This window comes from Xanthomonas sp. LMG 12462, assembly GCF_009192885.1.
In the GTDB taxonomy this organism is placed as follows: Bacteria; Pseudomonadota; Gammaproteobacteria; order Xanthomonadales; family Xanthomonadaceae; genus Xanthomonas_A; species Xanthomonas_A sontii.
In genome coordinates this window covers 1-56,162 of record NZ_NMPP01000044.1, presented here as the reverse complement: position 1 = coordinate 56,162, position 56,162 = coordinate 1, and the positions used below count along the sequence as shown (strand labels likewise).

Genomic DNA, 56,162 nt, shown 5'->3' with positions numbered 1-56,162 from the left:
TGCTGCGGCCGCGGCGGCTGAACACGTCCTGCAGGAAACGCTCGACCCCGGCGTTGTCGAACAGGCCGCTGGGCACCAGTCCGCCGAAGCGGGTGATCAGGTCCGACCAGCGGGTCTTGCGCGGTTCGGTGAGCAGGTCGTGCCACCAGCCGTAGGCCAGCCCCGGCAGGGTCGCGGCACGGCGCAGATACTCGTAGACGTTGGGCCGCAGGAAGTCTTCCGGGCGGAACCGCGCATCGTCGCTGTTGCCGGTGACGAAGATCCGGCAGATCTCGGCGCTGCTGATGCGGTTGGCCAGCCCGGCGGTCAGGAATGCACCGGAGCTGACGCCCACGTAGCAATCCAGGCGGGTCAGGTCCAGTCCGTCCAGCGCCTCGTCCAGGGCACGCAGCGCACCGAGGCCGTACATGCCACCGATCGGCCCGCCGCCGGCGATGGCCAGGCCGATGCGGCCGTTGGAATGGGGACGGGGCGAGGCGCTGTGGAGGGAAAGCATGCGCGGTCCGCAGGAGGCAGTGGCGCGAGTGTAGCCGAGCGCCGTGACGCTTGCGGTCGTGCCGGGCTGCGACCATCATCGGCGCCCATGGCGCGCAGCACTCCCGTCCTGGAACGACTCGGCCGCCGCCTGGCGTGGCACCAGGCGCTGCACGACCCCGTGCGCGAACCGCGCAATGCGCTGCGCTGGCTGCAGGAACTGCGGCGCTGGCAATCGGAGCGGCTGGAGCACAGCTTCGAGCATTTCCTGGAGGATCCGCAGCGGCGTCCGGCGGCGATGTTCTTCCTCACCGACGTCTATGGCGATCGCGACTTCAGCCGTCGCGACGCCGACATCGTCAAGGTGTTGCCGATGATGCAGCGGCTGATGCCGGCGTCGCTGCTGGACACGGTCGCCGACGGCATCGAGCTGGGTGCGCTGACCCACGCCCTGGACCTGCGCATGGCCGAGGCGCTGCAGGCCCTGGCGCCGCGGCGCAAGCGTCTGGACGCGGCGCTGTATGCCGAGGCCTATCGGCAGACCGGCTTGCCGCGGCTGCGCCAACGCCAGATCGACCTGATCGCCCGCGTCGGTCTGGGCCTGGCCAAGGCGGTGCATACGCCGGGCGTGCGCATGCTGCTGCGCTTCGCCCGCGGCCCGGCCAAGGCGGCGGGGCTGTCGGAACTGCAGGGATTCCTGGAGCGGGGTTTCGACGCGTTCTCCACACTGGGCGACGCCGAGGGGTTCATCGGCGATATCGAGACCACCGAGCGCGCCGTGTCGCGGCGGTTGTTTGCGGGCGATCCGGATCCGTTTGCGTTGGAGTGAGTCAGCGGTCGGACCCTCACCCCAACCCCTCTCCCGTCGGGAGAGGGGCTTTAGCTGCTCCCTTCTCCCGCCGGGACCATGGCCCCCTTTTGCGGGGGAAGGCGCCCCGCAGGGGCGGATGAGGGTACGAGCGAAGCCTCGTGCAGCTGATTGCGTCAGCGCTTGGTGCCGCACCCTCACCCCAACCCCTCTCCCGAGGGGAGAGGGGCTTTGGCTTCTCCCTTCTCCCCTCGGGAGAAGGTGCCCCGCAGGGGCGGATGAGGGTACGGGCGAAGCCTCGTGCAACTGATTGCGTCAGCGCTTGGTACCGCACCCTCACCCCAACCCCTCTCCCGAGGGGAGAGGGGCTCGATGCACTGATCAGCCCAGCTTTTCCGCCAGCACCCGCCGAATCTCGCTTTCCACCGTGCCCTTCATCGCCGACAGCAGGAAGCCCAGTTCGGCAGTCACGTGCACCTGCTTGGGCAGCAGCTCGATGCGTCCGTCCACGCCCGAGCGCGAGAACAGCAGGGAATCGCCATCCCAGTGCGATTCCAGGTCGAAGCGCTCGGACAGTTTCTTGGCGGCGGTTTCGATGGCCTTGCGGGCCTGTGCGGGGGTCTTGTCGTGGTCGTGGCGGATGTCGATGCTGGACATGCTGGCTCCTGTGCGGGCGGGTGCCCGCGTGAACGATCAGGCATTGTGCGTATGCGCGGTGCATTGTCCAGCGCGCGCGCTTCTGCACTCGCAGGCAACCTGCTAGGCTGCCCGCCGTGCACGATCTGCAAGTCCATTTCAGCAACCGCCAACATCCCGACCGGCCCCTGCGCGCGGGCGTGCATCGCATCGTGCGGCTGGCCTCCGGCCAGGTCAGCGTGGTCGACGACACCCAGGGCGCATTGCTGCTGGCGCAGTTCTGCCTGGACCGGCGCGGTCTGTGGCTGCAGGTCGCCAACGGCAGCCGCGGCATTCACGTCAACGGCCGCCCGGTGCGGCGCATGGCGCTGCTGCGCGCCGGCGACGCGGTCTACGCCGACGGCGTCGAAATGGTGGTGCAGGGCAAGTGCGAGCCGCTGCAGCGCCTGCCTGAGGTCAGCGAGGCCGAGTACGACGATCCGCGCCTGGTGCTGCGCGGCGTCGGCGGTCCGCACCATGGCCGCAGTTTCACCGTGGACCGGGTGCGCAGCATCGGCCGCCTGCGCGAGTGCGACATCCGCATCGACGATCCGGCCTGCGCCGAGCAGCACGCGCGCCTGGAACGGCATGGCGAGCGGGTGCTGCTGCGCGGCTTCGGCGAGGCGCAGACCCAGGTCAATGGCGTCGCCGTGCGCAGCTGCTGGCTGCAGCCCGGCGACCAAGTGGTATTCGATGCCCAGCACCGCTTCGTGCTGGAAGTCCCGCAGGTCGTCGGTGCCGAGCCGTTGCGCGACGACCCGGCACTGGCCGCGCTGGCGCTGACCCCGGCGGTGGCGCCGCACCCTGCCACCGCGCGGCGCTGGCCGTGGCTGTTGCTCAGCGCCTTGTTGCTGGCCGCCGCGCTCAGCGGCCTGCTGTGGTTCGGCGCGCGCTGAGCGCCCGCCAGCCGCGCCAGCCCAGCAGCACCGCCAGGATCGCCGCGTACAGCAGCGGTTCGCGGATGTCCGACTTCACCAGCCACCAGAAGTGCAGCACGGCGAGCACGCCGATCGCATAGATCGCCTTGTGCAGCTTGCCCCAGTTGCGCTTGAGCCGGCGCATCCAGCCCTGGGTGGAGGTGATCGCCAGCGGCACCAGCAGCAGCCACGCCATGAAGCCGACGGTGATGTACGGGCGTTTGACGATCTCCTCGAAGATCTGCGTCCAGTAGCCGCGCAGGTCCAACCCCAGATAGGCCGCCAGATGCACGGTCGCGTAGAAGAACGCGTACAGCCCGAGCATGCGCCGGAAACGCAGCAGCACCGATTGCCCGGTCAGTTGCCGCAGCGGGGTGATGGCCAGGGTCAACAGCAGCAGCCGCAGCGCCCACAACCCGGTGCGGTGCTCGACCTCGGCCACCGGATCGGCACCGAGCGCATCGCTGCCGGTCTGCCACACCTGCCAGAACTGCCAGCCCAGGTACGCCATCGGCGCCAGCGCCAGCGCGTGCACCACCGCCTTGGCGGCGATCAACGAAGCGGAGGTCTTAGCCATGCGCCGTCATCGCGCCGTGTTGGCACAGGCGCCACGCGGCACGCCGACTGCGATTCCAGCCGTCGCGCGAGGCAACCACCAGGCGCCGCGCTTTTCCCATTCCCGATTCCCAGTTCCCCATTCCCAGCCTCTCCTCAATACCATTTCTTCAGATCCATCCCCGCATACAGCGACGCCACCTGATCGGCATAGCCGTTGAACGGGCGGGTGGGGATGCGCTCGGCGAACAGCTTGCTGGCCTTGCCGGCGATGCGGCGCTCGGTCTTCTGGCTCCAGCGCGGATGGTCCACCGCCGGATTGACGTTGGAGAAGAACCCGTACTCGGAGGGTTGCAGCTCGTGCCAAGCGGTTTCCGGCATGCGCTCGACGAAGCGGATCTCGACGATCGACTTGATGCTCTTGAAGCCGTACTTCCACGGCACCACCAGCCGCAGCGGCGCGCCGTTCTGCTGCGGCAGCGGCTTGCCGTACAGGCCGGTGGCGAGCAGGGTCAGCGGGTGCACGGCCTCGTCGATGCGCAGGCCTTCCTTGTACGGCCAGTCGATCGAGCTGTAGCGGATGCCGGGCATCTGCTTGGGATCGGCCAGGGTGGTGAAGGCGACATACTTGGCCTTGGAGGTCGGCGCGAAGCGCTTGAGCACGTCGCCCAGCGGCACGCCCAGCCACGGGATCACCATCGACCAGCCTTCCACGCAGCGCAGGCGGTAGATGCGCTCCTCGGGCGTATGGCCCTTGAGCAGGTCGTCCAGGGACAGCGTGCCGGGCTTCTCGCATTCGCCGGAGACCTTCACCGACCACGGCGAGGTGCGCAGGGTCTTGGCCGCCTTCGACGGATCGGTCTTGTCGGTGCCGAATTCGTAGAAGTTGTTGTAGCTGGTCACGTCCTCGTAGCGGGTCAGCTCCTCGTTGGTGCGGAACCCGCTGCGCGCCTGCTCCGGCGTCACCACGGTCTTGGGCGGGGCCGGCGGCTCGGCGTCGGCGCAGCCGACCAGGCCGGCCACCGGGGTCAGCGCCAGGGCCTGCAGCAGGCGCCGCCGGTCGCGGTAGACCGCCTCGTCGGTGATCTCGCGGCTGGGAACGGTGAGGGCATCGCGCAACGACATGGCGGACTCCTGGAGCGAAGGGGGCGAGCAGTGGCGGGGACTTCACCACAGACTACGCATGCGCAGGGCGAATGGATGCAAATGCAACCTAAATTGCCCGGGCCGCAAGCTGTTGCGCTGCGGCATACTAGGGGTTCTGTCCGATAGGTGCCCCATGACGCGCGCGTTCAATTTCAGTGCCGGCCCCGCTGCCTTGCCGGAATCGGTCCTGCGCCAGGCGCAGGCGGAGATGTTGGAGTGGAATGGCGTGGGCGCCTCGATCGTGGAGCTGAGCCACCGCGGCGCCGAGTTCATGGAGGTGGCGGCACAGGCCGACGCCGACCTGCGCCGGCTGATCGGCATTCCCGACGACTATGCCGTGCTGTTCCTGGCCGGTGGCGCCACCACCCAGCAGGCGCTGCTGGCGCTGAACTTCGCCGCGCCCGGGCAGACCGTGGACTACGTGGTGACCGGGCACTGGGGCAAGACCGCGATCAAGCAGGTCGGGCCGTACGTCGACGTGCACGTGGCCGCCAGCAGCGAGGCCGACGGCTTCCGCGACATCCCGCCGCGCGCGGCCTGGCAGTTGCGCGAGGATGCCGCCTACGTGCACATCACCGCCAACGAGACCATCCACGGCGTGGAGTTCCGCGACACGCCCGACGTTGGCGACGTGCCGCTGTTCGCCGACTTCAGCTCCAGCATCGCCTCCGAGCCGATCGACGTCTCCAGGTACGCGCTGATCTACGCCGGCGCGCAGAAGAACCTCGGCCCGGTCGGCGTCACGGTGGTGATCATCCGCCGCGACCTGCTCGAACGCGCCGGCCAGCCGCGCGCGGACATCTTCGATTACCGCTCGCATGTGGCGCGCGACTCCATGCTCAACACCCCGCCGACCTGGAACTGGTATCTGGCCGGGCTGGTGTTCAAGTGGATGCTGGCCGAGGGCGGCGTGGAGGCGTTCGCCGCGCGCAACCAGGCCAAGTCGGCGCTGGTGTACGCGGCGATCGACGCCTCCGGTGGCTTCTATCGCAACGAGGTCGCGGCGGCAGTGCGCTCGCGGATGAACATCCCGTTCTTCCTGCCGGACGAGACTCTCACCACGCGCTTCGTCGCCGAATCCAAGGCGGCCGGCCTGCTGGCGCTGAAGGGCCACAAGGCGGTCGGCGGCATCCGCGCGTCGCTGTACAACGCCATGCCCCTGGCTGGCGCGCAGGCGCTGGTCGCGTTCATGCACGACTTCCAGCAGCGCCACGGCTGAGTCGCCGATTTTTGTAGGAGCGGCTTCAGCCGCGACCGGATCGCTTCGGCGATCCGGACCACCGAGGAACCCCCGATCCATGGCCGCAAAGCCGAAGAAATCTCCCGCCGCCGACGCCAAGCCGGCCAAGTCCGCGAAACCCGCCGCCACGCCGGCCCTGGCCGACGTGCGCGCCAAGATCGATGAGATCGACCGCACCATCCAGGCGCTGATCGCCGAGCGCGCGCAGTTCGCGCACCAGGTCGGCAAGGCCAAGGGCAAGCTTGCCGCGGCGGTGGACTACTACCGGCCCGAGCGCGAGGCGCAGGTGCTGCGCATGGTGGTGGACCGCAACCAGGGCCCGCTCAGCGACGAAGTGCTGGTGCACGTGTTCCGCGAGATCATGTCCGCGTGCCTGGCGCAGCAGGAGCCGCTGAAGATCGGCTACCTGGGGCCGGAGGGCACCTTCAGCCAGCAGGCGGTGCTCAAGCACTTCGGCCGCTCGGCGGTGGGCCTGCCGATGGCCACCATCGAGGAAGTGTTCCAGGAAGTGGAAAGCGGCAACGCCGACTTCGGCGTGGTGCCGGTGGAGAACTCGGGGCAGGGCACGATCCAGGTCACCCTGGACATGTTCCTGACCTCCAACCTGAAGATCTGCGGCGAGACCGAGCTGCGCGTGCACCAGTTCCTGCTCTCGCGCAGCGGGCGGCTGGACGCGATCGAGCGGATCTACGCGCATCCGCAGTCGTTCGCGCAGACCGCCGGCTGGTTGCGCGCGAACCTGCCCAAGGTGGAGAAGATTCCGGTCTCCAGCAACGCCGAGGGCGCGCGCCGGGCGCGCAATGCCGACGATGCGGCGGCGATCGGCGGGGAGAGCGCGGCGCATGTGTATGCGCTGAAGAAGGTGATCATGAAGTCGATCGAGGACGACGCGGACAACACGACGCGCTTCCTGGTGATCGGGCGGCAGATCTTCCCGCCGTCGGGGCACGATCGTACGTCGGTGCTGGTGTTCATCCACGACAAGCCGGGTGCGTTGTTCGATGTGCTCAGTCCGTTCGCGCGGCATGGGATCAGCATGAATCGGATCGAGTCGCGGCCGTCGCATCAGGCGAAGTGGGAGTACGGGTTCTTCATCGATCTGGCGGGGCATGTGGAGGATGAGGCGATGAAGTTGGCGTTGGCGGAGTTGAAGGCGCATTCGGCGCAGATCAAGGTGTTGGGGTCGTATCCGGTGGCGGTGCCTTGATTTGGTTCCGCGGTTGCTTCGTCTCTAACCGCTGCAGGGCGCTTTGGTCACTAGGAGATGTGCACCTGTAGGAGCGGCTTCAGCCGCGACGGGGCATTCCCTGGAATGTGAAACCGCTTCTTCAGCAGCAACAGCTTTAACGGCAACAGCTTTCGCGCTGACGCGCGAGTCACTTTTCTTTGCTTGTGCAAAGAAAAGTAACCAAAAGAAACACACCCCCGGGCGGGCTGCCCCGCGCTGCGCGCGGGGTCCTCGGACACGACGGGAATTTTCGGAAGGCACATCCATGTGCCTGCCGAAAACGACGCGCATCCTGCGCGCCGCCCCTCACGGGGTTTTACCCGCCGTGTCCGCCAGCCCTCACGGGGGATTGAGAGCAACAGCGAAAGCAAGAACAACGGCAACAGCAGGAACAACAGCAACAGCAGGAACAACAGCAACGGCACCGGCAACGGCGGTGGCTGACTTGGTGTAGGCGTCGTGGCAGCAGCGCAAGCGCGCTGTAGCGGCGCCGATGTCGCCGGGTGGTGGTGGATCTTCGGGTGGTTGGACTTTCAGGAACGATGATGAGCAACGAGCAAGGCTGGATCGCAACGCGCGGCACTGCGCTGCAGGGCACGCTGACGGTGCCGGGGGACAAGTCGGTGTCGCACCGGGCGGTGATGTTCGCGGCGTTGGCCGATGGCACGTCGCGGATCGAGGGGTTTCTCGAGGGCGAGGACACGCGTTCGACGGCGGCGATCTTCGCGCGGCTCGGGGTACGGATCGAGACGCCGTCGCCGTCGCAGCGTGTCGTGCATGGCGTGGGCGTGGATGGGCTGCAGGCGCCGCAGGGCGAGCTGGATTGCGGGAACGCCGGCACCGGCATGCGTCTGCTCGCCGGGCTGCTCGCGGCGCAGCCGTTCGACAGCGTGCTGGTCGGCGATGCGTCGCTGTCCAAGCGGCCGATGCGCCGGGTCACCGAGCCGCTGGCGCTGATGGGCGCACGCATCGACACCGAGGCCAATGGCGTGCCGCCGCTGCGCATCCATGGCGGCCAGCCGCTGCGCGGCATCGACTTCGTCTCGCCGGTGGCCAGCGCCCAGGTCAAGTCGGCGGTGCTGCTGGCCGGTCTGTATGCCGACGGTGTCACCACGGTGCAGGAGCCGCATCCCACCCGCGACTACACCGAGCGCATGCTGTCCGCGTTCGGCGTGGACATCGAGTTCTCGCCGGGCCAGGCGCGGCTGCGCGGCGGCCAGCGTCTGCGCGCCACCGATATCGCGGTGCCGGCGGACTTCTCCTCGGCGGCGTTCTTCATCGTCGCCGCCAGCATCATTCCCGGCTCGGACATCACCCTGAAGGCGGTCGGGCTCAATCCGCGCCGAACGGGTCTGCTGGCCGCGCTGCGCTTGATGGGTGCGGACATCGTCGAGCACAACCACAGCGAGCACGGCGGCGAGCCGGTCGCCGACCTGCGGGTGCGCTACGCGGCGCTGCGCGGCGCGACGATTCCCGAGAGCGTAGTGCCGGACATGATCGACGAGTTCCCGGCGCTGTTCGTGGCCGCCGCCGCCGCCGACGGGCAGACCGTGGTCAGCGGCGCGGCGGAGCTGCGGGTCAAGGAATCGGACCGCCTGGCGGCGATGGCCACCGGGCTGCGCAGCCTGGGCATCGTCGTCGATGAGACCCCGGACGGCGCCACCATCCACGGCGGCACGCTGGGCGCTGGGACCATCGAGAGCCACGGCGACCATCGCATCGCCATGGCCTTCGCTATCGCCGGGCAGCTGGCGCAAGGCGAGGTGCGGATCCAGGATGTGGCGAACGTGGCGACGTCGTTCCCGGGTTTCGACACGCTGGCGCGCGGCGCCGGCTTCGCGTTGCGCACCGCCTGATCGCCTGCGCAGCACCGGCCGCGTGCAAGCGCGGCCGGGGGAAGAGGCAAGTCGGGTTGTCGAAACGTCAGTGCGTCGGCTGCGGACGCGGCGGATCGTTGGCGGGTGTCGACGGTGTCGACTGGGTAGCTCGGTAGCCGCTGCCGTCGTCGTCGCGGTCCACGGCCAGCCACCAGCCGGCCACCGCCAGAGCCAGTGCAATCACGATCATCCAGGCCCACGGCGACCCGCGATCGGCCCGCGCATGCGCTTCCCCGCGCGCAGACGACGGGCGGGCGGGGCGCTTCCACGCGTCCAGCGGCTGTGTCGACTTGTACGGGGTGGGCATGGCGGCAACTCCGGTGCCGTGGGACGGGTCCAGTGTCACCCAGGACCCGCCTCAGGGGTGTCACCCCCATGTGAACGCCGCCCGCGCGTCCGGGCGGCGGTTCAGTTACGGCCCCGGCTTGAAGTCGAACGGAATCTCGATGCTGGCCGGCACTGCACGGCCGTTCTGCTGCGCCGGGCGGAACTTCCAGCGGCGCACGGTTTCCATCGCCGCGCGGTCCAGATCGCGCGAGCCGCTGCGCCGAAGCAGGGCCACGCCGGCGGGCGCACCGCTGGCATCGACCTCGACCCGCACCACCACCGTGCCGGCATCGCCACGGCGCAGCGCCGCCGGGGGATAGCGCGGCGGCGGGGTCTGCCCTTCCAGCGGCACCGGGCGGTTGCCCGGTGCCAGCGCGGTGGCCGTGTTGCCGGCGGCATCGGTGCCGGCGGCCGGCGCCGGCGCTTCCGTGGTCGGCGGCGGCGCCGGTGCGGTTTCCACCAGCTTCGGCGCGTCGCCGGCGGGGACCGGCTTGGCCTGCGGCATGCTGCTGGCGGCGCTGCCGGCGGGCAGCGGCTCGGGCAGCGGCTTCACCTGTTCGGTGTCCTGCTGCACCTGCTGCGCCGGCTGCGGCTTGTAGAAATCGTTGTCCTTGCGTCCGACCAGCCACACCACCAGGAACAGCAACAGGCCGGCGGCGAAGGCGATGCCGACGATCGCGAGCAGGCGCCGCGGCAGATGCAGCACGATGCCGGACTTGGAGGACGAGGGCGACGTGGACATGGGACTCACCGTAGGGAACCGTTCGATTCTGGCATAGCCGCAGTGAATCGCGCGCCGCGGCGGACGCGAGTCGGCAAAACCGCGACGGACAGGCGATAATCCCGGGTTCGTTCCCCTGGCACCCCGCGCCCATGCTCGATCCCGCTCTGCTTCGCCAACAGCCCGCCGACCTCGCCGAGCGCCTGCGCACCAGTCGCGGCTACGCGCTGGACGTGGCCGCCCTGGAGGCCCTGGAGGCCGACCGCAAGCGCATCCAGGTGCGGACCCAGGAACTGCAGAGCCTGCGCAACAGCCGGTCCAGGGCGATCGGCCAGGCCAAGGCCAAGGGCGAGGACGCGAGCGCGCTGATGGCCGAAGTGGCCGGCTTCGGCGACGAACTGAAGGCCTCCGAGCAGCGCCTGGACGAGATCCGCGCGCAGCTGGAGACGCTGGCGCTGGAGATTCCCAACCTGCCGCAGGCCGATGTGCCCGCCGGCAAGGACGAGGCCGACAACGTCGAGCTGCAGCGCTGGGGCAGCCCGCGCAGCTTCGATTTCGAGGTCAAGGACCACGTCGAACTCGGCGCGCGCCACGGCTGGCTGGACGGCGAGGCGGCGGCCAAGCTGTCGGGCGCGCGCTTCACCGTGCTGCGCGGGCCGATCGCGCGCCTGCACCGCGCCCTGGCGCAGTTCATGCTGGACCTGCACACCGGCCCGCACGCCTACCAGGAAACCAACGTGCCGGTGATCGTCAACGCCGACAGCCTGTACGGCACCGGCCAGTTGCCGAAGTTCGAGGAAGACATGTTCGCCACCGCGCTGGGCGAACAGAAGCGCTACCTGATCTCCACCTCGGAAATCTCGCTGACCAACCTGGTGCGCGACGAGATCGTCGAGGCCGAGCGCCTGCCGCTGCGCATGACCGCGCACTCGCTGTGCTTCCGTTCCGAGGCCGGCAGCGGCGGCCGCGACACCCGCGGCATGATCCGCCAGCACCAGTTCGAGAAAGTGGAACTGGTCAGCGTGTGCCGCCCGGAAGACAGCGCCGCCGAACACGAGCGCATGACCCGTTGCGCCGAAGTGGTGCTGGAGACGCTGGGCCTGCCGTACCGCAAGATGCTGCTGTGCACCGGCGACATGGGCTTCTCCGCCAGCAAGACCTACGACCTGGAAGTCTGGTTGCCGTCGCAGCAGACCTATCGCGAGATCTCCTCCTGCTCCAACTGCGGCGATTTCCAGGCGCGGCGCATGCAGGCGCGCTGGCGCAACCCGGCCACCGGCAAGCCCGAGCTGCTGCACACGCTCAATGGCTCCGGCACCGCGGTCGGCCGCGCCATGATCGCGGTGATGGAGAACTACCAGAACGCCGACGGCTCGATCACCGTGCCCGACGCGCTGCGCCCGTACATGGGCGGGGCCGAGCGGATCGGCTGATTGCTCGGGCCCGGGGCGTCGGCCCCGGGCGTGCCTCGCGTCGCCGTTGCTGCTGCGCCGCCCTCCTGTCCGTCCCTGCGCTCAGGCAACGTGTCCTGATACGGGCAGTGCACCGCCTTGCGCCACGAGTGGGTCTTCGATCCGGACGGGGCAGGGCGCTCGCATCCAATGCCTGCTGCAGCACGCGCCGCAGCGGCGTTCCGCGTGCGCCGAACTCCCGTCCCGTCACTGCGCGCTAGCCCGGCCGGGGTTACCCTGCGACCGCCTCCATCCGTGCCTGAGCCACCGCGCGAGCGCGACCGGCGTCCCCTGCAGCGCAAATCGTTGTAGGAGTAGAATGAACCGGATCCGATTGTCCCCATCGTTCTAAATATCGAAAGAACATGCACGACCTCAACGATCTGTACTACTTCGCCATGGTGGTCGACCACGGCGGGTTCGCCGCCGCCGAGCGCGCCCTGGGCATCCCCAAGTCGCGCCTGAGCCGCCGCATCAGCCAGCTGGAGAGCGACCTGGGCGTGCGCCTGCTGCAGCGCTCCACGCGCCGTTTCGCCGTCACCGACCTGGGCATGAGCGTGCACCGCCACGCCCAGACCATGCTGGCCGAGGCGCAGGCCGCGCGCGAAGTGGTCGACCGGCTCAGCGCCGAACCGCGCGGGCTGGTGCGGGTCAGCGTGCCGGTGTCGCTGGCGCAGATGCAGCTGCCCAAGCTGCTGCCGATGTTCCTGGACCAGTACCCCAAGGTGCGGCTGCAACTGAACATCAGCAACCGCCGCGTCGACATCATCAACGAAGGCTACGATGTCGCCCTGCGTGTGCGTTCGCGCCTGGACGACGACGGCAGCCTGGTGATGCGCAGCTTCGGCCAGGTGCAGGAACTGCTGGTCGCCAGCCCCAAGTACCTGGACCGCGCCGGCCGTCCCAAGGACCCCGAGGAACTGACCTCGCACGTCACCCTCAGCATCAGCGAGGACGAGGCCCGGCAGCGCTGGGAACTGCACGGCCCGGCCGGCGAAGTGCGCCGCGTCGACCTGCAGCCGCGCGTGGCCGGCTTCGATTTCCCGCTGCTGCAGTCCATGGTCAAGGACGGCTTCGGCATCACCCTGCTGCCCGAGACCGTCTGCGCCGAAGCCGTGCGCAACGGCGAACTGGAAGTGGTGCTGCCGGAATGGTCGCTGCCGCAGGGCATCTGCCACGCCGTGTTCGCCTCGCGCCGCGGCCTGCTGCCGGCGGTGCGCGTGTTCATCGACTTCCTCGCCGAACACCTGCCTCGTCAGATCGAAGCCTCGCGCCTGGACTGCGGCGGCAACTGCCCCGAGCGCACCAAGGCCCGGCACTCGACCCTGGGCGCGATGGCGGTCGAGGCGGGTTGATCGCGACGCCGGCCGCGCACGTCGGTCGAGCAAAACCGCCGCGGGCGTGCGAAAATGCGCGCCCGTGCTGGTGGTCCTGGGTTCGGGGTTCATGTGGTGCCGTCATCGGCACCGATTGCTTCAGGCTGGACAGGCACTGCAGCGTCGCGCTTCCGCGGCGTTGTGCTTCAAGCGGCTGCGACGCTCTTCCGCAGTACCGCCGCGTTCGCAAACGGAGAGATGGCCGAGCGGTTTAAGGCACCGGTCTTGAAAACCGGCGAAGGGTCAAACCTTCCGTGGGTTCGAATCCCACTCTCTCCGCCACACTGGCGGTCAAGGCGTGATGGCGTTTGCGGAGCCTAAGGGCGGGACGCCTGCGTTGATCTAGGGCGGTGGGACCTAAGCAGTGTTTGCGTCCTTAAGACACCCACAGCGTCAGAACTTGGCCGCTATTGATTGCGCGCGGTACTGGCTGGGCGATGCATCGAAGTTGCGTTTGAATGCAACCGCGAACGCGCTTTCAGACGAGTAACCGACAGACATGCCGATCGCACCGACCGACAGCGTCGACGTCAGCAGACGATGAGACGCCAGGGCCATGCGCCACCGGGTCAGATAATCCATCGGCGTCTCGCCGGTGACGCGCTCGAAATGGGCGGCGAAGCTGGAGCGCGACATCCGTGCGGCGGCGGCCAATTCTGCGACCGTCCACCGATGGCTGACGTTCGCGTGCATGGCCGTCAGGGCACGATGCAGTGCGGGCACGCCGAGCGCGGCCAGCCATCCCATCTGCTGCTGGCCTGTCTCCAGATGGGCGCGCAAGGCCTCGATCAAGAGCGCCTGCGCAAGGTGTCCAGCGAGCAGATCGCTGCCTGGCCGAGGTTCGCGCAGTTCGACGATGAGGCGCCGTACGCTGGCTTGAAGCGCCGCCTTGTGATCTTGAGACCGGATGTGGACCACCGGCGGTACCGCTGAAAGGATGGCCGCAGCATGTTGGCCGCGCAACGAAAAGAATCCCCCGATGCCTCGACACACCCCGCCGCCATTGAGTTCAGCGACGTGGCCAGGCGGCACCCGTGTCAGGAACGAGATGGCGTCCTGCCACGTCACGGGGGCGCCTGCATACAGCTGCATGGCGGCTCCTCCTTGCACAAGAATCACATCACCCGGTTCCAAGGCGATATGAGAGTTGGCGTCCTGCAGCACGATCCTGCATTCCCCCGAATCGATGGCAAAGCATCGGATGCCGTCGGCTGGTGGGAAACGCAGTCCCCAGTCGCTTCCAGCGTCCAACCCGCGAAATCCATACGAGTCGAGCTGAACGAGGGTGAGGATGTCGGAAAGCGGGTCGGTCATGTCTGGACGATAGCGACAGATGTTTCGACGATCGAACATGGGCTCGGCTGCCCGGCACCGATAGTGTTGCACTTGAAGGACGTGGCGGACATGCCGCGGCTTGAAGTCCGGCCCATGGCCGCATTTGTCACTCCAGGGGGCAGCATGATGCATTCGGCGTATCGGTCGCAGGCAAGCACGACAGCGAAATCCAGACGGTCGGGCTATGCATGGGGCGTGCTCGCTGTATTGAGCGGCGCCGTGGCCCTGGTGTCTTATCGCTATCTGTTCGACCAAGGTCCCGTGCCGCCTGGCGTCGCAGCCAACCGGCACGTGCATCCGTGGTTGATTGTGCACGCGACCAGCGCCGCGACGGCGCTGCTCTGTGGGCCCCTCCAGTTCGTTCGCCGGCTTCGTCTGCGTCACCCAGGGTGGCATCGGGCGACCGGACGCGTGTATGTCGCGGGTTGCATGGTCGGAGGCCTCTCCGCCGTGTTTCTTGCTGCCGGGATATCCACCGGGCCTGTCGCTGGCGCGGGATTCGGTGCGCTTGGAATCGCGTGGATGGCGACAACGGCCATCGCGCTGCGTAAGGTTCTGACAGGTCGGCTGGCTGAGCATCGGCGCTGGATGATGCGCTCGTTCGCCTTGACCCTGTCTGCGGTAACGCTGCGTCTTTACCTGCCTTTCTCGACGTTTGTCTTGGGCATCGAATTTGTCGTGGCCTATCGGGCGATTGCCTGGTTATGCTGGCTACCGAATCTTCTGGTGGCCGAGTGGCTGATGAAAGCGCACCCATCGGCCCTCGGGCGAGATGACGTTAGCCCCGATTTCAAGCGCTCAGAACAGGCACCCGCGTCGCGGGATCCGCGATAAGCGCCTTGTCTCTCGCTTGGAGCATTTGCTAGGTGGTCTGGAAGTAGGATCCACAGTGCGGACGGATACTGTTTCTCTTCATTCAGTTGCGGGTTGCACGTCTTCGCAACCCGGTGCTACCGTCCGGCCGAGCTTCCAGAAGGGTCACCCGGTTTGGTGAGCAAAGCGTCTCTAGGACAGTGGCGGACACGGATGCTGGCCGGGATCGGTGGCATCGCCGCGATCGTGGTGGGGTGGGGCATCGGCTTGTTCGAGGCCAAGGAGGTGCCGGTGCCGCCCGCGCTGCAAGCCGGGAAGGACGTTGCCGCGGGCGAGTGGTCGCTGCGCTTCGACCACGTGGAGACCAGCGACCGGCTGCCGGATGGCGAGGTGGTGTCGCGCGACGGTCGCAAGGCGATCGTGCTGTATCTGCAGGCCACCAATCGCACCACGCAGACCAGCGGCTCGCTGGTGCAGGCAGTGGCGTTGAAGGCGCCGCCGCGCGGGGCCGATGCGCGGCCGACGGCCTATCTGTTGCGCGATCGCGCGGCGACCACCGAGTTGCAACCTGGCCTGCCGGAAGAGGTCGCCCTGGTGTGGACGTATCCGGCGACGGAGCAGACGGCTGCGCGCCTGCGCTTCGACGTCACTGCCAGGACTTTCAAGGCCTTCGACAATCTCTACGCGCAGCCGCTGTGGACCGATCCGCATCCGGTCGGGGTCGTGGAACTGCCGCTTGGCGCAGCGCGTGCCGGCGCACAGGCGGGTGAACCGTGAAGCGGTTGGCTGCCATCGCGATCCTGGTGCTCGGCTTCGTGCTGCTTGCCGGGATGCGCTGGACGATGCCGCGCTACGAGCGCATTACTGGCCCGATCGCAGTGTCCGGTGCTCCGAGCAATTGGGTGCAGGCCGATAATCTGGCCGTGAATGCCGACACGCCGCAGCTCGCGCATACGATCCGCTTCAAGGCGGCGGGCGCGGTGCAGCAGCGCGACAGTGGCGGCGTGTGGCTGGTGGTGCCGGTGCGGTCGAAGGTCGCGCGTGCGACCGCGCGCGTGTATGGCCGGGTCTGGGCAACGCCCGACGGCCGTCGTTACCGCGCCAGCGGCCGCGCCGAGATGGGCGATGCGGTGCTGTCGTCGATCAAGACGCTGCAGCCCGGGTTGGAGCGCAAGGACGTGCTGGTGTTCGAACTGCCGTCCGCGCTCGCCAGGGCCGGCGGCACGCTGCTGCTGTCGGAAGACCGCGAGCCGCAGCTGACGGCCGAGGTGCAGGTGCGCTATCCGCCGCTCTCGCCCGCAGCGGCGGTCACCGATGTGCTCGATCTGGATGCGCTGCATGCACGCCTCTGACCGCGACGTGCCCCCGGCCGTTTCCGAGCGGCGCATGCGCTGGCTCGCACTGGCGGCATTGGTGGTGCTGGTGCCGTGCACGATGGCCGCGACCGGCTGGCGCGATGCGCGGGAACTGCTGCATGCGCGCGAATGGCGACCGGTGGATGTGGCGATGGCGCAGACCGTGGACTACGACGGTGCCGCCGTTCGCCTCGCGTCGGTCGACGTGCTGCCGTTCGAGGCGGGGCTGCCCGCCGATCGCACCTTCGTGCGCACGCGCCTGGCGCTGGCGCCGGGCGCCGCCGGCGCGGAGTGGAACGATTGCACGCTCAAGCTGATCGACAGCACTGGCCGATCCTGGTCCGCGATCGATACCGTGCCGGACCTGTTGCAGCGTGTCTTGGCCAAGCCTGGCGAGTCGCCCGGCGTGGCCTGCGATGGACTGGCCGTGTCCGCGGCCAAGCCGGGCGTGCCGTTGGCGATCGACGGCTACTACCTGGTGCCGCGTGCGGTGGCTGCGCAGCTGCACCTCACCGTGAGCACGCGCGGCGGTCGCCCGCATTACCTCCGTTTCGCGCGGGGGCAAGGCCATGACTGAGTTGGCGCTGCGCGGCGGGCCGCTGGGGTTGATCGGCGACACGCTGCGGCTGTGGTTCCGCTACTTGCCGCAATTGCTCGCCGTGGCGCTGGCCGGCGTGTTGCTCAACGAACTGCTGCTGCAGGCCGCGGTGTGGATCGGCTACCAGAACCGGCTCGCCGGCTTGCTGTCGCTGACGCTGGTGGTGCTGGTCAAGCTGGTGATCTTCGTGCTGCTGTTCGAAACGCTGCGCCCGGCCTTGCCGGGGATCGCCAGTGCGGCGCTGGCCGAGCAGGCCGACGCGACGACTGCACAGGACGAGGGCAGGGCGCGCTGGCGCCGTTTGTCGGCGATCGTCTCGCAGGCGCTGGTGCCGTTCTTCGCCTATTACGCCGCCTGGGGCTTCCTCGGCGAGACGATCCGTGCCTACGGGCGCGAGGGCTTGGGACAGTTCAATCCGTTCGATCCGACCTATCGCGGGTCGCTGTTCGAGGTGTCCGGCGGCTGGTGGCTGGCGGCGTCGGTGGGGTTGCTGTGGCTGATCCGGCGCGGCGCGAAAAAACAGAAGCAGCGTAGCGCGCATCCGGCGTGGAACGTGCTGATCGTGCTGTGCGAGGCCGGCTGGACCTTCGTCGGCATGTACGTGCTCACCGAATGGAAGGGCGGGGTGTTCCGCTGGCTGGCGCATCTGCGCATCGCCGATCTCGGCCAGCAACTGTGGCAGGGCATCAGCCATCCGATCGGTGTCGCGCATGCCGCGCTGCCGGGCGCGGTGGAACAGGCGCCGCCAGGTGTGGCTGACACGCTGGTGGTGATCTTCTTCTCGGCCTTGTTGCCGGTGGTCTGGCTGGCGTTGGCCGCGCTGATCTACCGCTACGACGTGCACAACGCCGAATGGAATGCGCCCGGCAAGTGGTCGAGCAAGGTCGACGGCACGCTGGGGCTGTGGCGGAAGCTGCCAACGTGGTTGCGCGACTTCATCGGCCATTTCTGGGCGGGGACCGTCTCGCGCTATCGCGCTGCGGCCAACAGCGTGCAGTTGGCCGGCGCCACCGGGCTGGCGGCCCTGGTCACCTTGATCGTGCTGTATCGCGCCCTGGACTGGGCCTCGGCCTGGGCCTGGATGGGACTGACCCGGTTGATCGGCCCGCACCCGCAGGTGGTGTGGCAGACCATCGCCAATCAGCTGTCGGTGGTGCTGGGCACGCCTAGCGACCCGGGCGACGGCATCCTGCCGCAGACGCTGAAGATCTGCCTGCTCGCGGCGACCCTCGAGCGCGCCTTCCGTGCGGGGCGGAGCTGGCGGGCGCTGAAGTAGTTCGGAGCATCGCGTCGTTACGTGACGACGCAGCCCTGGCGGATGTCATGGCATCGTCGCGACGCGGCGACGGTCAGACAGTCGGTGCGCCCCGGCCGTCAATGCACGGTCGGGCAGGTGCATCACGCTGGCGGACGCGCGCTTGGCGCTCGTCACCTTTCCCTGTGCGGCGTGAAACAGAACGAAATGCAGCGGTCAGTGCAGTGCTCGCATGCCCCTAACGACTGGAGACAGTTGTGGCAGCGCGCGTAAGACGATGACATCCATGCTGCCAGGCCCTGCACGGGTAAGACACGCTGCACCAGCGCCAACAAAAGCGCCGCGATGGCGAACCATCGCGGCGCTGCAGACCAGGGAAGAAATCAGAGTGGCGTGCCCCTGATTTCCCCGATGGGACACGCTGGCTCAGCCGGCAGCCGGCGCCTTGGTATCGCCGGCCTTGATATCGCCCGGCTGGCACTCGCCCAGGCGCTTGCCGTCCATCTTCATGTGCGTCTTCATCGACATGCCGCCCGGCAGGCCGGTGATCTCGGAATGCGATTCGGAGGACATCTCGGTGGCGCTGAAGGTGCCGGTGCTGGTGCCGGCGACCTTGATGTCGCCCATCGTGCAATGCATCTTCGCGTCGATCTTTCCGTCCTTCATGCTGAAGGAGTCGTACACGCAGTTCTTCTGCATCGGCGAGGCGCTGCCGAAGAGGCTGGTGGGATCGTTGATCTGCTCGGCGGTGAGGCAGACCTTGGCGGTGCTCGGCGGCACCTTCGGCATCTGCGGCATGTTGCCGGAGCCGCCGCTGGTCTCGCTGCTCACCTGCTCGATCCGCATCTCCCACTGGCCGGGCTGCAGCTTGGCCGCCTGCACCTTGGCCACGTCGGCGACCGAGGCGTTGGACATCGCGACGTTGTCGCCGTTCTTGTCGCCACCCTTGCTGCAGGCGGCGAGCAGCACACATACAGCAACCGTTGCCGGCATGGTCAGACGCATGAACTTCTCCCTAAGTTATGTGAGGTGCGCGGAGCATAGCCGGGGACGTGATTAAGATCACGTCGACGCCGGGCGCTGCCGTTGGCGCGTGCCTGGTCGCGCAGGAGGCGGTGGAGAGGCTGGATCCGACCGCCGCAGGCACGCGCGTCGGCGGCAGAAGAAGCAGCAAACCCTGCGCAATCGCACGCCGCCACCGCGCCTGCATGCGGTGCGTGGCCGCGCGATCCCCGCGATCACTGCGTATGTTGCCCAGGTGCTTGCCGTGCACGGACCATTTCGTTCGGCTCTGCTAGCGTCTGCGCCGCCGCGCTTGACCCCCACACCGTCCGCTCCAGGTCCGACCTTCGATGCCCAGCCTCGCCGAACGCCCCGTCATCCTCGAACGCAAACGCACGTTGAAGATGGCCCGCTCCGCCCACGCCTATGTCCGCGGCAACACGCTCAAGTTCTACGAATGGCTGGCAGCGTCGCCGGCGGCGCGGCGCGTGCCGATGGGGCCGGCGATCTGGATCTGCGGCGATTGTCACCTCGGCAACCTGGGCCCGGTTGCCGACGGCGAGGGGCACGTCGAGATCCAGATCCGCGACCTTGACCAGGGCGTGATCGGCAACCCCGCGCACGATCTCATCCGCCTGGGCCTGTCGCTGGCCACCGCGGCGCGCGGCTCGGACCTGCCGGGCGTCACCACGGCGCGGATGATGGAAGCGATGATCGACGGCTACGGCGCTGCGATCGCCGACCCGATCCGCGAACATCCGGGCGCCGAACCCGAGACCGTGCGCAGCATCCGCCGCGAGGCCTTCGGCCGGCGCTGGCGGCATCTGGCCAAGGAGCGACTGCAGGCGGTGGAGCCGCGTATCCCGCTTGGCGAGAAGTTCTGGGCATTGGCGCCGGAAGAGCGCGAGGCGCTGGAGCGGTTGTTCGCCGATCCGGTGGTCGCGCAGATGGTGCTGTCGCTGAAGGGAAAGCCCAAGGATCGCGAGGTGCGCCTGGTCGATGCGGCGTACTGGATGAAGGGCTGCAGTTCGCTCGGCCTGCTGCGCTACGCGGCGATCGTCGCGCTGAAGACCGGCAAGGGCCACTGGTCCTATGCGCTGGTCGATCTGAAGGAGGCGATCGCACCGATCGCGCCAGCGGCGCCCGATGCGCGGATGCCGGCGGACAACGCCGAACGCGTGACCGCCGCGGCGCGGGCGTTGTCGCCCTATCTGGGCAGCAGGATGATGCCGGTGCATCTGCTGGGCCGCTCGCTGTTCATTCGCGAACTCTCGCCGCGCGACCTGAAACTCGAAGTCGACCAGTTCAATCACGCCGAGGCGGTGCGCTCGGCACGCTATCTCGCCTTCGTCGTCGGCAAGGCGCATGCGCGGCAGATGAAGCCCAGGACGCGGGCCGCGTGGCTGCAACAGTTGGACGCCGACCGGCGCAAGGCGATCGACACGCCGTCGTGGCTGTGGGAGAGCGTGGTCGCGCTCGCCGGGCATCACGAAGCCGGTTATCTGGAGCACTGCCGCCGCTATGCGTTGGCCGCCTGACGGCGACTTCTTGAGGCGCGATCCGTTTCAGCCGCGCGTGCGGTCCAGGTCCAGCGCCATGTCCCAACGGTCCAGCCCCGCGCCGTAGCCGTTCGCGACCACGCGCTCGACCGTGAAGCCGAAGCGCGCATAGAACGCCTGGGTGTGCTGGCTGGTGTCCAGTTCGATCCGCGCGACGCCGGCACTGCGGCAGGCGTCGAGCCGGGCTTCGGTCAGTGCGCGGCCCAGGCCCTGGCGGTGCAGGCGGCGATCAACCATGCCCCAGCCGAAGCTGGCGACGCGGCCGTCGAGGCGCACCGCGTGGCCGCCGCAGGCCACCACCGCGCCCGCGCGGGCGATGACCAGGTAATGCCAGGCGCCGACGTCGTGTTCAAGGAAGCGCTCGAAGGCGGCGTGTTCGCTGCGGTCGAAGAACTGCGGGACGTTGCTGTCGAACAGCGCCAGGCAGGCGGCGCGGTCCTGCATGACGTAGGGACGGATCGTGTTCACTCGGGCAGTGTGCCGCAGGCGGCCAGGCATGTCGTGGCTGCGCCGGGTATGGAGGTCGCATCGGCCATTTCCGACGCGAGTGTCGGAAAATTTCGCCGGGCCTGTCCGGGATCCGCAGCGGGGTGGTGTCCGGAAGCGGGAAGGGGGAGGGTCAGATAATTCTGACGTGAGATCAGGATTGTCCTGATAACGCTTTTCCCGCCGCACCAGCATACTGGCCTCGGCCTGACGCAGGGACCGTCGCGCGCCTTACGGGGAGAGCGCTGGCAGGTCACTCGACCCTGCGTGCCGAGCCTTGAGTAAGCTCGGCAGGGTTTTGATGACGACACGGTGACGTTTCGCGAAGTGCAGATGAGCACTCCGTGAAGCGTCTTCGTTTGTCTACAAATTCGTATTGCCCTGAATAATTCACGCAGATAGTCTGGATGGTGCGGTATCCGCTGCGTTGGGGTTATACGAGATGGCCATCAGGGTTTTTCTGGTCGATGATCACGCTCTTGTCCGTACGGGCATGAAGCTGATCCTGTCGAATCAAACGGATATCGAGATCGTCGGCGAGGCCGACAGCGGCGAAAATGCGCTCCCGCAGATCCGGCAGCTGAAGCCGGACATCGTTCTGTGCGATCTGCACATGCCCGGTGTCAGCGGGCTGGAAGTCACCGAGCGCATCGTCAAGGGTGACCACGGCACCAAGGTCATTATCGTGTCGGTACTGGAAGACGGTCCGCTGCCCAAGCGCCTGCTGGAAGCCGGCGCGTCCGGCTACGTTGGCAAGGCCGGCGACGCGCAGGAGCTGCTGCGCGCGGTCCGCGACGTGGCGATGGGCAAGCGCTACCTCGGCGCCAACATCGCGCAGAACCTGGCGCTGGCCAATCTGGAAGGCGGCGGTTCGCCATTCGACGCGCTTTCGCCGCGCGAGCTGGAAGTGGCCCTGCTGCTGACCCGCGGCCTGCGCCAGGAAGACATCGCCAAGCGCCTGAGCCTCAGCGCCAAGACCGTCAATACGCACAAGGCGCGGCTGTTCGAAAAGGTCGGCATCCAGGACAACATCGCCCTGGCGCGCCTGGCCACGCAATACGGCTTGCTGGATCCGACGCATCCGCTGTAGTTGGCGGTGCCTGCCGAGCTGACACGAGAGCGGCCTTCGGGCCGCTTTTGCGTTGTGCTTGCGCCAACGTGCCGACCTGTTCGCAATGGATCGATTGCGAACCCGCGTCCGCGGCTATCGCCGACGCCCCCGGCACTGGCGCGTGCCGCGGTCGAAATGGCTGGGTTTGGCGAAAGCGGTGGAGTAGGGAGTGCGTGCTCTGCGCGAATGCATCGCTCGCGACTGCAGCGATCGCACAACGACGCGGACGTGCATGTGGTGGTGGATCTTCAAGACACTTCGGTAGCCTTCCGCGCAGCACGTACTCCACGCATCGCGTGTTTTCGCAGGCGCGGCTTCAGCCGCGACCGGCGCATCGGGAAAGCCCCGTCGCGGCTGAAGCCGCTTCTGCGGAGGTGATGGTGTGTCTCGTCGAGTCACGGCAAAGCGAGTTTCGCCGTGGCTTTGAAGCCGCTGCTGCCGCGCCGAACAGGACGCGCGAAAGGCAGTACGCGTGCAGACGATCGTCTTGAGCCGTAGCGATGGAAACGCTTCACGGGCGTCCACAAAAAAAAGCGGCCCGAAGGCCGCTTCTTTCATGCTGCACCGGCAGGAGCGGGGATCAGCCGCGATCCTTGCGCTCGTCGCCGTCCGCCTTGTCCGCGGCATGCGGCGCAGGCGCTGCGGACTGCGCCGCGGCAGCAGCACGTTCCTTCCGCGCCGCCTCGTCCACAGTCGCGATCTCCGCTTGCGCCGGCGTCGCCGGAGCAGCGACGGACGTTGCGCTGTCGTCGCGTGCCGGCGTGACCGATGCGGCCTCGGTCGACGCTGCGGCCGCTGCCTGACCACTGTGCGGAACCGCCGCCGGTGCCTCGGCGAAGGCATCGAGCAGGGTGGTCTGTACCGGTGCGTAGGCCGGCTTGGCCGCGGCAGCGTCTTCCGCACGCGGTTCCGCGGGAGCGGTGGACGTGGCGGCCGGCGCTGCGCTCGGCGCGACGGTGGTCGCCGTCGGCGTGGTCACGCCCGCCGGATCCTCGACGGTGGCCGTGGCATCCGCCGCGTCCGGCTCGGCGACCGGCGCCTTGGCGGCGTTGGCAGTCGGTTGCTCGATGGCGGTGGTGACCGCCTGCGGCTGCGGCGCGACGACCGGCGTTGCGGGTTCGGCCGGTGCCGCGGTGCGCTCGGTGGCGACGGTTTCCTGCGCGACCGGCTTGGTCTCGGCGACTGCGGCCGCCACCGGTGTGGCCGCGACCACGGTATCGGCGTGGGCCACGGCGGCAGCGCTGACGCCCTGCGCTGCAGCGGTCGGTGCAGTCGGCGCGGCCGGCGCAGGCGATGCGATCACGGCCTCGACGGGGGCGGCCGGCTGCATCGGTGCGGTGGCCGGCGCAGGCACGGGGTCGGCGGTGATCGGCGCGGGGGCCTGGGCTGCGTCATCGGTCGGTGCCGGTGCACCGACAGCAGCCGGACGCTCGCGACGCGGCTCACGCTTCTCCTGCGGCTCGCGCTTTTCCTGCACGGGCGGCTGCGACTTGGCCGGAGCGGCATCGGTGGTGCCGTCGTCGTCGAAGTCGAACTCCGGCTGGCTGCGGCTCGGCGCCGGCGCGCTTTCGCCGTCGCTGTCGCCGGCATCCAGGTCGGCATCGTCCAGGCCGGCGGCATCGCCGGCAGCACCGGCTTCGCCATTGCCACGGCGACGGCGGCGGCCACCGCGACGGCCACGACGGCGGCGGCCGCCGGCATCGCCGGTACCGTCCTCGCCCTCGGCGCCTTCGCCGGCGGGCACGGCCTGCGCGGTTTCGGCGGCGCTTTCGCGTTCATCGATGCTCACTGCTGCCGCGGTCTGCGCCGGCTGCACCGGTGCGGCGGCTGCAGCGTCGACGGCTGCTGCCGGTTCCTGCGACGCGGCGATCGCGCCACCGGCGACCGCGGCGGCGGCCAGGGTGGTGGCGTCCTGCGCCGGCGTCACCGGAGCGGTCGCGACCGGCGCGGCCTGCTGCTTGGCGACGGCCTCCTCCGCACGCGGCTGACGCTGCGGCTTGTCGCCCTGCGCGGCGGCCTGTGCCGGCTCCTGCTGCGGCTTCGGCTGGCGCGGCGGGTTCTGCGGCTGCTGCTGCTTCGGCGGCTTCGGCGTTTGCGGCTGCTGCTGCGGCTTGGCCTGCTGTGCGGCCTGCTCGTTGCGCGGCGCCTTGGGCTGCTGGTTCTGCTGCCCGGCCGGCGCGGCGGCGCCGTTGCCGGCGCGGCGCTCGTCGCGGCGCGCGTTGCCGCCGCCGTTGTTGCCGTTGCCGCGCGCGGCATTGCCGCCCTGGCCGCCGTTGCGGTTGCCGTCGCGGCGCGCATTGCGGTCGTGACGATCGCCACGGTCGTTGCGGTTGCGGTTGCCGTCCTGCGGGCGCTGGCGCTGTGCCGGCTCGGCGGCGGCCGGGGCCGGCGCCGGGCTCTCGCCGGCGCCGAAGATGCGCTTCAGCCAGCCGACCACGCCGGTGGCCGGCGGCGCGACCGGTGCCGGCGCAACCACGGGCGCCGGTGCCGGTGCGGCCACCGGTTCTTCGACCACTTCGCGCACCGGGGCCGGCTGCGAGTGCTTCACATTGGTCACCGCAGGCGCCGGGATGTTCAACTGCGCCTTGGTCAGCGCGTGCACCGGCAGCTTGCGCGGGGTGCCGCGCTGGTAGCTGGGCTTGGTGCTTTCCTCGCCCAGCTCGTTCTCGCGCAGGCGGGTCACTTCGTAGTGCGGGGTGTGCAGCTGCTCGTCGGCGACGATCACGATCGGCGCGTCGTGGCGCTTCTCGATCTCGCTGAGCGCGCGGCGCTTCTCGTTGAGCAGGTAGTTGGCGATTTCCACCGGGGCCTGGACCAGGACCTGCCCTGTGTTCTCCTTCATCGCGTGCTCTTCGGCGACGCGGATGATCGACAGCGACAGCGACTCGACGCTGCGCATGCGGCCGTGGCCGTCGCAGCGCGGGCAGACGATCTGGCTGGATTCGCCCAGCGACGGACGCAGGCGCTGGCGGCTCATCTCCAGCAGGCCGAAGCGCGAGATGCGGCCGATCTGCACCCGCGCGCGGTCGTACTTGAGCGCGTTCTGCAGGCGGTTCTCGACCTCGCGCTGGTGCTTGTTGGAGGCCATGTCGATGAAGTCGATGACCACCAGGCCGCCGAGGTCGCGCAGGCGCAGCTGGCGCGCGACCTCTTCGGCCGCCTCCAGGTTGGTCTGGAACGCGGTGTCCTCGATGTCGCTGCCCTTGGTGGCGCGCGAGGAGTTGACGTCCACCGCGGTCAGCGCCTCGGTCTGGTCGACCACGATCGAGCCGCCGGACGGCAGGCGCACGCTGCGCTCGTAGGCGGCCTCGATCTGCGACTCGATCTGGAAGCGGTTGAACAGCGGGATGTCGTCGGTGTAGTGCTTGAGCTTGCGCAGGCTCTGCGGCATCACCTGCTGCATGAACTCCTGGGCGTCGCCGTACATCTCGGCGGTGTCGACCAGGATCTCGCCGATGTCGGCGCGCAGGTAGTCGCGCAGGGCGCGGATGATCAGCCGCGACTCCTGGTAGATCAGGAACGGCGCCGGCTTGGCCAGGGCGGCCTCGGCGATCGACTTCCACACCTGCAGCAGGTAGTCCAGGTCCCACTGCAGCTCTTCGGCATCGCGGCCGACGCCGGCGGTGCGGATGATCACGCCCATGTCGTCGGGGATGTTCAGCTTGTCCAGCGCTTCCTTCAGCGCGGCGCGGTCCTCGCCCTCGATCCGGCGCGAGACGCCGCCGGCGCTGGGCGAGTTCGGCATCAGCACCATGTAGCGGCCGGCCAGGGAGATGAACGTGGTCAGGGCCGCGCCCTTGTTGCCGCGCTCCTCCTTGTCCACCTGCACCACGACTTCCTGGCCCTCGCGCAGCAGTTCGCGGATCGTCGCCTTGTTGTGGTCGACGCCGGCCTGGAAGTAATCGCGGGAGATTTCCTTCAGCGGCAGGAAGCCGTGGCGCTCGCCGCCGTATTCGACGAAGGCCGCTTCCAGCGAGGGTTCGAGCCGGGTGATGCGGCCCTTGTAGATGTTGGACTTCTTCTGTTCCTTGGACGGCTGCTCGATGTCGATGTCGTACAGGGTCTGGCCGTCCACGATGGCCACACGCAGTTCTTCTGCCTGCGTGGCGTTGATCAGCATTCGCTTCATTGTTGCGTTCCTCGCGCTGCTACCGCGCGGAACGCCATGGGGTTTCGCTTCTGGTCACGCTTCGTCGCCCATCGCGCAGGCGCGGGGTGGGCGTCTTGGGTTTCCAGCGCTACGACACCACGGCGAGCCGCGGGAGCGCTTCTTGCTTTTAGGTGGTTCAGGACCGGCGGCGACTCCAGCCAGGCTGGGCGCCGCACGGGGCATGTTCAGCGCGGACGCTTGCGGCATCCGGCGATGGCCGGGTAGGCCGGTGAGCCGCTAACATGGCCGCCCCGGGGGCGGTGGTCGCGCACTGTGCCGGAATCGTCGTAAGCCGGGCTTCTGGCCCTCAACTAACTTCCAACGAAATCAAACCCTTATCTCGCCCCCCGAGTGTAACAGAATAAACTGCCTGATGACTTCCCCCCCGATCCCTCCAAAGCCGCGCGATGTCGCGACCAGCGCGGTGCGCATTCTCAAGGTTCCGGAAGACAGGGCCGGACAGCGCGTAGACAATTTCCTGCTCGGCCAGCTCAAGGGCGCGCCGCGCAGCCTGATCTACAAGCTGATGCGCAGCGGCCAGGTGCGGGTCAACGGCGGCCGCACCAAGGCCGAGCGCAAGCTCGAGGCCGGCGACGAGGTGCGCATCCCGCCGGTGCGGCTGACCGAGGAGGGCGAGAAGAGCGCGCCGCCGGACGCGTTCATGGCCCGGCTGGAGGCGGCGATCGTCTACGAGGACGCGCGGCTGCTGGCGCTGAACAAGCCATCCGGCGTCGCCAGCCACGGCGGCAGCGGGATCAGTTTCGGCGCCATCGAGACGCTGCGTGCGCTGCGTCCCAATCAGTCGCTGGAGCTGGTGCACCGGCTCGACCGCGACACCTCCGGGCTGCTGATCGTGGCCAAGAAGCGCTCGGCGCTGACCGAATTGCAGGCGCTGATGCGTGAGGACGACCGGGTCCAGGGCCGCGGCATCAGCAAGCGCTACCTGACCCTGCTGGTCGGGCGCATGCCCGACGGCACCATGAGCGTGGACGCGCCGCTGCACATCGGCCTGCGCCAGGGCGGCGAGCGCCACGTGCAGGTGAACGCGGCGGGCAAGCCGTCGCTGAGCCACTTCCGGGTGCTGGAGCGGCGTGGCGGGCATTCCTATTGCGAGGTGCGGATCGAGACCGGCCGCACCCACCAGATCCGCGTGCATGCCCAGCACCTGGGGCATCCGGTCGCCGGCGACGACAAGTACGGCGATCCGGCGGTCAACAAGCGCCTGCGCGAGCAGATCGGGCTCAAGCGCCTGTTCCTGCATGCCGCCTCGCTGGAATTCAGCCTGGACGACGGCAAGACACCTTATCTATTGAATGCCCCGCTGGCTGACGAACTGGCCGAAGCGCTGAACCGCCTCGGCTAAGCCAGGCTCGCGGGAGCGGCATGCTGCCGCCCCCGCGCTGCGCTCAGCTTTCGTGATGGTCGTGATCGTGGTGCCCGTCGTGGTGGGCGGGTGCCGGGCGTTGTGCCGGATGCGACTCGGCCGGCCGCGGCTCGGGCATGCGCGGTGGCGGGGAGAAGCGGGCCACGCGCTGCTCCTGGCGTTGTTCCTGACGCTGCTCCTGGCGCGGTTCCGGCATCGGCGCACGCATCGCCTCGCGCGGCATCTGCGGCACGCGCGCCTCGCGCTCGGGCGCCGGCGCATGCCAGGCCTGCGCGCGCGGGGCTTCGCTCGGCAGTGCCTGGCGCGGCGGCTCCGTGCGTGCCATCTCGCGGGCGAAACCGGACGGCTGCATGCCCGGGTCGCCGCGCCGCGGCGGTTCCGCAAAGCGCGCTTCCGGCATGCCGCGATTGGCGATGGCCTCGCGCGGCGCCTGGCTGGGCGTAAGCGCCTGCGGTACCGGGCGGCCATGGAACTGCGGGACCGGCATCGCCGGAGCCGCGCGCGGCGCGTTCGGCTGGGCCATCGCCACGCTGCGTTGCGGGGCCGCGGCATGCTGGACAAAACCGGGTAGCAGGCGCGGATCGCGCGCGGTCGCCATGGCCGCCGGCGTGCCTGGGGCCGGCAGGCGCTGCACCGGCGGCGGCATCGCCGCGACCGGACGGCCGGCCTGCAGCATCTGGTTGGTGAAATGCGGCATGGTCTGCGGCATCGCCGGCGGCTGCGCGCGCGCCGGCCCGAATGCGGCTGCCGGAGTGCGCGCCGCCATCGCCGCGGCGGCCATCGCGGCCCCCGGCGCATGCGCGCCAGCGAAGGCCTGCTGCCCACCCGGACCGCCCATCGGCGCGGCCGGCGGCGGCGCACCGCGGTAGTCGTTGTGCACGTAGCTGCGGTTGTCGTAGTGATTGTTGATGATGGTGGTGCGCGGCGCGTACACGCTGTTGCGGTAGACCACGTAGTTCGGCGCCGACGGCGGCGCGTTCCAGTTCACCCCCCAGTTGTTCCAGCCCCAGCTGTGCCACGGCGGCGCCGGTTCCAGCCAGCCGAACACGCTGTGGTGGTGGTGTTCGAGCGCGTCGCCGACCAGTACGCCGACGCCGAAGGAGATGATGCCGGCGGTGACCAGGTCGCCGGTGTCGTAGTAGGGGCGCGGCGGGCGATAGCGGTACTCGCGGTAGACGTTGACCGGTGCGCCGTAGACCACGTCGGGGTCGTAACGCGGCACGTAGACCACGTCCGGCTGCGCCGGTTCGATGACGATGGTGCGGGTCGGCGGCGGCACCGCGTCGGCATAGGCCGGGGCCGGTTCCACCACGGTGCGCTGTACCACCTGCACGCGCTGCTGCGGGGTGCTGCGCAGGTGGCCCTGCGCCTGCGCGCGCTGGCGCATCACCTGCACCGCGTCCAGCACCTGGTTGGGATCGTGGGCGTAGGCGTCGCCCAGCGCGCGGGTCCAGTCGCCGTTGCCGGCCAACTGGTCGACCACGTCGGGGAAGGCGGTCAACGCCTTGACGCTGGGATCCCAGGGCTGCGCCGCGGCCGCCTGCAGGCGGTCGGTGGCGGACAGGGTACGGTTGTTGCGCAGCCAATCCTGCGCGGACACCACCTGGTCCGGGTACACCGAGGCGGCCAGGGTCTGCGCCAGCAGCTTGTCCGGAAACAGCGCGATCGGCGCGACCAGTTGATAGAGCTGGTCGGCGGTCGGGGCCACGTAGGGGGCAGGTGCGGGTGCCGCGGCCGGGGCGGGCGCATCGGCCTGGGCCGCAGGAGTGGGCGTGTCCTGCCGCTGGCAGGCGCCCAGCGCCACCACGCTCAGTGCGGTGAACAGGGCCAGCCTGGCCGGGGGCAGGGGACGGAGATCCATGCGACACCTCATCGAGCGGGGCGAAGGTGGCCGCAGCATGCGCCGCCTTGGGTGTCTGCGACCTTTCTGCGCGGCGTGCTCGCGCAGGCCAGCGAGCGCGCGTTCAGCCGGCGTCGGCCGCTGCCATCAGACCGGTGCGGACAGGCGGAACAGCACCAGGCTGAGCGCCAGCGTGGCCATGCTTGCGACCAGGCCGTACACCGTCTCGTGCCCCTGCGCGTAGCGCTTGGCGGCCGGCAGCAATTCGTCCAGGGCCAGGAACACCATCACCCCGGCGATCAGCCCGAACACCGCGCCGAACACCGCCTCGGACAAAAAGCGCGCCAGCGCGACGTAGCCGATCAGCGCGCCGATCGGCTCGGCCAGGCCGGACAGCAGGCTGGCGGCGAAGGCATAGGACTTGCGCCCGGTGGCGTAATGCACCGGCACTGCGATGGCGATGCCCTCGGGGATGTTGTGCACGGCGATGGCGAAGGCCAGCGGCATGCCCACCGCCGGGCTCTCCAGCGTGGCGAAGAAGGTGGCCAGGCCTTCGGGGAAGTTGTGCGCGGTGATCGCCACCGCGGTGAGCAGGCCGACGCGCTTGACGTAGGCACGGTTGTCGTCGCGGAACAGCGGATCGCGGCTGTTGAGGCTTTCGTGCGGATTGGGCACCAGCCGGTCGATGGCCACGATCAGCACCATGCCGGCCAGGAACGCCAGGGTGGCATAGGCCTGGCCCAGGCGCGGATCGAAGGCCTCGCTGAAGGCGGCGATCGACTTGCCGAGGATCTCGGTCAGCGACACGTACACCATCGCGCCGGCGGAGAACGCCAGGCCGAAGGCGAGCAGGCGTGGATTGGGTCCCTTGCTGAACAACACCAGCACGCTGCCCAGGCCGGTAGCCAGACCGGCGCCGAGGGTCACGGCGAGCGCGACCAGGACATTGTGCAGTGGGATCTCCAGCATGCGCCGGCGGCTCCGAGGAAGAGGCGTCGATCAAACCCGGCGCGGTGCGGGTGTCGCGTGAAGGCGCGCGGTGCGCGCCTGTGGCTCAGCCGGCCTTGTGCGCCTGCGCGTCGAGCGCGAAGCAACGGTCCGGGCGTGGCTGCGGCGGATTGAAGTTGACCGGCACCTGGATGGTCCACGGCACCGCCTGGCCGTTGCGGGTAGCGGGATTGAAGGTCCAGCCACGCACCGCTTCCTGCGCCGAGGCGTCGAGCTTGGCCTGGCCGCTGCCGGTGACCACGTCGACTTCGGTGGGCTTGCCCTGCACGCCGACCACCACCTTCAGCACCACGGTGCCGCCGATGCCGGCGCAGGCCACGTCGATCGGGTAGTCCGGCGGCGGTGTCTTCACCGCGGCGACCTCGGTCGGCGGCTGGGTCACGGTGTGTTGCTGGGATTGCTGGGATTGGCCGCAGGCGCTGAGCAGCACGGCGCTCAGGCAGGCCAGGGGGAGCAGACGGCGGGCGGCAACGGTCATGTGGGTCATTCCGGAAGAGCGGACGCCTTGGCGGCGCAGATGAAGTCGTTCTCGCTGAGGCCACCGACGTCGTGGGTGGAATAGCGCACCACCACGCGGTCGTAGTGCACGCCCAGGTCGGGGTGGTGGTCTTCGCGGTGCGCGATCCAGGCCAGCGCGTTGACGAAGGCCAGGGTGCGGTAATAATCGGGGAAGCGGAAGGTGCGGCTGATCGCGTTGCCGTTCTCGACCACTTCCCAGCCGGGCACCTGCGGCAGCAGTTCGGCCAGGCGCGCCTGGGTCAGTCTGTATTCGCTGCCCTTGCAGGGCGAGCAATGGGCCTGGGCGAGCGGGATCAGGTCGTTCATGGAAGGTCTCTGCGGTGGAACGGACAGGGCCGGTCAAGATACCGCCCGCGATGAGCGCAGGGCGTGGAAGGGTCTAGAATACCCGCATGATCCAGATCTCAGACAACGCACAGGCCCATTTCCGCAAGCTGCTCGAACGCGAGGCCGTGCCCGGCATGGGCGTGCGCCTGAGCGCGGTCGATGCCGGCACCCCGCGTGCCGATGCGCGGCTGGAGTTCGCCGAGCCGGCGGACCTGGCCGGCGACGAATGGGCGATCGATTGCGACGGTTTCACCCTGTACGTGGCGGCCGACAGCGTCGGCTGGCTCGACGGCGCCGAAATCGACTACGTCACCCAGGGCACCGGCCAGCAGCTCACCATCAAGGCGCCGAAGATCAAGGGCGAAGCCCCGGGCGAGGCGGCCTCGCTGGTGGAGCGGGTGCGCTGGGTGGTGGAGAACGAGGTCAATCCGCAGCTGGCCCAGCACGGCGGCCGCGTGGCGGTGCAGGAAGTCTCCGCCGACGGCGTGGTGCTGCTGCGCTTCGGCGGTGGCTGCCACGGCTGCGGCATGGCCGACGTGACCTTGAAGCAGGGCATCGAGAAGACGCTGATGGGCCGCGTGCCGGGGGTGACCGCGGTGCGCGACGCCACCGACCACGACAGCGGCAGCGCTCCCTACATCCCGCGCGATTCGGCCGCCTGACGTTTCGCTGCCGGTGACGCGCGCCGCCGACATCCTCGATGTGTTGTTGGCGCGCACGCCGCGCAAGCTGCTGCGCGATCGCCGCACCGGCCTGCCGTATGCATGGGCGCACTGGATCGCGGCGCAGCCTGCGCTGCCGCGGCCGTTCGCGGCCCCCGAACTGATCGCGGCGATGCCGTCGGCGCAGCCGCCTGCGACCCTGCGCCTGCCGGCCTTGCCGCTGTGGCAGGCGTTCCGCCGGCTGTGGTGGCAGCACTGGGATCCGGCGCCGTACGACCAGCGCTGGTGGCGGCGCATCGCCGTGCTGCTCAGCCTGCTGCTGCATCTGCTGTTCGCCATCTTCCTGATGTGGGTGGCGTTCGTGCGCTGGCTGCCGCCGCTGACCGATGCGGACCAGGCTGGACGCGTGCAGGTGGAATTCGTCGGCCGCGGCACGCCCGCCGAGAGCGGCGGTGGGGCGCCGGCCGAGGCGGCGGCATCCACGGAGGCGACGTCGCCGACCCTGCCGCGTGCGCAGCGCGCCGTGTCGCGTGCGCGCCCAACGCCGCCGGCCGCTGCAGCGCCCGCGCCTGCACCGGCCGCGGAGCCAGCGCCGGCTCCGCCGGTGCCCGCGCCGACCACGGCCAGTGCGCCGCCACCGCCGCCGGTTGAGCAGCCGCTGCAGGTGACCGAAACGCCCACGCCCACGCGCGACTTCGTACTGCCGCCGCCACCGAGCGTGCGTGTCCTGGTGCCGACACCGCGCGCGGTGGTGCCGCCCGACGTACAGGTGCCGGTGCGCGAGGTCGAAGTGGTCACCGACGTGCCGACCGTGGCGCAACTGCGGTCGCGCGACATCGCGGTGCCGCGCCCAGTCGCACCGCAGGTACAGGTGCGCGAACGGGAAGTGCCGGCACCGCTGCCGCAGGTGCAGGTTCCCGCACCACAGCTGCGCACGCCGACGCCCACGCCGGTGTTGCGCAGTGCGGACGTGCCGCAGGTGCGGCAGATCGAAGTGCCGACGCCGAGCACCGCCACCGCGAGCGCACCCACGCCGGCACCGGCGGCTGCCCCGGCCGCAAGCCCGGACACGACGCCGGCGAGCGCGCAGACCCCGCAGCCGGCGCCGGCCGGCGCTGCGTCCAGTGCGACTGCCAAGCCGACCGCCGCTGCGGCCGGCACCGCGCCGCCCGGCAGCCAGGCCGTGAGCCCGGGCAGCGGTCCGGCGCCGGTCGCACGTGACGGCGGCTGGGCCACGCCGCAGCGCGGCGACGACTGGGGCGCGGCCGCACGCAACCGCCCGGGCGATGCTGGTGCCGGCGCCAGCAAGGGTGGCGGCCTGTTCAATGCCGACGGCAGCGTGCGCCTGGCCGATGGCCGCGGCAACGACCAGGCACCGGCGCGCAGCGCGCCTGGCTCGGAGACCGACACCTGGACGCGCGAGCGCATCGAAAAGGCCGGGGAATGGCTCAAACGTCCGCCGTACGACTACACGCCGACTTCGTTCGACAAGTACTGGCTGCCGAACGCGACGCTGCTGGAAGAGTGGGTGCGGCGCGGCATCAAGTCGGTGAAGATCCCGATTCCGGGCACCACCAGCAGCATTTCCTGCGTGGTCTCGATCCTGCAGGTGGGCGGCGGCTGCAGCATCACCGACCCCAATCTCAACGAGCAGCCGGCTGGCGCGCGGCCGCCGCCGAACGTGCCGTTCAAACGCGAGCTGCAGGAAGACAACGGCAGTCGCTGAGTGGCGGGGTACCCGCCCGCTCACACATGTGGGCGCCGCACATCACCAACTGCGGCACACGCGGACCGGGCGCGGTTTGGTCCAAGTGGATGGCTTCAGCTGGCACGGCGTTGCCTGCGAGGGCTCGTCGCGACTAAAAGGCAGCATCAAACAAGCCGTCGCGCACGACGTGCTGTTTCGTAAGAGCGGATGAAGCCGCTCTTACGTGTGTGCCTCACGTCGTTGGATAGGGTAGAAGCGACACCGGATCGCGCACCACGCGAAAGTGGCGGCGAGCTGGTCACGCGTCGACGGTGTCGCATCCGGAGCGCGCGCTGTGCGCAGTCCCGTCGCCGCTGCTCGGCGCAGCCTGGTGCAGGCGACCGCGCGCGTCATGTGGCGTGCGCGGTCCCTGCGCGCGGTGCGCTCAGTTCACGCCGTGCAAATCGCGCAACTGGCTGCTGCGCGAGCCGAAGTAGGCGGCCAGGTCGGCGATGTCCTGGTCGCTCAGCTGCGCCGCCTGCGGGCTCATCAGCGGATGCGTGCGGGTGCCGCCGCGATAGGCCTGCAGCGCGTGTGCCAGGTAGTCGCCGTACTGGCCGCCGAGCTTGGGATAGGTCGGGTCGATCGGCGCGTTGCCGTCGGCGCCGTGGCAGTCGATGCAGCTCTGCCCGGTGGCCTTGCCCTTGGCGTGGGCCAGCTTGTCGCCGGCGTCGATGCGCCCGCCGGGCAGGCCGGCGGAGGAGCCGGAACCGTGCTCGCCGCTGGCGTGGCCGGGGTCGCCGGCGGATTTGCTGGTGGATTCCACCTGCGATTGCGAACAGGCCCCCAGGCACAGGGCGGCAAGCAGGACGAGGGCGGGACGCAAGGCGTGCGCGGCGTTCGGCATGGGAGGCCTACTTGAGGGTGGACAGGAAAGCGGCGATGTCGGCGATCTCCTGGTCGGAGAAGCTTTCCGCCTGGGCCTGCATGGTCGGATGCTTGCGCTTGCCGAGCCGGTATTCGGTCAGCGCCTGGGTCAGGTACTGCGCCGACTGCCCGCCGATCTTGGGGATGCGGTAGCTGGGATAGGCGTTCTTGTAGCCGGTGACGCCGTGGCAGCCCTGGCAGGTGTAGGTGAGCACCCGGCCGTTGGCCGCGTTCCCCTGAACAGGCGCAGGTGCCGCGGCTGCGGCGGCGGGAGCGGCGGGCGCCGGCGCGGTCTGCGCCATCGCCGGGGCGGCCCCAACAGAAACGAGTACGGCCAGAGCAAAACAAGCGGCTAGCGGCTGCGTGCGCATGGTTTCGTGGTCCGGAGGACGGATTGGGGTTCCGGCGTGGGGGAACACGGAACGGCCCGAGTATAGCCTCACCTTTCGCGGCTCCGAAACTGGCGGCGGTGGGCGACCCGTGACCTTTGGGGCATACGGCACGACGTCGTTTGGTGATCTACTTATCTACAACACCATTCACGCCATCCACCAAGGACACCACGATGACGCGACCGCTCACGCGCCGCACTGCCACTTGCGCTGCCGCGCTGTTGGTCACCACCACGCTGCTGCTGAGCGCCTGCAAGCCGGCGGCGGAGGCCAAGGCCAAGGCCGCCGACAGCGAGAAGGCGCCGGAGGCGGTGCCGGTGGAGGTGGCGGCGGCCAGCCGTCGTGCGGTGGCGGCCAGCTACAGCGGCACCGCGGCGCTGGAAGCGCGCGCCGAATCGCAGGTGGTCGCCAAGACCTCCGGCGTGGCCCTGGCGGTGCTAGCCGAGGAAGGCCAGCAGGTGCGCGCCGGCCAGCCGCTGGTGCGGCTGGACCCGGACCGCGCGCGGCTGGCGTTGGCGCAGAGCGAGGCGCAACTGCGCAAGCTGGAGAACAACTACCGCCGCTCGCAGCAGCTGGTGGGCCAGCAACTGGTCAGCGCCGCCGACGTCGACCAGATCAAGTACGACCTGGCCAACGTGCGCGCGCAACACCAGTTGGCCGCGCTGGAGCTGTCCTATGCCACGGTGGTGGCGCCGATCTCCGGGGTGATCGCCTCGCGTTCGATCAAGACCGGCAATTTCGTGCAGATCAACACGCCGATCTTCCGCATCGTCGACGATTCGCGGCTGGAGGCCACGCTCAACGTGCCCGAGCGCGAGCTGGCCACGCTCAAGACCGGGCAGCCGGTGACCCTGCTGGCCGATGCGCTGCCGGGCAAGCAGTTCCGCGGCCGGGTCGACCGCATCGCGCCGGTGGTGGATGCCGGCAGCGGCACCTTCCGCGTGGTCTGCGCCTTCGACGAAGGGGCGGAGGCGCTGCAGCCGGGCATGTTCGGCCGCATCCGCATCGATTACGACCAGCGCGCCGATGCGCTGGTGGTGCCGCGGCTGGCGCTGCTCGACGACGGCGAGCCGGCGGTGTTCCGCGTGGTCGCCGGCAAGGTCGCGCGAGTGCCGGTGACGCTGGGCTATGCGGAAGGGCCGTGGGTGGAGATCCGCCAGGGCCTGCAGGCCGGCGACCAGGTGGTCACCGCCGGCAAGGTCGCGCTGCGCGACGGCAGCCGCGTGCAGGTGATCGCGCCGCAGCGCGAGGTTGCCGACGCCACCCCGGCCGCCACCGCCGGAGCGCGCTGATGCACGGCTCCGATTCCGACGCGCACGCACCGCCTGCGCCCGCCGCCGCGCACGGTGGCGGCCTGGTCGAATTCGCCACCCGCCGCCGCGTGACCATCGCGATGATCACGCTGACCATGCTGCTGTTCGGCGCGATCGCGCTGCACGGGCTCAAGGTCAACCTGCTGCCGGACCTGAGCTATCCGACCCTGACCGTGCGCACCGAGTACGCCGGCGCTGCGCCGTCGGAGATCGAGACGCTGGTGACCGAGCCGGTCGAAGAAGCCGTCGGCGTGGTCAAGAACCTGCGCAAGCTCAAGTCGGTCTCGCGCACCGGACAGAGCGACGTGGTGCTGGAGTTCGCCTGGGGCACCAACATGGACCAGGCCAGCCTGGAGGTGCGCGACAAGATGGAGGCGCTGTCGCTGCCGCTGGAGGCCAAGGCGCCGGTGCTGCTGCGCTTCAATCCCTCCACCCAACCGATCATGCGCCTGGTGCTGTCGAGCAAGACCGCCGCGCACACCGACGCCGAGGCGGTGCGCGCGCTGACCCAGTTGCGTCGCTACGCCGACGAGGACCTGAAGAAGAAGCTGGAGCCGGTGGCGGGCGTGGCCGCGGTCAAGGTCGGCGGTGGGCTGGAGGACGAGATCCAGGTCGACATCGACCAGCAGCGGCTGGCGCAGCTCAACATGCCGATCGACACGGTGATCGCGCGGCTCAAGGACGAGAACGTCAATCTCTCCGGCGGACGCCTGGAGCAGGGGACGCAGCGCTACCTGGTGCGCACCGTCAACCAGTTCGCCGACCTGGACGAGATTCGCAACCTGTTGCTGACCACCCAGGGCGCCGGCGGCAACGCGGCCGACGCGGCCCTGCAGCAGATGTATGCGATCGCCGCCTCCACCGGCTCGGAAGCCGCGATCGCGGCGGCCTCGGCGGCGCAGAGCGCGACGTCCAGCACGACCACCACCGTCGCCGGCGGCATGCCGATCCGGCTCAAGGACGTGGCGCAGGTGCGGCAGGGCTACAAGGAGCGCGAGGCGATCATCCGCCTGGGCGGCAAGGAGGCGGTGGAACTGGCCATCTACAAGGAAGGCGACGCCAACACCGTGGCCACCGCGGCGGCGCTGCGCAAGCGCCTGGAGCAACTGCAGGCGCAGATTCCCGCCGACGCCGAGCTGACCACGCTGGAAGACCAGTCGCGCTTCATCGAGCACGCCATCGGCGACGTCAAGAAGGATGCGGTGATCGGCGGCCTGCTGGCGATCCTGATCATCTTCCTGTTCCTGCGCGATGGGTGGAGCACGTTCGTGATCGGGCTGTCGCTGCCGGTGTCGATCGTGACCACGTTCTTCTTCATGGACCGGCTCGGCCTGAGCCTCAACGTGATGTCGCTGGGCGGGTTGGCGCTGGCCACCGGCCTGGTGGTGGACGATTCCATCGTGGTGCTGGAAAGCATCGCCAAGGCACGCGAGCGCGGCCTGAGCGTGCTCGATGCGGCGATCGTCGGCACCCGCGAGGTCGGCATGGCGGTGGTCGCCTCGACCCTGACCACGATCGCGGTGTTCCTGCCGCTGGTGTTCGTGGAGGGCGTGGCCGGGCAACTGTTCCGCGACCAGGCGTTGACCGTGGCGATCGCCATCGCGATCTCGCTGGTGGTGTCGATGACGCTGATCCCGATGCTCAGCTCGCTGAAGGGCCGTGCGCCGCTGGCGTTCCCGGTGGAACCGGCGCCGCCGCACTGGCAGCCGCGGCGCGGCTGGCTGAAGCCGCTGGCCTGGAGCCGGCGCGGCGCAGGTGCGGCGGTGCGCGGGGTGTTCTTCGGCGCGGCCTGGCTGTGCGTGCGGCTGGGGCGCGGTGCGGTGGCGGTGGTCGCGCCGGTGATGCGCAAGGCCAGCGCCCTGGCGATGGCGCCGTACGCGCTGGCCGAGCGCGGCTACCTGCGGCTGCTGCCAGGTGCGCTGGCGCGTCCGGGCTGGGTGCTGGGACTGGCGGCGCTGGCCTTCGCCGCGACCCTGGCGGTGGCGCCGCTGCTGGGCGCCGACCTGATCCCGCAGCTGGCGCAGGACCGCTTCGAGATGACGGTGAAGCTGCCGGCCGGCACGCCGCTGCGGCAGACCGATGCGCTGGTGCGCGAATTGCAGGAGGTGCACGGCAAGGACGCGGGCGTGCAGGCGCTGTACGGGGTCAGCGGCAGCGGCACCCGGCTCGACGCCAACCCCACCGAGAGCGGCGAGAACATCGGCAAGCTGACCATCGCCATGGCTGGCGGCGGCAGCGCGCAGTTCGAGGCGCAGCAGAGCGAGCGCATGCGCGCGACGATGCGCAACCATCCGGGCGTGCAGGTCGGTTTCAGCCGGCCGGAGCTGTTCAGTTTCTCCACGCCGCTGGAGATCGAACTGCGAGGCCAGGACCTGCAGACCATCCAGCACGCCGGGCAGAAGCTGGCGGCGCTGCTGCGCGGCAACGGCCACTTCGCCGACGTCAAATCCACGGTGGAGGAGGGCTTCCCGGAGATCCAGATCCGCTTCGACCAGGAGCGCGCCGGCGCGTTGGGACTGACCACGCGGCAGATCGCCGACGTGGTGGTGAAGAAGGTGCGCGGCGACGTCGCCACCCGCTACAGCTTCCGCGACCGCAAGATCGACGTGCTGGTGCGCGCGCAGCAGAGCGACCGCGCCAGCGTCGACAGCATCCGCCGGCTGATCGTCAATCCGGGCAGCAGCCGGCCGGTGACCCTGGACGCGGTCGCCGACGTGGTCGCCACCACCGGCCCCAGCGAGATCCACCGCGCCGACCAGATCCGCGTGGCGATCGTCTCGGCCAATCTGCGCGACATCGACCTGGGCACGGCGGTGCGCGAGCTGGGCGAGATGGTGGCGCGCGATCCGCTCGGAGCCGGCGTCGGCATGCACATCGGCGGGCAGGGCGAGGAACTGGCGCAGTCGGCGCGCTCGCTGCTGTTCGCGTTCGGCCTGGCGGTGTTCCTGGTGTACCTGGTGATGGCCTCGCAGTTCGAGTCGCTGCTGCACCCGTTCGTCATCCTGTTCACCATCCCGCTGGCGCTGGTCGGCGCGGTGCTGGCGCTGCTGCTGACCGGCAAGCCGGTGTCGGTGGTGGTGTTCATCGGCCTGATCCTGCTGGTGGGCCTGGTCACCAAGAACGCGATCATCCTGATCGACAAGGTCAACCAGTTGCGCGAGGAGGGCGTGGCCAAGCGCGCGGCGCTGATCGAAGGCGCACGCTCGCGGTTGCGGCCGATCGTGATGACCACGCTGTGCACGCTGTTCGGCTTCCTGCCGCTGGCGATCGCCAGCGGCGAGGGCGCCGAGGTGCGCGCGCCGATGGCGATCACCGTGATCGGCGGGCTGCTGGTGTCCACGCTGCTGACCCTGCTGGTGATCCCGGTGGTCTACGACCGCCTGGACCGCCGCGCCGACGCGTACTACGCCGAACGCGGGCGACGTGCGCGGCAACGTGAAAACGGCGAGCAGCGCCTGCAGGACGGCGAGGGCGCGCCGGCATGAGCGTCGCCGAGTTCAGCATCCGCCGTCCGGTCACCACCATCATGTGCTTCGTGTCGCTGGTGGTGGTCGGGCTGATCGCCGCCTTCCGCCTGCCGTTGGAGGCCTTGCCGGACATCTCCGCGCCGTTCCTGTTCGTGCAGTTGCCGTACACCGGCTCGACCCCGGACGAGGTCGAGCGCAACCTGGTGCGGCCGACCGAGGAAGCGCTGGCGACGATGACCGGGATCAAGCGCATGCGCTCGACCGCCACCGCCGACGGCGCCAACATCTTCATCGAGTTCTCCGACTGGGACCGCGACATCGCCATCGCCGCCTCCGATGCGCGCGAGCGTATCGACGCGATCCGCGCCGACCTGCCGGCCGACCTGCGGCGCTACAACGTGTTCAAGTGGTCCAGCAGCGATCAGCCGGTGTTGAAAGTGCGCCTGGCCGGCGCGGCCGACCTGACCGGCGCGTACGACATGCTCGATCGCGAGTTCAAGCGTCGCCTGGAGCGCATTCCCGGGGTGGCCAAGGTGTCGGTGTCCGGCGCGCCGCCGAACGAGGTCGAGATCGCCATCGCCCCGGACCGGCTCAGCGCGCACAACCTCAGCCTCAACCAGCTCAGCGAGCGCCTGGGCAAGCTCAACTTCTCGCTGTCGGCCGGGCAGATCGACGACAACGGCCAGCGCCTGCGGGTGCAGCCGGTCGGCGAGCTGCGCGACCTGCAGGAGCTGCGCGACCTGGTCATCGACGCCAAGGGCCTGCGCCTGGGCGACATCGCCGAGGTGCGGCTGAAGCCGACCCGGATGAGCTACGGCCGGCGCCTGGACGGGCGCCCGGCGGTGGGCCTGGACGTGTTCAAGGAGCGCAGCGCGAATCTGGTCGAGGTCTCGCGCGCGGTGCTGGCCGAGGTCGAGCAGATCCGCAAGCAGCCGGCGCTGAGCGACGTGCAGATCAAGGTCATCGACAACCAGGGCAAGGCGGTGACCTCCTCGCTGGCGGAACTGGCCGAAGCCGGCGCGGTCGGCCTGCTGCTGTCGGTGACGGTGTTGTTCTTCTTCCTGCGGCACTGGCCGTCGACCCTGATGGTGACCCTGGCGATCCCGATCTGCTTCGCCATCACCCTGGGCTTCATGTACTTCGCCGGGGTCACCCTCAACATCCTGACCATGATGGGCCTGCTGCTGGCGGTGGGCATGCTGGTGGACAACGCGGTGGTGGTGGTGGAGAGCATCTACCAGGAGCGCGAGCGCATGCCCGACCAGCCGCAGCGCGCTTCCATCCTCGGCACCCGCAATGTCGCCATCGCGCTGTCGGCCGGCACCCTGTGCCACTGCATCGTGTTCCTGCCGAACCTGTTCGGCGAGACCAACAACATCAGCATCTTCATGTCGCAGATCGCCATCACCATCTCGGTGTCGCTGCTGGCGTCGTGGCTGGTGGCGGTGAGCCTGATCCCGATGCTGTCGGCGCGCATGCGCACCCCGGCGCTGCTGCATTCCCCGCATGGGCTGATCCCGCGCCTGCAGCGCCGCTACGCGCGGGTGCTGGCCTGGTCGCTGGCGCACCGCGGCTGGAGCGTGTGCGCGATCCTGCTGATCAGCGCGCTGAGCGTGATCCCGATGCTGCAGACCAAGAAGGACATGTTCGGCGGCGACGGCGGCGAGCAGGTCTTCATCGGCTACCAATGGAAGGGCGCCTACACGCGCGAGCAGATGGCCGAGGAAGTGACCCGGCTGGAACGCTTCATCGACGCGCGCCGCGCGCAGTACCACGTGACCCAGGTGTATTCCTGGTTCAGCGAGCAGGAGGGCAGCAGCACCACGCTGACCGTCGATCTGAAGCAGGTCCGCGACCTGCCCACGCTGATGGAACGCATCCGCAAGGAACTGCCGCGCTCGGCGCGGGTGGATTTCCACGTCGGCAACAGCAACGGCGGCGATGGCGGCAACGGCGGCGGGCAGACCGTGCAGGTGCAACTGGTCGGCGATTCCACCGAGGCGCTGCGCGCGCTCGCCGACGACGTGGTGCCGCTGCTGGCGCGGCGCAAGGAGCTGCGCGACGTGCGCGTGGACAGCGGCGATCGCAGCGCCGAACTGGCGGTGCGGGTGGACCGCGAGCGCGCCGCCGCGTTCGGCTTCAGCGCCGAGCAGGTCGCCAGCTTCGTCGGCCTGGCGCTGCGCGGCGCGTCGCTGCGCGAGTTCCGCCATGGCGACAACGAGGTGCCGGTGTGGGTGCGCTTCGCCGGTGCCGAGCAGACCTCGCCGGAAGACCTGGACAGCTTCAACGTACGCACCCAGGACGGGCGCAGCGTGCCGTTGCTGAGCCTGGTCGAGACGCAGCCGCGCGCCGCCGCGACCCAGATCGCCCGCACCAACCGGCAGACCACGCTGACCATCACCGCCAACCTCGGCGCCAAGGTCACCGCGCCGGAAGCCAAGCAAGCGATCGAGGATACCCTCAACGCGGTCAGCTTCCCGGTCGGCTACCGCTACAGCTTCGACGGCGCGGACGGTCAGGACGACGACCAGGCCAGCAAGCAGATGCTGTTCAACCTGCTGATCGCGCTGGTGATGATCTACGTGGTCATGGCCGCGATGTTCGAATCGCTGCTGTTCCCGGTGGCGATCATGAGCGGTGTGCTGTTCTCGGTGTTCGGCGTGTTCTGGCTGTTCTGGATCACCGGCACCAGCTTCGGGATCATGGCCTTCATCGGCATCCTGGTGCTGATGGGCGTGGTGGTGAACAACGGCATCGTGATGATCGAGCACATCAACAACCTGCGCCGGCGCGGGCTGGGCCGCACCGAGGCGCTGATCGAAGGCTCGCGCGAGCGCCTTCGCCCGATCATGATGACCATGGGCACGGCGATCCTGGCGATGGTGCCGATCTCGCTGACCACCACGCAGATGTTCGGCGACGGCCCGGCCTACTACCCGATGGCGCGCGCCATCGCCGGCGGCCTGGCGTTCTCGACCGTGGTCAGCCTGCTGTTCCTGCCGACCATCTACGCAATCCTGGACGATCTGAGCAACGGCGTGGCCAACCTGGTGCGGCGCGCGCGTGGGCGTCGCGACGTCGCCGCGCAGATGGTGTCCTGATCCGGAGGCTTCAGACGACCTGTGGGAGGGGCTTCAGCCCCGACGCCGTACCGCGTCGGGGCTGAAGCCCCTCCCACAAGGGTGAACGTGCGCGGCGACGTTGGCCGCCGCGCGGGGTCGCTCAACCCGCCAGCTTGCCGAAGATGCGGAAGCCGGCCAGCCACACGCCGAGCATGCTGCCCAGGTTGGTCAGCAGGAAGGTCAGCACCACCCGCGAGACGCGGTTGCGGTACCAGCCGCGCAGGTTCTGCGCATCGTCGCGCAGCGCCAGGAAATCGCCATAGGCCGGCTTGCGCATGTGCACTTCGACCAGTGCGCTGAACGCCCCGGCCGGCACGCCCGGGCGGAACGGCTTCAGCGGCGCGGCGATGGCGCCGGCGATCACGCTCAGCGGATGCCCGCCGGCCAGGATGCAGCCCAGCCCGGCCAGGCCGCCGGTGAACAGCACCCACTGCAGCAGCAGGTCGGTGCCCAGGGCGAAGCCGCCGTGCCAGTAGCCCCAGGCCACGCCGCCCAGCACCAGCGCGGTCAGGGTCAGGGTGATCCACGGCACCTTCTTCTTGGTCTGCACCTCTTCCAGCGCCTTGCGCAGCGTCGCCGGGTCGTCCTGGTCGCCCTGCAGGTGCCGCGCCAGGCCGGCCAGGTGGCCCGCGCCGACCACCGCCAGCACGTCGCGCACGCCGGCACCGGGGGCGCCATCCAGCGGTTCGGCATTGCCGGCCAGCGGCAGCGCGCGCTGTTGCGCCTGTTCCTCGCGCAGGCGCGTGGCCATGTAGCGGTCGCGCTCGGCGATGATGGTGTCGTACAGCGCCGGGCTCTCGCTGGCGAAATCGCCGAAGCTGGCTTCGAGCATGTCGCCCTGCTTGAGCTTCTCGATCTCCGCCTCGCCGACCTCGTCGGAGGCGAACAAGCCGCCGAGCAGGCCGCTGGCCAGCTTCAGCTTGCCGAAGAAGCCGAGCCGGCTGGAGGCGCGCTTGAAGGTCAGGCCGACTTCGCGATCGATCAGGTACACCGGCAACTGCCGTTCGCGCGCCAGCAGGACTGCGCGCTTGAGTTCGGCGCCGGGCTCGATGCCCAGTTGCTCGGCCAGGCGCCGCTGGTAGGCGGCCAGCGCCAGATTGGCGGCGAACAGGGCCACGCGGCCCTTGCGGATCACCTGCACCAGGTCCAGCTTGGTCAGCGCGTCCGGATCGGTCAGCGCCTGCAGGCGCTGCGGATCCAGTTCCACCGCCACCGCGTCGAAACGGCCGCTGCCGATCGCCCGTTCCACGGCAGCGACGCTGGCCAGGGACACGTGCGCGGTGCCGAGCAGGGTGTAGCGGATGCCGTCGCGTTCGACGATGCGGTACGGCTGGCCGTCGAACAGCGCATCGTCGCCGTCGGCCTGGGAAAGTTCGTTCATTCCATCACTCATCGGAGGGCGCCTCGGCAGCGCCGGGGCTCAGCGGGCATGGGGGTGTGAGGGCATCGGCCGCGATCGGCATGGGCGCCTGCGGCCGGGTCGCGCCGCGCCGCAGTCAACGGCGCTGCACTAGCAAAGACCCGGCACGGCGCTGCGGGTCAGTCGATGTAGCGCTTCAGCAGGTCGCCGTAGGCATCGATGCGGCGGTCGCGCAGGAACGGCCAGATCCGCCGCACGTGCTCGCTGCGCTGCAGGTCGACGTCGCAGACCAGCACGGTCGGCTCGCCACCGGCCTCGGCGATGAACTCGCCCTGCGGACCGAGCACGTGGCTGTTGCCCCAGAACTGGATGCCCGATGCACCCAGCGGCGACGGCTCGTGGCCGACCCGGTTGCAGCTCAACACCGGCACGCCGTTGGCCACCGCATGGCCGCGATGGCTGAGGATCCAGGCATCGCGCTGGCGTTCCTGCTCGGCCTGTTCGTCGCTGGGGTCCCAGCCGATCGCAGTCGGGTACAGCAGCAGTTCGGCGCCGGCCAGGGCCATCAGCCGCGCCGCTTCCGGATACCACTGGTCCCAGCACACCAGTACGCCGAGGCGGCCGACCGAGGTCTGGATCGGGGTGAAGCCCAGATCGCCCGGGGTGAAGTAGAACTTCTCGTAGAAGCCCGGATCGTCGGGGATGTGCATCTTGCGGTACTTACCGAGCAGGCTGCCGTCCTTTTCGAACACCACCGCGGTGTTGTGGTACAGGCCGGCGGCGCGGCGCTCGAACAGCGAGCCGACCAGGACCACGCCATGGCGCTTGGCCAGGGCGCCCAGGCGCTCGGTGCTGGGGCCGGGAATCGGCTCGGCCAGGTCGAATTCGTCCACCGATTCGTGCTGGCAGAAGTACGCGCCGTTGTGCAGTTCCTGCAGCAGCACCAGCTGCGCGCCCTGCGCGGCGGCCTCGGCCACACGCGATTCGATCGCTGCCAGGTTCGCCGCGGCGTCGCCGTGGTTGCGCTCCTGGATCAGCGCGACGGAAAGAGTGTTTCGGCTCATTGCGGAATCAAGGTTCGCGGTAAACCGGCATGGTAGCGCGGATGGCCGCGCGGCAGGTTCCGGGGAGATGAATCCCGCGCCACGCGTGGCGGCGGCGCGGGTGCTCGGTGCTGCGCCGGCGTGCGGCGCAGGCGCGGCGGTTCAGTCCGCCAGCAGTCCGGCCGGCAGCTGCATGGTGATGCAGTGCAGGCTGCCGTTCTGCCAGATCAGCGCGCGGCAGGGGATCGGCACGATCTCGTGCTGCGGGAAGGCCTGCGCCATCACCGCCTGCGCCTGCGTATCGGCCGCGTCGCCGTAGGCCGGCATCAGCACCGCGCCGTTGACGATCAGGAAGTTGGCGTAGGAGGCGGCCAGGCGCCGGCCCTCATCGATGACCGGCTGCGCCCACGGCAGCGGGAACAGCCGATAGGGCGCGCCCTCGGCGGTACGCAACGCGGCCAGTTCGGCGCCCATCGCCTGCAGCTCGGCGTAGTGCGAATCGCCGGCGTCGTCGCAGGCCTGGTAGACGATGGCGTCGGTCCCGGCGAAGCGGGCGAGGGTGTCGATGTGCGCGTCGGTGTCGTCGCCTTCCAGGTAGCCGTGGTCCAGCCACAGCACGCGCTGCTGCGCCAGCCAGTCGGCCAGGTCGTGGCTGAGCGATTCGCGGCTGCGCTGCGGGTGGCGCTCGTGCAGGCACTGCCAGGTGGTCAGCAGGGTGCCGGCGCCATCGCAGTCGATGGCGCCGCCTTCCAGGGCGAAGTCGATGCGGCGCACGTCGCTGTCGGCGAACAGGCCCTGCTCGGCCAGCACGCTCACCAACTGGTCGTCACGACTGGCCTGGAACTTGCCGCCCCAGCCGGTGAAGCGGAAGTCCAGCAGCTGGAAGCCGCCGCTGGCGCGCGCCAGGGTGATCGGGCCGGAATCGCGCAGCCAGGTGTCGTCGTACTCGGCCTCGACGAAGCGCACCCGCTGCATGTCCACCCGCGCCGAGCGTAGCCGCGCCTCGGCGTAGATCTGCAGATCGGCGTCGGCCACGCAGATCAGCACCCGCTGGAAGCGCACGATCGCCGCGACCAGGGCGATGTAGGTTTCCTCGACCTCGGCCAGGCGCTCGGCCCAGTCGGTGCCGGCATGCGGCCAGGCGATCAGGATGGCGGACTGGGGCTCCCATTCCGCGGGAAGGCGAAGACGATCAGTCATTGCGACCACTACTCAGGTTGTGCCCGGCATCGCGCCAGGGTGTGTGTCGTTCGTATCCCGCACCGGCGGGGCGCGGGAGCTTTGCGCCGCGCCGCGGCTGGGCGACCGCGACGCGGCAGTGCTGGGGTGCTCGGCCAGGCGCACGCGCGACCGGGCGCAGGGTCGGCGTCAGCGGATCGCGGGTTTCGGGCCGATCTCGTTGGCGTCGGCCTTGTTGGCGACCACGTCCACCACCTTCTGTTTCTCGAAGTACACGGTGAAGGCCGGATAGACCCAGCGGTTGATGGTCGGCCATTGCCGCTTCTGGCCGCCACGCGGCTCCAGCTTCTGCTGCGGTGCGCCGTAGCGCGCCTGCACCTGGGCCATGCTCAGGCCGCGGGTCGGCAGCGCCGCGGCGGGCTCTTCCTTGACCCGGTCGACCAGCAGGGTCTCGGCGTGGGCGCCGCCGGCCAGGCCCAACACGGCCAGCAGCGGCAGGACGGACAGACGATGCTTCATCACGTGTACTCCCCAGAGGACGAGCGCCGATTACAGCAAACTTCGATAACAAAAAACCGCCCGAAGGCGGCTTTCGTCGACGACCGGCCACCGCTGCGCGCGGCGCGGCAGGGCAGGCCGGGTCGGATCAGCGCTGACGCGCCTTGAAACGGGGGTTGGACTTGCAGATCACGAAGACCTTGCCGCGGCGGCGGACCACCTTGCAGTCGCGGTGACGGGCCTTCGCCGACTTCAGGGAGGACAGGACTTTCATGGCACACCTCGGCGTAAACTTGTGGATTCGAAGGAGGGCGGCACGGCCGAAACCATGGCGCGGGATCAGTAAGCCGGCGATTGTAGCCTGGTTTTCTTCATGGTTTCAACTGCTTGCGCCAGCCCGGCCGGCGTCGGCGCTACAATGCGCCGCCCCCCGTCCGAGGAACCGCATGAACGAGCCCGCTCCCGTCCTGACCATCGATGGCCCTTCCGGGGCCGGCAAAGGCACCGTCAGCCGCATCGTCGCCGCCCGCCTGGGCTGGCATTACCTGGATTCGGGTGCGCTGTACCGGGCGGTCGGGGTGGCGGCCAGCTGGGCCAATCTGGACATTTCCGACGCTGCCGCCTTGGTGCGCTGCACGTTCGACACCCGGGTGGATTTCGACGAGGTCGCCGATGGCGGCCTGCGGGTGCGGATCAACGGCGCCGATGCCACCGACGAGCTGCGCCTGGAGACCACCGGTGCGGTGGCCTCGGCGATTGCCGCCATCCCCGAGGTGCGTGCGGCGCTGAAACAGCGCCAGCGCGCCTTCCGCACCCCGCCGGGGCTGGTCGCCGACGGCCGCGACATGGGGACGGTGATTTTTCCGGACGCCCCGTACAAGGTGTTCCTGACCGCCAGCGCCGAGGAGCGCGCCCAGCGCCGGCATAAGCAGTTGAAGGAAAAAGGGGTTTCGGTTATATTCGACGACCTGCTGCGCGAGATCATGGCCCGCGACGCACGCGATGCGCAACGCGCGGTGGCCCCGCTGAGGCCGGCAGACGATGCCGTCCTCCTCGATACCACCGGCATGGACATCGACCAGGTGGTGGGCCGCGTCCTGCAGTTGCTGCCGGTCTGAGCGGCACGCAGGGCAGGGCAGCAGTTTGGTGGCGTCATGCACGCCACCGGTTCCTCGTTACACCCGCAACATCCATGTTCCACCGATAGCGTCAAAGGCTCCGCTGCGCAATTCCGCGCTGCGGTTTTTCCATTCCACACCCGGCCGCTGTTCGGGCCGACTAACAGGTGGACAGTCGCTGTTTTCCAGAAGAAAACGCCCTGTCCGTGTGTCCACTAGAGTAATTTCAAATGACCGAATCTTTTGCCGAACTGTTCGAAGCCAGCCAAGCCAACCTGGCCAAGCTGAAGCCCGGCGCCATCGTCACCGGTACCGTCGTGGAAGTCCGCGGCGACGTGGTGGTGATCAACGCCGGCCTGAAGTCCGAAGGCATCGTGCCGATCGAGCAGTTCCGTAACGACGCTGGCGAAATCGACGTCGCCGAAGGCGACCTGGTCAAGGTCGCTCTCGACTCGCTCGAGAACGGCTTCGGCGAGACCGTGCTGTCGCGCGAGAAGGCCAAGCGCGCCATGGTGTGGGACGAGCTGGAAGAAGCGTTGGAGAAGAACGAGACCATCACCGGCCGCATCAGCGGCAAGGTCAAGGGTGGTTTCACCGTGGACATCAAGGATGTCCGCGCGTTCCTGCCCGGTTCGCTGGTGGATGTGCGCCCGGTGCGCGACCCGGCCTACCTGGAAGGCAAGGAACTGGAGTTCAAGCTGATCAAGCTGGACCGCAAGCGCAACAACGTGGTGGTCTCGCGTCGTGCGGTGGTCGAGAGCGAGCACTCGGAAGAGCGCGAGCAGCTGATGGACAAGCTGCAGGAAGGCGCGATCCTGAAGGGCGTGGTCAAGAACCTGACCGACTACGGCGCGTTCGTGGACCTGGGCGGCATCGACGGCTTGCTGCACATCACCGACATGGCCTGGAAGCGCGTGCGCCATCCGTCCGAAGTGGTCAACGTCGGCGACGAGCTGGACGTGCGCGTGCTGAAGTTCGATCGCGAGCGTAACCGCGTCAGTCTCGGCCTGAAGCAGCTGGGCGAGGATCCGTGGGACAACATCGCGCGCCGTTACCCGGCCAACAGCCGCGTGTTCGGCAAGGTCTCCAACGTCACCGATTACGGCGCGTTCGTCGAGATCGAGCCGGGCGTGGAAGGCCTGGTGCACGTGTCCGAGATGGACTGGACCAACAAGAACGTCAACCCGTCCAAGGTCGTGCAGGTCGGCGACGAAGTCGAAGTGATGGTGCTGGACGTGGACGAAGAGCGTCGCCGCATCTCGCTGGGCATGAAGCAGGTCGCCGCCAATCCGTGGGAAACCTTCGCCGCCACCCACAAGAAGAACGACAAGGTGTCCGGCCAGATCAAGTCGATCACCGACTTCGGCATCTTCATCGGCCTGGACGGCGGCATCGACGGCCTGGTGCACCTGTCCGACATCAGCTGGAACACCACCGGCGAAGACATCGTGCGCAACTTCAAGAAGGGCGACACGCTGGAAGCCGTGGTGCTGGCGGTGGACCCGGAGCGCGAGCGCATCAGCCTGGGCGTCAAGCAGCTGGAGCAGGATCCGTTCGGCCAGTACATGGCCGCCAACCCGAAGGGCTCGAAGGTCGAGGGCGTGGTGCGTGAAGTGGACGCCAAGGGCGCCACCATCGACCTGGCCGACGGCATCGAAGGCTACGTCGCCGCGCGCGACATCGCCAACGAGCGCGTCGACGACGCCAGCCAGCACCTGAAGGTCGGCGACAAGATCGAAGCCAAGTTCGTGGGCATGGACCGCAAGGGCCGCACCCTGCAGCTGTCGATCAAGGCCAAGGACGATGCCGAAATGCGCGAAGTGCTGGAGGAATACCAGTCCGCGTCGGGCGGCACCACCCAGCTGGGCGCGCTGCTGCGTGCGCAGCTGAACGGCAACAAGTCCGAGTAATCCGCCACACGCAGCGTTACTGGCACGGCCCGGTGTTCCCGGGCCGTGCCAGGTTGCGACCCCACTGCACGCATCCGTAAATGACCAAATCCGAGCTGATCGAAATCCTGGCGCGCAAGCAGGCGCATCTGAAGTCGGACGACGTCGATCTGGCGGTGAAGTCGTTGTTGGAAATGATGGGCGGCGCCCTGTCCGGCGGCGATCGCATCGAGATCCGCGGCTTCGGCAGCTTTTCCCTGCATTACCGGCCGCCGCGCCTGGGACGCAATCCCAAGACCGGCGAGTCCGTCGCGCTTCCCGGCAAGCACGTGCCGCATTTCAAGCCCGGCAAGGAGCTGCGCGAGCGCGTGAGCGGCGTCGTCCCGGTCGAATCCGACACGCCCTGAGCCCGGCGTCCGGCGCTTGCCGGAATCCACGCCTGTTCGGCTAATCTAGTGTCTCCCGACGCTGGAGTTGCTCATGAAGATCGCACGACTGCTGATCCTGCTGGTGTTGCTGTTGGCCGGCCTGGTCATCGGGTCGCTCAATTCGCAGCCGATCCAGATCAACTTCGTGTTCTCCAGCATCGCCACCACCTCCGGCATCGCCATCATCGTCTCGCTGTTCGCCGGCGTGCTGATCGGCGCCTCGCTGGTGCTGGCGGCCCTGGTGATCCCCCTGTATGCCAAGCTGCGTCGCGCCAACAAGGCCGCGAACGCCGCGACCCCGGCCGTCGCGCCGGTTTCCCCCCATGCCCACCAGCCCTTGGACGGACGCTGATCTTCGATGGACTTTCTGACCGAGTGGTTCTGGTTCTTCCTGTTCCTGCCGCTGGCGGCCTTGAGCGGCTGGGTGATCGGCCGCCGTGGCGGCCAGCGCCATGGCGATACCCAGGTCAGCCGGCTGTCCAGCACCTATTTCCGCGGCCTCAACTACCTGCTCAACGAGCAGCCGGACAAGGCGATCGAGCTGTTCCTGCACATCGCCGAACTGGACAAGGAAACCTTCGAGACCCAGGTCGCGCTGGGCCACCTGTTCCGTCGCCGCGGTGAGGTCGACCGCGCCATCCGCCTGCACCAGGGCCTGGTCCAGCGCGGCGACCTGAGCGACGCGCAACGCGTGCAGGCCTTGCTGGCGTTGGGCGAGGACTACATGAAGTCGGGGCTGCTGGACCGCGCCGAAACCGTGTTCACCGAACTGGCGCAGATCGACCAGCGCGCGCCGCAAGCGCTCAAGCACCTGATCGGCATCTACCAGGCCGAACGCGACTGGGAAAAGGCCATCGACAACGCCACCCGCTACGAAGAGGTGACCGGCGAGCCGATGGGCAAGCTGATCGCCCAGTTCGAATGCGAACTGGCCGACCGCTACCGCGCCTCGGGCAAGAACGACCTGGCGCGGGAGGCGATCGCGCGCGCCTACCAGGCCGATGCCAAGTCGGTGCGTGCCGGCATCCTGGAAGGGCGCATCGATGTCGACGACGGCAACGACGAGGCCGCCATCCGCGCCTTCGAGCGCGCCGCGCGCCACGACCCGGACTACCTGCCGGAGATCATGCCGGCGCTGATGGAGTGCTACCGCCGCGGCAACGATCTCAGCGGCGCGCGCGCGTTCCTGTCGGAGATGACCGAGCACTACCGCGGCATCGCTCCGGTGCTGGCGCTGACCCGCCTGATGGAGTCGCAAGAAGGCATTTCCGCCGCGCGTTCCTACCTGGGCCGGCAGCTCAAGGACCGGCCGTCGGTGCGCGGCGAGTCCGCGCTGATCGACCTGACCCTGGCCGAGGGCGCCGATTCCACCGCGACCCTGCAGGATCTCAAGCACATCACCGACCAGCTGCTGGTGCGCAATCCCAGCTATCGCTGCACCCGCTGCGGCTTCGGCGCGCGCACCCACCACTGGCAATGCCCCAGCTGCAAGGAGTGGGGCACGGTCAAGCCGTTGCTCAACTACGCGGTGGTGTAGTGCCCATTGCAGGAGCCGCGCTGCTCTTGGCGCTCGGGGTGTTCAGCGCGGCCGGCACCTGGCTGTCGCGCCAGTACGCACTCAAACGCAAGTTGATGGACGCGCCCGGCGAGCGGCGCAGCCACACCGTGGCCACGCCGCGCGGCGGCGGCGTGGCGATCGTGGCGGCGGTGCTGCTGGCCTGCGGCTGGGCGGCCCTGCAATGGCCGCAGCACGGCGGGGGCATCGCCACCGTCGCCGCCGGCCTGGTGCTGGTCGCCGGCGTCGGCTGGTGGGACGACCACCGTTCGCTGTCGGCAGCGCTGCGATTGCTGGTGCATGCGGTCGCCGCGACCCTGCTGGCTGCACTTGTCTACAAGGCGAGCCAGCCGCTGTGGATGGTCACGCTGGTGTGGTTGGCGACGGTTTCGCTAATCAATATCTGGAATTTCATGGACGGCATCAATGGCCTGGCCAGCAGCCAGGCGATGCTCGCCGCCCTGGGATTCGCCTGCCTGCTGCCGGCGCCGCTGCGCTGGCCGTGCTGGGTGCTGCTGGTGGCCTGCGCGGGATTTTTGCCGTTCAACTACCCCCGGGCGCGCATTTTCCTCGGCGATGTCGGCAGTGGCGCGCTTGGCTATCTGATCGCCGCGCTGTTCGCCTGGTGCCTCGTCGCCGGCGGCCAGGCGCCCTGGCTGCCGGCATTGCCGCTGTCGGCCTTTGCCATCGACGCAGGCTTCACGCTCGTCTCGCGCATGCTCGCCGGCGAACGCTGGTGGCAACCGCACGCGCAACATTTTTACCAGCGTTGGGTACACACCGGCAGTAGCCATACTGTCGTCACGCTCGCCTACGGTCTGTTCAGCATTGTCGCGATTACAATTGCGCGGCTGGGCAGGCCCCTGGATGCGGGCACGCAGGCCGGTCTGACGATCGCCTGGTTCTGTTCGGCAGGTGTGCTTTGGCTGGCCTTGCGCAACCGGATGCGCCGAACTCTCACGGATCACTGATGCTTTCCACGCGCGACCGAGTTACCGAGCTGTTTCCCAAGGCCTCCGTGGTTGTCCACGATCTGGCCATCGTCTGGGTCTGTTGGCAATTGCTGCACGCGGCGCGTTACACCATGCTCCCCGGCGAGCACCCGCTGCCGTTGTGGAACCTCAACACCGCCATCGTGCTGGTTGCGCAGGGGCTGGTGTTCTGGAAGGTCGGCCTGTACCGCGGCCTGTGGCGCTTTGCCAGCGTCCCGGACCTGCTCAATATCTTCAAGGCCAGCTTCTACGGCCTGGTGGCGATCGTGCTGGGGCTGGCCTACAGCCGCTTCGACGCGATCCCGCTCTCTGTGCTGATGGTGTATCCGTTCGCGTTGTCCGCGCTGCTGGGCGCGCCGCGCCTGCTGTACCGCGCCTGGAAGGATTATCAGATCGCGCACTCGGACGATACCGCGCGGCGGGTGTTGATCGTCGGCGCGGGCCGTGCGGCCGAGGCCCTGGTACGCGACCTGCGCCGTTCCGGCGCCTATCATCCGGTCGGCTTCGTCGACGACGCCGGCCATCTGCACGGCGCCAAGCTGCAGGGCCTGCCGATCCTCGGCCGCATCGACGAAGCCGGCGCGATCGCCAAGGAAACCGCCGCCAAGCTGCTGGTGATCGCGATTCCGTCGCTGGACGCGGCCGGCATGCAGCGCGTCGTGGCGATCTGCGAAAGCACCGGCCTGCCGTTCCGCACCGTGCCGCGCCTGCTCGACGTGCTCGAAGGTCATTACCTGCCGGGCGAGCTCAAGGAGGTCGCGATCGAGGACCTGCTCGGGCGCAAGCCGGTGACCCCGGACTGGAAGCTGATCAAGGGTTGGTTGTCCGGGCGGACCGTGCTGGTCACCGGCGCCGGCGGTTCGATCGGCTCGGAACTGTGCCGGCAGTGCGCGCGTCACGGCGCGCGCAAGATCGTGCTGCTGGAGATCAACGAACTGGCGCTGATCACCATCCACGCCGACCTGCACCGCACGTTCCCCGATCTGGAGATCGACTGCGTGCTCGGCGATTGCGGCGATCCGGCGGTGATCCGTCACGCCATGCAGGTGGCCGAGCCGGACGCGGTGTTCCATGCCGCCGCCTACAAGCAGGTGCCGCTGCTGGAGCGGCAGTGCCGCGAGGCGGTGCGCAACAACGTGCTGGCCACCGAGAACGTGGCGCGCGCCTGTGTCGCGGCCAAGGTCTCGACCTTCGTGTTCATTTCCACCGACAAGGCGGTCAATCCGGTCAATCTGCTCGGTGCGTCCAAGCGCTACGCCGAAATGGTGTGCCAGTCGCTGGACGACCAGGCGGTGAGCACGCGCTTCGTCACCGTGCGCTTCGGCAACGTGCTGGACTCGGCCGGCAGCGTGGTGCCGCTGTTCCGCGAGCAGATCCGCCAGGGCGGCCCGGTGACGGTCACCGATCCGCAGGTGACGCGCTACTTCATGACCATTCCCGAAGCCAGCCAGCTGATCGTGCAGGCGGCGGCCTCGGCGTCGCATGGCGCCATCTATACGCTGGACATGGGCGAGCCGGTGCCGATCCGCCTGCTGGCCGAGCAGATGATCCGCCTGGCGGGCAAGCAGCCCGGGCGCGACATCGCCATCGTCTATACCGGCCTGCGTCCGGGCGAGAAGCTGCACGAGACGCTGTTCTACGCCGACGAGAACTACCGGCCCACCTCGCACCCGAAGATCCTCGAGGCCGGCGTGCGCAGCTTCTCGCGCGAGGACGTGCTGCGCGGCGTGCAGCAGTTGCGCGCCGCCGTGGCCGATTACGACAGCGACACCATCGAGAAGGTGTTGCGCATGACCATGCCGGAGTTCGCGCCCTTGCGTCAGCAAGACGGTCACGACGGCTCCGCTACCATCGTTCCATTCCCCGCACGCGAGGCCAGAAGGCTCTGATGAGCAAGAGAATCCGCAAGGCAGTATTCCCGGTGGCAGGTTTGGGTACCCGCTTCCTTCCCGCCACCAAGACCGTTCCCAAGGAAATGCTGCCGATCATCGATCGGCCGCTGATCCAGTACGCCGTGGACGAGGCGATCGAAGCAGGGTGCGACACCCTGATCTTCGTCACCAACCGCTACAAGCACGCGGTCGCGGATTATTTCGACAAGGCCTACGAACTGGAGCAGAAGCTGGAGCGTGCCGGCAAGCACGAGCAGCTGGAAATGATCCGTCACGTGCTGCCGGACGGCGTGCGCGCGGTCTTCGTGACCCAGGCCGAAGCGCTGGGCCTGGGCCACGCCGTGCTGTGCGCCAAGTCGGTCATCGGCGACGAGCCGTTCGCGGTGCTGCTGCCGGACGACCTGATCTGGAACCGTGGCGACGGCGCGCTGAAGCAGATGGCCGATCTCAACGAACGCAGCGGCGCCAGCGTGATCGCGGTGGAAGACGTGCCGCACGAGAATACCGCCAGCTACGGCATCGTGGCTACCGAGGCCTTCGACGGCCGCAAGGGCCGCATCGCGCAGATCGTCGAGAAGCCCAAGCCGGAAGACGCGCCGAGCGATCTTGCGGTGGTCGGGCGCTACGTGCTCAGCTCGAAGATCTTCGAACTGCTGGAAAGCACCGGCACCGGTGCGGGCGGCGAGATTCAGCTGACCGACGCCATCGCCGCGCTGCTGAAGAGCGAGGAAGTGGACGCCTACCGTTTCGAGGGCACCCGTTTCGACTGCGGGACCCACCTGGGCCTGGTCGAGGCGACTATCCGGTTTGCGCTGGAGAACAAGAAGCTGGCCAAGCCGGCGCGCGCGAAGCTCACGCAGATGCTCGCGGAGGAATGAGCCTGGTGCTGCGCGCCGCTGCAGAGCGGTGCGCTGGCTGAGTGCCGATCCAGGAGCGTCTGGCGGCTGATTCGATCCGGATAAGCCGAATCGGATGACAAACGGAAAAGGCAGCCGCGAGGCTGCCTTTTCCGTTTGTGCGCTGGTCTGTACAACACGCGCTTGGTGCCGGACCCTCACCCCAACCCCTCTCCCGGAGGGGGAGGGGCGTTTGCGTGGGGGG

The 56,162-nt window shown here is 69.0% G+C and carries 49 protein-coding genes and 1 tRNA gene (1 of these 50 running past the window's edge); 29 read left to right on the top strand and 21 right to left on the bottom strand.

Annotated elements, in window-relative coordinates; all coding sequences use genetic code 11:
- A protein-coding gene (locus CEK69_RS11915) for a patatin-like phospholipase family protein (protein WP_152245769.1) crosses the window boundary here: on the bottom strand, positions 1-496 show its beginning. It extends 770 nt beyond the left edge of the window; 496 of the gene's 1,266 nt are visible here — the first part of the coding sequence; it begins with the start codon at positions 494-496; the stop codon falls past the left edge of the window.
- Positions 497-583: 87 nt separating this feature from the next.
- Here CEK69_RS11915 and CEK69_RS11910 point away from each other — a divergent pair, with 87 nt between their 5' ends.
- Positions 584-1,303, top strand: coding sequence for a hypothetical protein (locus tag CEK69_RS11910; RefSeq protein ID WP_152245767.1), 720 nt, complete (start codon positions 584-586; stop codon positions 1,301-1,303).
- 360 nt (positions 1,304-1,663) lie between these two features.
- Here the strand turns inward: CEK69_RS11910 and CEK69_RS11905 are convergent, their stop codons facing one another.
- Positions 1,664-1,939, bottom strand: coding sequence for a polyhydroxyalkanoic acid system family protein (locus CEK69_RS11905; RefSeq protein ID WP_017907797.1), 276 nt, complete (start codon positions 1,937-1,939; stop codon positions 1,664-1,666).
- A 116-nt stretch (positions 1,940-2,055) separates the two neighbouring features.
- Here CEK69_RS11905 and CEK69_RS11900 point away from each other — a divergent pair, with 116 nt between their 5' ends.
- Positions 2,056-2,853, top strand: coding sequence for an FHA domain-containing protein (locus CEK69_RS11900; RefSeq protein WP_152245765.1), 798 nt, complete (start codon positions 2,056-2,058; stop codon positions 2,851-2,853).
- Here CEK69_RS11900 and msrQ read toward each other — a convergent pair.
- Together msrQ and msrP are read right to left on the bottom strand one after the other, a co-directional pair.
- Positions 2,822-3,451: a protein-methionine-sulfoxide reductase heme-binding subunit MsrQ gene (msrQ, locus tag CEK69_RS11895; protein WP_152181386.1), complete on the bottom strand. Its 630-nt coding sequence runs from the start codon at positions 3,449-3,451 to the stop codon at positions 2,822-2,824. The two genes, CEK69_RS11900 and msrQ, sit on opposite strands and share 32 nt — an antisense overlap.
- A 134-nt stretch (positions 3,452-3,585) precedes the next feature.
- Positions 3,586-4,554: a protein-methionine-sulfoxide reductase catalytic subunit MsrP gene (gene msrP, locus CEK69_RS11890; protein ID WP_152245763.1), complete on the bottom strand. Its 969-nt coding sequence runs from the start codon at positions 4,552-4,554 to the stop codon at positions 3,586-3,588.
- Between the two features lie 154 nt (positions 4,555-4,708).
- Here msrP and serC point away from each other — a divergent pair, with 154 nt between their 5' ends.
- The 3 genes from serC (at position 4,709) to aroA (ending at position 8,899) form a co-directional block, all read left to right on the top strand.
- Entirely contained in the window at positions 4,709-5,794 is a 1,086-nt protein-coding gene (serC, locus tag CEK69_RS11885) for a 3-phosphoserine/phosphohydroxythreonine transaminase (RefSeq protein ID WP_152236277.1), read from the top strand.
- Positions 5,795-5,873: 79 nt separating this feature from the next.
- Positions 5,874-7,022, top strand: a complete 1,149-nt coding sequence (gene pheA, locus CEK69_RS11880) for a prephenate dehydratase (RefSeq protein WP_017916069.1) — start codon at positions 5,874-5,876, stop codon at positions 7,020-7,022.
- A 563-nt stretch (positions 7,023-7,585) separates the two neighbouring features.
- A complete protein-coding gene (gene aroA, locus CEK69_RS11870) occupies positions 7,586-8,899 on the top strand; it encodes a 3-phosphoshikimate 1-carboxyvinyltransferase (protein ID WP_152245759.1) in 1,314 nt (437 codons plus the stop codon).
- A gap of 67 nt (positions 8,900-8,966) precedes the next feature.
- Here the strand turns inward: aroA and CEK69_RS11865 are convergent, their stop codons facing one another.
- Positions 8,967-9,227 (bottom strand): hypothetical protein, encoded by a 261-nt coding sequence (locus tag CEK69_RS11865; protein WP_148829457.1) that lies wholly within the window; start codon positions 9,225-9,227, stop codon positions 8,967-8,969.
- A 105-nt stretch (positions 9,228-9,332) separates the two neighbouring features.
- A complete protein-coding gene (locus CEK69_RS11860; RefSeq protein WP_152245757.1) occupies positions 9,333-9,989 on the bottom strand; it encodes an energy transducer TonB in 657 nt (218 codons plus the stop codon).
- Positions 9,990-10,120: 131 nt separating this feature from the next.
- On the opposite strand from CEK69_RS11860, the gene serS reads away from it, so the two are divergent.
- The 3 genes from serS (at position 10,121) to CEK69_RS11845 (ending at position 13,077) form a co-directional block, all read left to right on the top strand.
- On the top strand, positions 10,121-11,401 hold the full coding sequence (serS, locus tag CEK69_RS11855) for a serine--tRNA ligase (RefSeq protein ID WP_152245755.1): 1,281 nt from the start codon (positions 10,121-10,123) through the stop codon (positions 11,399-11,401).
- 383 nt (positions 11,402-11,784) lie between these two features.
- A complete protein-coding gene (locus CEK69_RS11850) occupies positions 11,785-12,774 on the top strand; it encodes a LysR family transcriptional regulator (RefSeq protein WP_010342573.1) in 990 nt (329 codons plus the stop codon).
- Between the two features lie 213 nt (positions 12,775-12,987).
- A tRNA-Ser gene (locus CEK69_RS11845) sits at positions 12,988-13,077 on the top strand.
- A 111-nt stretch (positions 13,078-13,188) separates the two neighbouring features.
- On the opposite strand, the gene CEK69_RS11840 is transcribed toward CEK69_RS11845, so the two are convergent.
- A complete protein-coding gene (locus CEK69_RS11840) occupies positions 13,189-14,148 on the bottom strand; it encodes an AraC family transcriptional regulator (protein WP_226975139.1) in 960 nt (319 codons plus the stop codon).
- A 75-nt stretch (positions 14,149-14,223) separates the two neighbouring features.
- Here CEK69_RS11840 and CEK69_RS11835 point away from each other — a divergent pair, with 75 nt between their 5' ends.
- The 5 genes from CEK69_RS11835 (at position 14,224) to CEK69_RS11815 (ending at position 18,172) form a co-directional block, all read left to right on the top strand.
- Positions 14,224-14,964: a DUF2306 domain-containing protein gene (locus CEK69_RS11835; protein WP_226975138.1), complete on the top strand. Its 741-nt coding sequence runs from the start codon at positions 14,224-14,226 to the stop codon at positions 14,962-14,964.
- Positions 14,965-15,156: 192 nt separating this feature from the next.
- Positions 15,157-15,720, top strand: a complete 564-nt coding sequence (locus CEK69_RS11830; RefSeq protein WP_152245753.1) for a hypothetical protein — start codon at positions 15,157-15,159, stop codon at positions 15,718-15,720.
- Complete coding sequence (locus CEK69_RS11825; protein ID WP_152245751.1) at positions 15,717-16,295, top strand: hypothetical protein; 579 nt, start codon at positions 15,717-15,719, stop codon at positions 16,293-16,295. Before CEK69_RS11830 ends, CEK69_RS11825 begins: the two co-directional genes overlap by 4 nt.
- Positions 16,282-16,875 (top strand): hypothetical protein, encoded by a 594-nt coding sequence (locus CEK69_RS11820; protein ID WP_226975137.1) that lies wholly within the window; start codon positions 16,282-16,284, stop codon positions 16,873-16,875. The genes CEK69_RS11825 and CEK69_RS11820 overlap by 14 nt, the downstream gene beginning before the upstream one ends.
- Complete coding sequence (locus CEK69_RS11815; protein WP_152245749.1) at positions 16,868-18,172, top strand: hypothetical protein; 1,305 nt, start codon at positions 16,868-16,870, stop codon at positions 18,170-18,172. Before CEK69_RS11820 ends, CEK69_RS11815 begins: the two co-directional genes overlap by 8 nt.
- 405 nt (positions 18,173-18,577) lie before the next feature.
- Here the strand turns inward: CEK69_RS11815 and CEK69_RS11810 are convergent, their stop codons facing one another.
- Positions 18,578-19,156, bottom strand: coding sequence for a DUF3617 domain-containing protein (locus tag CEK69_RS11810; protein WP_226975136.1), 579 nt, complete (start codon positions 19,154-19,156; stop codon positions 18,578-18,580).
- A 347-nt stretch (positions 19,157-19,503) separates the two neighbouring features.
- Between CEK69_RS11810 and CEK69_RS11805 the strand changes: the two genes are divergently transcribed.
- A complete protein-coding gene (locus CEK69_RS11805) occupies positions 19,504-20,691 on the top strand; it encodes a DUF2252 family protein (RefSeq protein WP_152245747.1) in 1,188 nt (395 codons plus the stop codon).
- 27 nt (positions 20,692-20,718) lie between these two features.
- Here CEK69_RS11805 and CEK69_RS11800 read toward each other — a convergent pair whose 3' ends face one another.
- Positions 20,719-21,180, bottom strand: coding sequence for a GNAT family N-acetyltransferase (locus CEK69_RS11800; RefSeq protein ID WP_152245745.1), 462 nt, complete (start codon positions 21,178-21,180; stop codon positions 20,719-20,721).
- 460 nt (positions 21,181-21,640) lie between these two features.
- Here CEK69_RS11800 and CEK69_RS11795 point away from each other — a divergent pair, with 460 nt between their 5' ends.
- A complete protein-coding gene (locus tag CEK69_RS11795) occupies positions 21,641-22,288 on the top strand; it encodes a response regulator (protein ID WP_026143418.1) in 648 nt (215 codons plus the stop codon).
- Between the two features lie 601 nt (positions 22,289-22,889).
- On the opposite strand, the gene CEK69_RS11790 is transcribed toward CEK69_RS11795, so the two are convergent.
- A complete protein-coding gene (locus tag CEK69_RS11790; protein WP_152245743.1) occupies positions 22,890-26,438 on the bottom strand; it encodes an Rne/Rng family ribonuclease in 3,549 nt (1,182 codons plus the stop codon).
- A 394-nt stretch (positions 26,439-26,832) separates the two neighbouring features.
- Between CEK69_RS11790 and CEK69_RS11785 the strand changes: the two genes are divergently transcribed.
- Positions 26,833-27,822, top strand: a complete 990-nt coding sequence (locus CEK69_RS11785) for an RluA family pseudouridine synthase (RefSeq protein ID WP_043090516.1) — start codon at positions 26,833-26,835, stop codon at positions 27,820-27,822.
- Positions 27,823-27,865: 43 nt separating this feature from the next.
- Here the strand turns inward: CEK69_RS11785 and CEK69_RS11780 are convergent, their stop codons facing one another.
- The 4 genes from CEK69_RS11780 to CEK69_RS11765 all read right to left on the bottom strand — a co-directional run bounded on the left by CEK69_RS11780 (position 27,866) and on the right by CEK69_RS11765 (position 31,516).
- A complete protein-coding gene (locus CEK69_RS11780) occupies positions 27,866-29,704 on the bottom strand; it encodes a DUF3300 domain-containing protein (RefSeq protein WP_152245741.1) in 1,839 nt (612 codons plus the stop codon).
- Positions 29,705-29,830: 126 nt separating this feature from the next.
- The gene (gene zupT / locus CEK69_RS11775; RefSeq protein ID WP_152245739.1) at positions 29,831-30,652 is read right to left on the bottom strand and encodes a zinc transporter ZupT; all 822 of its coding nucleotides are present in this window, start codon (positions 30,650-30,652) and stop codon (positions 29,831-29,833) included.
- A gap of 85 nt (positions 30,653-30,737) precedes the next feature.
- Positions 30,738-31,169, bottom strand: a complete 432-nt coding sequence (locus CEK69_RS11770; protein WP_148829473.1) for an energy transducer TonB — start codon at positions 31,167-31,169, stop codon at positions 30,738-30,740.
- A 5-nt stretch (positions 31,170-31,174) separates the two neighbouring features.
- Positions 31,175-31,516, bottom strand: coding sequence for a 4a-hydroxytetrahydrobiopterin dehydratase (locus tag CEK69_RS11765; protein WP_017910810.1), 342 nt, complete (start codon positions 31,514-31,516; stop codon positions 31,175-31,177).
- A gap of 86 nt (positions 31,517-31,602) precedes the next feature.
- Between CEK69_RS11765 and CEK69_RS11760 the strand changes: the two genes are divergently transcribed.
- Positions 31,603-32,199, top strand: a complete 597-nt coding sequence (locus CEK69_RS11760; RefSeq protein WP_017915596.1) for an NfuA family Fe-S biogenesis protein — start codon at positions 31,603-31,605, stop codon at positions 32,197-32,199.
- Between the two features lie 13 nt (positions 32,200-32,212).
- A complete protein-coding gene (locus CEK69_RS11755; RefSeq protein ID WP_152245737.1) occupies positions 32,213-33,925 on the top strand; it encodes a transmembrane repetitive protein in 1,713 nt (570 codons plus the stop codon).
- A 406-nt stretch (positions 33,926-34,331) separates the two neighbouring features.
- Here CEK69_RS11755 and CEK69_RS11750 read toward each other — a convergent pair whose 3' ends face one another.
- Both CEK69_RS11750 and CEK69_RS11745 read right to left on the bottom strand, forming a co-directional pair.
- Positions 34,332-34,793, bottom strand: coding sequence for a cytochrome c (locus CEK69_RS11750; RefSeq protein WP_017911097.1), 462 nt, complete (start codon positions 34,791-34,793; stop codon positions 34,332-34,334).
- Between the two features lie 7 nt (positions 34,794-34,800).
- Positions 34,801-35,184 (bottom strand): cytochrome c, encoded by a 384-nt coding sequence (locus CEK69_RS11745; RefSeq protein ID WP_026143839.1) that lies wholly within the window; start codon positions 35,182-35,184, stop codon positions 34,801-34,803.
- Positions 35,185-35,378: 194 nt separating this feature from the next.
- On the opposite strand from CEK69_RS11745, the gene CEK69_RS11740 reads away from it, so the two are divergent.
- The 3 genes from CEK69_RS11740 to CEK69_RS11730 are packed head-to-tail and all read left to right on the top strand — an operon-like array spanning position 35,379 to position 43,086.
- On the top strand, positions 35,379-36,497 hold the full coding sequence (locus tag CEK69_RS11740; RefSeq protein WP_043092113.1) for an efflux RND transporter periplasmic adaptor subunit: 1,119 nt from the start codon (positions 35,379-35,381) through the stop codon (positions 36,495-36,497).
- Complete coding sequence (locus CEK69_RS11735; protein WP_152245735.1) at positions 36,497-40,003, top strand: efflux RND transporter permease subunit; 3,507 nt, start codon at positions 36,497-36,499, stop codon at positions 40,001-40,003. The genes CEK69_RS11740 and CEK69_RS11735 overlap by 1 nt, the downstream gene beginning before the upstream one ends.
- On the top strand, positions 40,000-43,086 hold the full coding sequence (locus CEK69_RS11730) for an efflux RND transporter permease subunit (protein ID WP_152245733.1): 3,087 nt from the start codon (positions 40,000-40,002) through the stop codon (positions 43,084-43,086). The genes CEK69_RS11735 and CEK69_RS11730 overlap by 4 nt, the downstream gene beginning before the upstream one ends.
- 121 nt (positions 43,087-43,207) lie before the next feature.
- Here CEK69_RS11730 and CEK69_RS11725 read toward each other — a convergent pair whose 3' ends face one another.
- From CEK69_RS11725 to ykgO, 5 genes are all read right to left on the bottom strand, one after another.
- Positions 43,208-44,488 (bottom strand): TraB/GumN family protein, encoded by a 1,281-nt coding sequence (locus CEK69_RS11725; protein WP_191091331.1) that lies wholly within the window; start codon positions 44,486-44,488, stop codon positions 43,208-43,210.
- A gap of 158 nt (positions 44,489-44,646) precedes the next feature.
- Positions 44,647-45,531, bottom strand: a complete 885-nt coding sequence (locus CEK69_RS11720) for a carbon-nitrogen hydrolase (RefSeq protein WP_152245731.1) — start codon at positions 45,529-45,531, stop codon at positions 44,647-44,649.
- 141 nt (positions 45,532-45,672) lie between these two features.
- On the bottom strand, positions 45,673-46,710 hold the full coding sequence (locus tag CEK69_RS11715) for an agmatine deiminase family protein (protein ID WP_152245729.1): 1,038 nt from the start codon (positions 46,708-46,710) through the stop codon (positions 45,673-45,675).
- Between the two features lie 168 nt (positions 46,711-46,878).
- Positions 46,879-47,208, bottom strand: coding sequence for a hypothetical protein (locus CEK69_RS11710; RefSeq protein WP_017913727.1), 330 nt, complete (start codon positions 47,206-47,208; stop codon positions 46,879-46,881).
- Positions 47,209-47,335: 127 nt separating this feature from the next.
- Entirely contained in the window at positions 47,336-47,461 is a 126-nt protein-coding gene (gene ykgO, locus CEK69_RS11705; protein ID WP_010342887.1) for a type B 50S ribosomal protein L36, read from the bottom strand.
- A 172-nt stretch (positions 47,462-47,633) separates the two neighbouring features.
- Here ykgO and cmk point away from each other — a divergent pair, with 172 nt between their 5' ends.
- The 8 genes from cmk to galU all read left to right on the top strand — a co-directional run bounded on the left by cmk (position 47,634) and on the right by galU (position 55,939).
- The gene (cmk, locus tag CEK69_RS11700; RefSeq protein ID WP_017910699.1) at positions 47,634-48,305 is read left to right on the top strand and encodes a (d)CMP kinase; all 672 of its coding nucleotides are present in this window, start codon (positions 47,634-47,636) and stop codon (positions 48,303-48,305) included.
- 230 nt (positions 48,306-48,535) lie between these two features.
- Positions 48,536-50,215, top strand: coding sequence for a 30S ribosomal protein S1 (rpsA, locus tag CEK69_RS11695; protein ID WP_010342889.1), 1,680 nt, complete (start codon positions 48,536-48,538; stop codon positions 50,213-50,215).
- Between the two features lie 80 nt (positions 50,216-50,295).
- Entirely contained in the window at positions 50,296-50,601 is a 306-nt protein-coding gene (locus CEK69_RS11690; protein ID WP_010342890.1) for an integration host factor subunit beta, read from the top strand.
- A 73-nt stretch (positions 50,602-50,674) separates the two neighbouring features.
- Entirely contained in the window at positions 50,675-50,974 is a 300-nt protein-coding gene (locus CEK69_RS11685) for a LapA family protein (RefSeq protein WP_017913729.1), read from the top strand.
- 6 nt (positions 50,975-50,980) lie between these two features.
- Positions 50,981-52,159, top strand: a complete 1,179-nt coding sequence (gene lapB / locus CEK69_RS11680; protein ID WP_017910701.1) for a lipopolysaccharide assembly protein LapB — start codon at positions 50,981-50,983, stop codon at positions 52,157-52,159.
- A complete protein-coding gene (locus CEK69_RS11675; RefSeq protein WP_152245727.1) occupies positions 52,159-53,148 on the top strand; it encodes a glycosyltransferase family 4 protein in 990 nt (329 codons plus the stop codon). Before lapB ends, CEK69_RS11675 begins: the two co-directional genes overlap by 1 nt.
- The gene (locus CEK69_RS11670) at positions 53,148-55,058 is read left to right on the top strand and encodes a nucleoside-diphosphate sugar epimerase/dehydratase (protein WP_043091222.1); all 1,911 of its coding nucleotides are present in this window, start codon (positions 53,148-53,150) and stop codon (positions 55,056-55,058) included. The genes CEK69_RS11675 and CEK69_RS11670 overlap by 1 nt, the downstream gene beginning before the upstream one ends.
- Positions 55,058-55,939, top strand: coding sequence for a UTP--glucose-1-phosphate uridylyltransferase GalU (galU, locus tag CEK69_RS11665; RefSeq protein WP_026144715.1), 882 nt, complete (start codon positions 55,058-55,060; stop codon positions 55,937-55,939). The genes CEK69_RS11670 and galU overlap by 1 nt, the downstream gene beginning before the upstream one ends.
- The last annotated feature ends 223 nt before the right edge of the window (positions 55,940-56,162 follow it).

What these genes read in the sequence shown, in the direction of transcription:
- CEK69_RS11905 (WP_017907797.1), bottom strand. Translation starts at nt 1,939, where the DNA reads ATGTCCAGCATCGACATCCGCCACGACCACGACAAGACCCCCGCACAG.
- CEK69_RS11740 (WP_043092113.1), top strand. Translation starts at nt 35,379, where the DNA reads ATGACGCGACCGCTCACGCGCCGCACTGCCACTTGCGCTGCCGCGCTG.
- serS (WP_152245755.1), top strand. Translation starts at nt 10,121, where the DNA reads ATGCTCGATCCCGCTCTGCTTCGCCAACAGCCCGCCGACCTCGCCGAG.
- zupT (WP_152245739.1), bottom strand. Translation starts at nt 30,652, where the DNA reads ATGCTGGAGATCCCACTGCACAATGTCCTGGTCGCGCTCGCCGTGACC.
- CEK69_RS11850 (WP_010342573.1), top strand. Translation starts at nt 11,785, where the DNA reads ATGCACGACCTCAACGATCTGTACTACTTCGCCATGGTGGTCGACCAC.
- CEK69_RS11745 (WP_026143839.1), bottom strand. Translation starts at nt 35,184, where the DNA reads ATGCGCACGCAGCCGCTAGCCGCTTGTTTTGCTCTGGCCGTACTCGTT.
- CEK69_RS11720 (WP_152245731.1), bottom strand. Translation starts at nt 45,531, where the DNA reads ATGAGCCGAAACACTCTTTCCGTCGCGCTGATCCAGGAGCGCAACCAC.
- aroA (WP_152245759.1), top strand. Translation starts at nt 7,586, where the DNA reads ATGATGAGCAACGAGCAAGGCTGGATCGCAACGCGCGGCACTGCGCTG.
- CEK69_RS11765 (WP_017910810.1), bottom strand. Translation starts at nt 31,516, where the DNA reads ATGAACGACCTGATCCCGCTCGCCCAGGCCCATTGCTCGCCCTGCAAG.
- CEK69_RS11805 (WP_152245747.1), top strand. Translation starts at nt 19,504, where the DNA reads ATGCCCAGCCTCGCCGAACGCCCCGTCATCCTCGAACGCAAACGCACG.
- CEK69_RS11735 (WP_152245735.1), top strand. Translation starts at nt 36,497, where the DNA reads ATGCACGGCTCCGATTCCGACGCGCACGCACCGCCTGCGCCCGCCGCC.
- lapB (WP_017910701.1), top strand. Translation starts at nt 50,981, where the DNA reads ATGGACTTTCTGACCGAGTGGTTCTGGTTCTTCCTGTTCCTGCCGCTG.
- msrQ (WP_152181386.1), bottom strand. Translation starts at nt 3,451, where the DNA reads ATGGCTAAGACCTCCGCTTCGTTGATCGCCGCCAAGGCGGTGGTGCAC.
- CEK69_RS11810 (WP_226975136.1), bottom strand. Translation starts at nt 19,156, where the DNA reads ATGCGTCTGACCATGCCGGCAACGGTTGCTGTATGTGTGCTGCTCGCC.
- CEK69_RS11840 (WP_226975139.1), bottom strand. Translation starts at nt 14,148, where the DNA reads ATGTTCGATCGTCGAAACATCTGTCGCTATCGTCCAGACATGACCGAC.
- CEK69_RS11750 (WP_017911097.1), bottom strand. Translation starts at nt 34,793, where the DNA reads ATGCCGAACGCCGCGCACGCCTTGCGTCCCGCCCTCGTCCTGCTTGCC.
- CEK69_RS11785 (WP_043090516.1), top strand. Translation starts at nt 26,833, where the DNA reads ATGACTTCCCCCCCGATCCCTCCAAAGCCGCGCGATGTCGCGACCAGC.
- serC (WP_152236277.1), top strand. Translation starts at nt 4,709, where the DNA reads ATGACGCGCGCGTTCAATTTCAGTGCCGGCCCCGCTGCCTTGCCGGAA.
- CEK69_RS11910 (WP_152245767.1), top strand. Translation starts at nt 584, where the DNA reads ATGGCGCGCAGCACTCCCGTCCTGGAACGACTCGGCCGCCGCCTGGCG.
- CEK69_RS11670 (WP_043091222.1), top strand. Translation starts at nt 53,148, where the DNA reads ATGCTTTCCACGCGCGACCGAGTTACCGAGCTGTTTCCCAAGGCCTCC.
- CEK69_RS11685 (WP_017913729.1), top strand. Translation starts at nt 50,675, where the DNA reads ATGAAGATCGCACGACTGCTGATCCTGCTGGTGTTGCTGTTGGCCGGC.
- CEK69_RS11730 (WP_152245733.1), top strand. Translation starts at nt 40,000, where the DNA reads ATGAGCGTCGCCGAGTTCAGCATCCGCCGTCCGGTCACCACCATCATG.
- CEK69_RS11835 (WP_226975138.1), top strand. Translation starts at nt 14,224, where the DNA reads ATGGCCGCATTTGTCACTCCAGGGGGCAGCATGATGCATTCGGCGTAT.
- CEK69_RS11865 (WP_148829457.1), bottom strand. Translation starts at nt 9,227, where the DNA reads ATGCCCACCCCGTACAAGTCGACACAGCCGCTGGACGCGTGGAAGCGC.
- CEK69_RS11820 (WP_226975137.1), top strand. Translation starts at nt 16,282, where the DNA reads ATGCACGCCTCTGACCGCGACGTGCCCCCGGCCGTTTCCGAGCGGCGC.
- CEK69_RS11770 (WP_148829473.1), bottom strand. Translation starts at nt 31,169, where the DNA reads ATGACCGTTGCCGCCCGCCGTCTGCTCCCCCTGGCCTGCCTGAGCGCC.
- CEK69_RS11830 (WP_152245753.1), top strand. Translation starts at nt 15,157, where the DNA reads ATGCTGGCCGGGATCGGTGGCATCGCCGCGATCGTGGTGGGGTGGGGC.
- CEK69_RS11690 (WP_010342890.1), top strand. Translation starts at nt 50,296, where the DNA reads ATGACCAAATCCGAGCTGATCGAAATCCTGGCGCGCAAGCAGGCGCAT.
- pheA (WP_017916069.1), top strand. Translation starts at nt 5,874, where the DNA reads ATGGCCGCAAAGCCGAAGAAATCTCCCGCCGCCGACGCCAAGCCGGCC.
- ykgO (WP_010342887.1), bottom strand. Translation starts at nt 47,461, where the DNA reads ATGAAAGTCCTGTCCTCCCTGAAGTCGGCGAAGGCCCGTCACCGCGAC.
- CEK69_RS11795 (WP_026143418.1), top strand. Translation starts at nt 21,641, where the DNA reads ATGGCCATCAGGGTTTTTCTGGTCGATGATCACGCTCTTGTCCGTACG.
- galU (WP_026144715.1), top strand. Translation starts at nt 55,058, where the DNA reads ATGAGCAAGAGAATCCGCAAGGCAGTATTCCCGGTGGCAGGTTTGGGT.
- CEK69_RS11710 (WP_017913727.1), bottom strand. Translation starts at nt 47,208, where the DNA reads ATGAAGCATCGTCTGTCCGTCCTGCCGCTGCTGGCCGTGTTGGGCCTG.
- CEK69_RS11760 (WP_017915596.1), top strand. Translation starts at nt 31,603, where the DNA reads ATGATCCAGATCTCAGACAACGCACAGGCCCATTTCCGCAAGCTGCTC.
- rpsA (WP_010342889.1), top strand. Translation starts at nt 48,536, where the DNA reads ATGACCGAATCTTTTGCCGAACTGTTCGAAGCCAGCCAAGCCAACCTG.
- CEK69_RS11860 (WP_152245757.1), bottom strand. Translation starts at nt 9,989, where the DNA reads ATGTCCACGTCGCCCTCGTCCTCCAAGTCCGGCATCGTGCTGCATCTG.
- CEK69_RS11725 (WP_191091331.1), bottom strand. Translation starts at nt 44,488, where the DNA reads ATGAACGAACTTTCCCAGGCCGACGGCGACGATGCGCTGTTCGACGGC.
- CEK69_RS11815 (WP_152245749.1), top strand. Translation starts at nt 16,868, where the DNA reads ATGACTGAGTTGGCGCTGCGCGGCGGGCCGCTGGGGTTGATCGGCGAC.
- cmk (WP_017910699.1), top strand. Translation starts at nt 47,634, where the DNA reads ATGAACGAGCCCGCTCCCGTCCTGACCATCGATGGCCCTTCCGGGGCC.
- CEK69_RS11715 (WP_152245729.1), bottom strand. Translation starts at nt 46,710, where the DNA reads ATGACTGATCGTCTTCGCCTTCCCGCGGAATGGGAGCCCCAGTCCGCC.
- CEK69_RS11790 (WP_152245743.1), bottom strand. Translation starts at nt 26,438, where the DNA reads ATGAAGCGAATGCTGATCAACGCCACGCAGGCAGAAGAACTGCGTGTG.
- msrP (WP_152245763.1), bottom strand. Translation starts at nt 4,554, where the DNA reads ATGTCGTTGCGCGATGCCCTCACCGTTCCCAGCCGCGAGATCACCGAC.
- CEK69_RS11780 (WP_152245741.1), bottom strand. Translation starts at nt 29,704, where the DNA reads ATGGATCTCCGTCCCCTGCCCCCGGCCAGGCTGGCCCTGTTCACCGCA.